Raw genomic sequence first — 55,406 nt, 5'->3', positions numbered from 1 at the left:
CCGGGCTTTTTCAACCACTGCCGCCATGTACGCCGCGCTGAGCCCCTGGCCGCGGAAGGCAGGATTCATCCACACCCCCTGGACCTGGGTGACGTCCTCCGTTACTGCACCCAGCTCGGCTTTGAACACCACTTCGCGGGCTTCGTTGAGATGGACCAGGGAGTGTCCCTGCCTGATAAGGCCCTCCACCCGCCGGCTGTAGAACTCCCTGCCGCCCAGGTAGGGCGAGTACCCCACTTCTTCCTCGAACATGGCGGCGCAGGCGGGAAGGATGCGGTCGAAGTCGGCCAGGTCCCCATGCGCCAGGCCCGGGTGGGGCTGTACCCGGGGCGGTCCGTCGATGACCATCAGCGGCTGGTCCGCCCGGACCTCGTGGGCATGGTGCCCCAGTTCCGTGAGTTCGGCATTGAGTGCCAGCACGGCATCGGCGGGACCGAAAGCGGACGCGTACCTGCGACCGGAACTGTTGGCGGCCTCCGCTACCAGGGGGGCCAGGGCGGGGTCGAGCTGGACCGGAACAAGGTTGGCCCCGGCCCAGCACGCACCCGTCAGGATGCCGTCGTCGAAAACGCCGATGACGCCGGCCCCGCCGCTGGTGGGTGCCGCCGTCCCGGTGCCGCGAAGGTGGGCCAGGATGAATACGTTGGCCACCGGATCCTGCTGGGCCAGCGATGTCAGCGCGGGGGTGTCCTGGCCGTCGAGCGCACGGACAGAAAGCCCTGCCGGGTCTGGTGCGTCCCTACGAGACGCTAACCACGGGGCTACCTTTGACAGCATCTTCGCCATCGGCCTCCCCCATCTCTTCCGCGATACGCATAGCCTCTTCGATCAGTGTCTCAACAATTGCGCTCTCGGGAACAGTCTTGATGACCTCGCCCTTAACGAAGATCTGGCCCTTGCCGTTGCCTGATGCGACACCAAGGTCAGCCTCGCGCGCTTCGCCCGGGCCGTTCACCACGCAGCCCATGACCGCCACGCGCAGCGGAATTTCCATTCCCTCCAGCCCGGCGGTGACCTGTTCTGCCAGAGTGTACACGTCCACCTGGGCCCGGCCGCAGGAAGGGCACGACACGATTTCCAGCTTGCGGGGCCGCAGGTTCAGCGACTGGAGGATCTGGTTACCCACCTTGATCTCCTCCACCGGCGGCGCGGACAGGGACACGCGGATGGTGTCGCCGATCCCCCGCGACAGGAGTGCGCCGAACGCCGTGGCGGACTTAATGGTCCCCTGGAAGGCCGGGCCGGCTTCGGTGACGCCCAGGTGCAGGGGCCAGTCACCCTTTTCCGCGAGCATCTCGTATGCGGCCACCATGACCACGGGGTCGTTGTGCTTCACGGAAATCTTGAAGTCGTGGAAGCCGTGCTCCTCGAACAGCGAGGCTTCCCAAACCGCCGACTCGACCAGCGCCTCAGGCGTGGCCTTGCCGTACTTCTTGAGGATCCCCGGCTCCAGGGAACCTGCGTTCACGCCGATGCGGATGGAGGTGCCGTGGTCCTTCGCGGCGGCTGCGATCTCCTTGACCTGGTCGTCGAACTTGCGGATGTTTCCCGGGTTCACGCGCACGGCCGCGCAACCGGCTTCGATGGCCGCGAAGACGTACTTGGGCTGGAAGTGGATGTCCGCGATAACCGGGATCTGGGATTTCCGGGCAATGATGGGCAGCGCCTCGGCGTCGTCAGCGGACGGGCAGGCGACGCGCACGATGTCGCAGCCGGACGCCGTCAGTTCGGCGATCTGCTGCAGCGTGGCGTTGATGTCCGTGGTGGGCGTGGTGGTCATGGACTGCACGCTGATGGGGAAATCAGACCCTACGCCTACCGAGCCGACTTTGATCTGGCGCGTCTTGCGGCGGGGGGCAAGGACGGGCGGTGGTGCTGACGGCATTCCCAGGCTGACCGAGGTCACGTGGACTCCTTGAGTTGAAAGGGTAAAGAGGCGGCTACGCGGAAATCCCGGCCAGCATGCCGGTTACCGGTGACCATTCGGTGATGCGGGTACCGGCGATCACACCGGATCCGGCGAACGGGTCCTGTTTGAGGATCGAGTTGAGGGCGGCTTCATCCAGGGCCTTGAAGATCAGCAGGGCACCGGCACCGTCACCGTAAGGGCCGCTGGCTACGATGACGCCGTCCTGCGCCAGGTTCCCCGTCCATTCGCGGTGTGCGGGCCGGACCTCGTTGCGGGTTTCAGTGGAGCTGGCGGCATAAACGTACTCAACGGCAAAAACTGTCATACCGCTACCCTATCGCCATGGCTGGCTTGCTACCGTACACATCGCAGGCAGGGCCGGTGGTGGATGCAGCAAAGACCAGCGGTGCGGCAAAGACGGGGCGGCCGTGACCTCAGTGCAGGAAGAGGACTTTGACTGCGGCAGCGGTTCCGGCCGCCCAGAGCATCGATGTCAGCGTCCCGATGATGAAGCGCTCGGCTGCCACCGGGGTTTCCTTCAGCTCGGCGAACCTGCCCAAGCCCTTGATGGCAACGATGTAGGCGATGGCCACGGGCTGCCCGGTGAGGATGGCGAGGCAGACCCCCAGCCGCTCCAGTACGCCGATGATGGCGCCGCCGCGCAGGATGCGCTGGGTGGAGAGCGGCGGTGCGGCGGGAGCGTCCGACGGCGGCTGGACAGGCGGCGCGGTCAGCTCACCGTCAACCGTCTGGCCGGCTGCGCTGCCTGCTGTTTCAAGGGCAGCATCCGGGGCCGCAGCGGCGTCGTCCACGGTGACGTCGGCAGCGGGATCCTGCTCGGCCCTGCGGGCTGCGTCCGCTGCCTTCGCAGCATCGGCCCGGTCATCGATGGTCCGTGCGAGCTTGAACACCCACGCCGTGACCGGCCAGCCGGCGAAGCCGGCCACCACCAGGGCCACTGCCACCCACAGTGCAGTCACCTGTCTCCTTCGTTGGGGTCGTCTGCATTACGGTCGTCTTTGAAGGGGCCGCTGATCTGCGAGTCCGCGAAACCAAGAAGCATCGCCGCAGCGGGCCTTGCTGCCCATTCTTCCTGCCACCCGGACCGAAGCACGGTGCGGCTCACCGATTGTTCCGAGATGCCGAGTTCAAGCGCCACCTGTTTCTGGCTTCCATGCCGGCCCGGCCCCTGGCCGCGCGGGGCCTGGCGGCCCAAACCCGCACTGTCCGAACCCAGGCGGCGCAGGGCATCCACCACCCGCCACTGGGCCTCCGTGCGGTCCTGGACGAGCCGGCCGAGCAGCCGAAGCACCGCCTCTGCATTTGCACAGGCCTGGCTCCCTTCCCCGCCGGGGACACCCCCACCGGTCTTTGCCATGATGCCCGGCACCACTGACAGCGGCACCTGCGGCCCGGCGGCTTTGGCCAGCTCAACGGCCTTGCGGGCGGCAACAAACGCAGTACCGGTTCCTTCGCGGGGACTGGCGCCTGGAGCCAGGGAGACGGTTCCGACGCCGATCCCCACGTACCAGCGTCCGGCGCGGAGTGCATGGAGGGCAATCTCCACGACAGCCAAAGCGTCGGATACTACTCCCTGGACTTCGTCACCGACGGTACGTTCGAAGACCGGCTGCTCCGTTCGGGGAAGTTGCAGCGCTGCGATCCCGGCGAGAAGGTCCGGGACGAGGTCCTGGGCGCCGGTACTTCCCCGCTGGTCGATGGTCAGAACGAACATTCCTCAACCATAGGTGGCTGATGCCAGCGAATCAATCACATTTGGCTGATATTCCGGAATCAGCCGATATCGGCTCACGCCAGCGGAACGGAAGCCATCCGTGCCGGCCAACGACCCGGCCCGACAGAAGCCGCGGCTACCCGAAGAGATTGACCGGCTTGACGATGTCGGCGTAGATCAACAGCACGCTCATGCCCATAAGCAGCGCCGCGACCACGTAGGTGACGGGCAGCAGCTTGGCGATATCGAAGGCCCCGGGATCGGGCCGGCCGCGCAGCTTTGCCACCTTGCGCCGTACGCCCTCATAGAGCGCCCCGGCAACGTGGCCGCCGTCGAGTGGCAGGAGCGGGATCAGGTTGAACACCGCGAGTGCGAAGTTCAGGCCTGCCAGCAGGCCAACGAGGGTTGCCACCCGGGACTGCAGCGGCACGGCCTCCATGGCGGCCACTTCGCCTGCCACCCTGCCTACGCCCACCACGCTGATGGGCCCGTTGGGGTCGCGCGGCTCTTCGCTGAACGCGGCCTTGGCCACGCCCACCACGCGGGCAGGAAGGTTGAAGACCACCCCGGCCACCTGGCGGATGTTCTCCCCCGCCATCGGCAGGACGGACGACGCCGGCTGGGGCACCAGTGCCGTTTGCGCACCAATGCCAAGGAAACCGACGTCCTGGTACTGGAGGGTGCCGGCGGCGTCGGTGGCCTGGCGTCCATCGTTTCCCATCACCGGCCGGGCCGAAAGAACGGGAGTCACGGTGGTGGACACGGGGTTGCCGTCCCGCTGCACGGTGATGGCCACTTCCTTGCCTGCAGAAGCACGGATCCATTCCGTCAGCTGGCTCCAACTGGTCACGGCCTTGCCGTCGAAGGAGGTAATGGTGTCGTTCGGCTTGAGCCCGGCAGCAGCTGCCGGCGTCAGCTGGCAGTCAGCGGAATTGGGATCAACGGTTTGGCCGGCGGCCACCTGGCACTTGGACACGTCGGAGATGGTGGTGGTGGCTGTGGCAACCCCAAAGCCCATGAGCAGCACGGCCGTGAACAGCAGGCCGAGGATCATGTTCATGGCCGGGCCGCCAAGCATCACGATGATCTTTTTCCAAACCGGCAGCCGGTAGAACACCCGGTTTTCGTCGCCGGGGCCAACTTCCTCGTGCGCTTGGGAGCGCGCCTCGGTGGCAAGTGTCTGGAACATGCCGGTGCTGGAGGGCCGGACTGAGCCGTCTTCCTTGTTGGGCGGGTACATGCCGATCATGGAGACGTAGCCGCCCAGCGGTACGGCCTTGACGCCGTATTCGGTTTCGCCCCTCCGGCGGGACCACAGCGTAGGCCCGAAGCCGATCATGTACTTGGTGACGCGGACCTTGAACAATTTGGCGGGAACGAGGTGCCCCACTTCGTGAAGCGCAATGGACACGGCGATGCCCACCGCCACAAAGACGACGCCGAGGATGAAAAGTAAAACAGGGGTCATGGAGGTGCTGCTGCTTCCTAGAGACTGCTGACTGCTAAACGTTCGTGGGCGCGGGCGCGTGCCCAGCTTTCAGCATCCAGCACTGATTCCACCGTCAGCCCGGAGGAGCCTGAGTGTTCGCTGAGCACGGTGTCGATGGTATCCACGATGTCGGTGAACCGGATCCTGCCGGCATGGAACGCCGTGACAGCTTCCTCGTTGGCCGCATTGAACACGGCAGGGAACGTGCTGCCCTGCTTGGCCGCATCCTTGGCAAGGCCCACGGCGGGGAACGCCGAAGTGTCCAGCGGCTCGAAGGTCCAGGTGGCGGCCTTGGTCCAGTCGCACGCGCTGGCGGCTTTGGGCACCCTGGCCGGCCAGCCGAGCCCCAGCGCGATGGGCAGCCGCATGTCCGGCGGGGAAGCCTGGGCGATGGTGGAGCCGTCAACGAACTGCACCATGGAGTGCACCACGGACTGAGGATGGACCACGACGTCAATCCGGTCCAGTGGAATATCGAACAGCAGGTGCGCCTCGATGACTTCCAGGCCCTTGTTGACCAGCGTGGCCGAGTTGGTGGTAACCATGATGCCCATGTCCCAGGTGGGGTGGGCCAGGGCCTCCTGCGGCGTCACCCCGTGGAGTTCCGCCCGGCTCCTGCCACGGAACGGGCCGCCCGAAGCGGTCAGGATCAACTTGTCCACCTCGTCCGCAGTGCCGGAGCGCAGACACTGGGCAATGGCGGAGTGTTCGGAGTCGACCGGAACAATCTGGCCCTCCGCGGCCGCGGCTTTGACCAGGCTGCCGCCCACAATCAGCGACTCCTTGTTGGCCAGGGCAAGGGTGGCGCCGGACTTGAGCGCCGCCAGTGTGGGGGCCAGTCCGATCGATCCGGTGATGCCGTTGAGCACCACATCGGCTTCGACCGCCGCGATCTGCGCAGACGCATCCGGACCGGCCACGATTTGGGGCCGGTAGCCGGGGCGGCCTGCTGCGGCCGCGGCTTCACGGATCAGTGCTTCCAGCCGGGCGGGGTCTCCCCCTGCGATTCCCACGGCTGCGGCACCGGTGTGGACGGCCTGCCGGGCCAGGAGTTCCAGGTTGCCGCCCCCGGCACTCAGTGCCACCACCTCGAACAGGTGCGGGGCGCCGTCGACGACGTCAATCGCCTGGGTGCCGATGGAACCGGTGGATCCGAGGAGGACGACTCTGCGTGGCTGCATGGGTTAAGTATCCCGCACCCTCCGGGGCCGGCCGCGCGCCGTCCCGCGCCGCTGACCTGCTGCTGCGCCTTGACCCCGGGGTGGCCGGGCGTAACGTGGACTGCGTGGACTGGCTCTCATGGTTTGATGCGCCGGAGTACGAATTCGCCCGGCAGGTGCTGCAGCGGGGTGTGGCGGCACTGTACTTGGTGGCGTTCCTGTCCACGCTGAACCAGTTTCCCGCCCTGCTTGGCGAGCGCGGCCTGCTGCCGGTCCCGGAGTTCCTGGCCGGGTTTACCCGGATGCGCCGGCCCACGCTGTTCCGGTGGCGGTACTCGGACCGGCTGCTGCGCGGTGTCTGCGCCGCCGGCCTGGTGGTCTCGGCGCTGCTCGTGGCCGGAATTCCGCAGATGGGGCCGCCCTGGGTGCCGCTGATTGCCTTCCTGGCCCTGTGGCTCCTGTACATGTCGATCGTGAACGTGGGGCAGACGTTCTACGGGTTCGGCTGGGAGATGCTGCTCCTGGAGGCGGGCTTCACCGTGGCTTTCCTGGGTTCCAACCAGACCGAGCCGCCCCGGACCATCCTGATCCTGATCGTGTGGCTGGTGTTCCGGCTGGAGTTCGGGGCGGGCATGATCAAGATCCGCGGCGGCCGGGAGTGGCGGGACCTGACGGCGCTGTACTACCACCATGAAACCCAACCCATGCCGGGGCCGCTCAGCCGGCAGGCGCACCTGTTGCCCAAGCCGTTGCACCGCATCGAGGTGGTGGGGAACCACATCGCGCAGCTGGTGGTGCCGTTCCTGCTCTTTGCGCCGCAGCCCGTGGCCAGTGTTGCGGCCGCCGTCGTGGTGGTTACCCAGCTGTGGCTGGTGGCCAGCGGCAACTTCGCCTGGCTGAACTGGATGGCGATAGTGCTCGCGTTCGCCGCGATCAGCGATCCCGTGGCGCACGCAGTGATCCCGGCCATCCCGGCGGACTGGGACGCGGCCACCGGAATGCAGCGGGCCACCCCGCCGTGGTGGCTGGCCATCACCCTGGCTGCGTCCCTCCTGCTGCTTGCCCTGAGCTACTGGCCGTTGCGGAACCTTTTCTCCCGCCGGCAGCTGATGAACGCGAGCTTTAACCGGTGGCAGCTGGTCAACGCCTACGGCGCGTTTGGCTCCGTAACCAAGCAGCGCATCGAGATCGTGGTGGAGGGCACCCTGGACGAGGACCCCGGCGACAGCTCGGACTGGCGTGAGTACGGCTTCAAGGGCAAGCCTGGCGATGTCCGCAGGATCCCCCGGCAGTGGGCCCCGTACCACCTGCGCCTTGACTGGCTCATGTGGTTCCTGCCGCTGCGCAGCGTGCACGAGGAATGGTTTTATGCCTTCCTGGCAAAGCTGCTGGCGGCGGACCGGCAGATGCTGCGGCTGCTGCGGCGAGACCCGTTCGACGGCGCCGCGCCCCGTTGGGTGCGCGTGCGCAGCTTCCATTACCGTTTCGCCAGCCGCAAGGAGTTCCGCGGGACGGGGAACCGTTGGGTGCGGACCCTCCTGCACGAACCGATCCCGCCCACGTCCCTGCGTCGGCCGCAGGGACGGCAGCGCTAGCTAAACCTTCTGGGCAGCCCGCCGGATGATCTCCTGGGCATGTTTGAGGATGGGGCCGTCGATCATTTTCCCCTCGTACCGGAACACTCCGGACCCGGCTGACTCCGCGGCAGCCAGAAGGGCCTGGGCCGCGGCAACTTCGTCATCGGACGGCGCGTAGGCCTTGCGGACCACCCCGGCCTGGCTCGGGTGGATGCAGGCCTTCGAACTGAAGCCTGAGGCCACCGCGTCGGCCGCCTCCGCCCCAAGGCCCTCAAGGTCGGGAATGTTGGTGTAGACGGCATCCACGGCTTCCTTGCCGAACGCCCGGGCCGCCACAAGCACCGACGAGCGGGCGTGCAGCGCAACAGCCCGGTAGCCGCCGTCGTCCGTCCTGCTGGACGTACCGCCAAGCGTGGCCAGCAGGTCCTCCGCCCCCCACATGAGGCCCACCACGTTGGGGGCGGCGGCGATGGCCGGTGCGTTGAGCACGCCAAGGGCCGTCTCGCACAGCGCGATCACCTGGTACCCCTCAAGGGCCTTGAGCTGTTCTGCGGACTCGGCCTTGGCCAGCATCACGGTGCGGTAGGGCGTGTGGGCCAGGCAGTGCATGTCCTTTTCGAAGTCTTCCGTTCCTACCGGGTTGACCCTGACGATGGTGCAGCTGGGTTCCAGTTCCGGTTCCACCCCGGTGGTTCCCAACTGGGCCAGGATGGCGCCGCGGGCGCGCTGTTTGTCCGCCGGCGCCACCGCATCTTCCAGGTCAAGGATCACGGCATCGGCCCGGGCGGCGGCCTTTTGGTAGCGCTCCGGCCGGTCGGCGGGGCAGAACAGCAGGGCGGGGCCCATCACGAAAGTCATAAGGCTATTCTCCGATGTTTTGAACGTTTTGCGCGTCCTGGTACGCGTCCCGCGTCCACATCAGGCAGCTGCGCGTGGCCCGGGCCACCACGGTTCCATCCTGGTTGCGGCCGGTGTGTTCCATGGTCACGATCCCCTGGCCGGGGCGCGAGGCCGAAAGCCGCCTGCCGGTGATGACGGTCTCCGTGTAAAGCGTGTCGCCGTGAAAGAGCGGGTGCGGGAAGGACACGTCCGTCAGGCCCAGCTGGGCAATGATGGTCCCCTGGGTCAGCTGGGTTACGGACTGGCCCACCATGGTGGCAAGGGTGAACATCGAGTTCATCAGCCGCTGGCCGAAGGGCTGCCCCGCGCTCCAGGCGGCGTCCAGGTGGAGGGCCTGGGTGTTCATGGTGAGCGTGGTGAACAGGACGTTGTCGGCTTCGGTCACGGTGCGCCCCGGGCGGTGCGCGTACACCACGCCTTCCTCCAATTCGTCGAAGTACAGTCCGCGCTGTTCGACGACCCGCCTGCCGCCATCGCCCCCGGCGGTGGTTGGGCTGGCGGAATCCCTGCCCGGAAGGCTGTTGCCGGTCATACGGTAAGTTCCCGGTCTTCCTCGAACAGGTCGGCGCCGGTGGCGGCCACCACGTCCTCGACGGAGACGTTGGGGGCGAGTTCCTGCAGGACCAGCCGTGACGAACCGCCATCCTTGACGACGTCGATGACGGCCAGGTCCGTGATGATCCGGTCCACGCAGCCCTTGCCCGTCAGCGGCAGCGAGCATTGCTGGACGATCTTGGGGTTGCCGTTGCGGTCAACGTGCTCCATCATCACGATCACCCGCTTGGCCCCGAACACCAGGTCCATGGCCCCGCCCATGCCCTTAACCATCTTGCCCGGGATCATCCAGTTGGCCAGGTCGCCGTTGGCAGCCACCTCCATGGCGCCCAGCACGGCCACGTCCACGTGGCCGCCGCGGATCATGCCAAAGGACGTTGCGGAGTCGAAGAACGCCGCTCCCCTGTTGACGGTCACGGTTTCCTTGCCGGCGTTGATCAGGTCCGGGTCCAGCGCGTCTTCAGCGGGGTAGGGTCCGACGCCGAGGATTCCGTTCTCGGAGTGCAGCACCACTTCCACCCCGTCCGGGATGTAGTTGGGAATCAGGGTGGGCATGCCGATTCCCAGGTTCACGTACTGGCCGTTCCGGAGTTCCTTGGCCACCCGGGCGGCCAGTTCATTCCGGTTCCAGCCTTTCGTTTCAGCCGGCGATGTTGAGTCGCCTTGGCCGGCGTGCTGCTGGGAGCCTGCGCGCCGGTATTCCGGGCGTACGGCTTCCGGCCGCGGAGCTTCGGGGCTGTTGGGATCCATGGTCATGCTCCTGCCTCCTGGTTGCTGCCGGCTGTTCCCCTGGAAGACGGGGCGGTCAGTGCCACGGTCCGCTTCTCAATGCGCTTCTCCCCGTTCTGCACCAGGACGACGCGCTGGACGAAGATGCCGGGGGTGTGGATGTGTTCGGGGTCCAGTTCGCCCGGCTCCACGAGTTCCTCCACCTCCGCGATGGTGATCTTTCCGGCCATGGCACACAACGGGTTGAAGTTCATGGCCGTGGCGTGGAAGACGAGGTTGCCGTGGCGGTCGCCCTTCCACGCGTGCACCAGCCCGAAGTCCGGGGTGAGGGACTCTTCGAGGACGTAGTCGACGCCGCCGAACGGGCGAACTTCCTTCGGTGCCGAGGCAACCGCGATGCCTCCGTTGGCGTCGTACCTCTGCGGCAGGCCGCCGTCGGACACCTGTGTGCCCACCCCCGCCTTGGTGTAGAACGCCGGGATGCCCGCGCCGCCGGCGCGTAGTTTCTCTGCCAGCGTGCCCTGCGGGGTGAGCACCACCTCAAGCTCGCCGGCCAGGTACTGGCGGGCGAACTCCTTGTTTTCGCCTACATAGGAGCTGATGGTGCGGCGGATGCGTCCGTCCCGGAGCAGGATGCCAAGCCCCCAGTCGTCAACGCCGCAGTTGTTGCTGACGGTTTCCAGATCCGTTGTGCCGGCCCGGTGCAGGGCATCGATCAGGGCCACCGGGATCCCGCAGAGGCCGAACCCGCCCACGGCCAGGGAGGCGCCGTCGGGGATATCCGCCACGGCCTCGTCAGCGCTGGCAACAACCTTGTCAATCATCATTGATCCTTTCAGGCCGGCTTACGTACCCTGCGGCAGGCGCAAGGGCTAAAGTCCCAGTTCGCGGGCGATCAGCATCAGCTGGACCTCCGTGGTGCCCTCCCCCACTTCAAGGATCTTGGAGTCGCGGTAGTGGCGTGCCACAGTGAACTCGTTGATGAAGCCATAGCCGCCGAATACCTGGGTGGCATCCCGCGCGTTGTCCATGGCTGCCTCGCCTGCGACCATCTTAGCGATGGCCGCCTGGGTCTTGAACGGCTTGCCGGCCAGCATCCGGGCGGCCGCGTCGTAGTAGGCCAGCCGGGCGGTGTGGGCCCGCGCCTCCATGCGCGCGATCTTGAAGGAGACCGCCTGGTACTTGCCGATTTCGTGGCCAAAGGCCCGGCGCTCGCGGGCATACCTGACCGACAGGTCCACGCAGCCCTGCGCGGCGCCCGTTGCCAGGGCGGCGATGGCGATCCGGCCCTCGTCCAGGATGGAGAGGAAGTTCGCGTAGCCGCGCCCCTCGGCGCCCAGCAGGTTTTCTTCCGGCACCCGGACGTCCTTCAGGGTGAGCGGGTGGGTATCGGAGGCGTTCCAGCCCACCTTGTTGTAGGGCTTCTCCGCCTTGAAACCCGGCGTGTCCGTGGGAACCAGGATGGTGGAGATTTCCTTCTTGATGCTGCCGTCCCGGCGCTGCTGCTGTCCGGTGACAGCCGTGACGGTGACAAGGCGGGTGATGTCGGTTCCGGAGTTGGTGATGAACTCCTTGTTGCCGTTGATCACCCAGTTGCCGTCCTCGCGCCTGGCGTGGGTCTTGGTGCCGCCGGCGTCCGAGCCTGCCTCGGGCTCGGTGAGCCCGAACCCGGCGAGCGCCTGGCCGGATGCCAGCATGGGCAGCCACTCCTGCTTCTGCGCGTCTGTACCGAAGCGGTACACGGGCATGGCGCCGAGGGAAACGCCGGCTTCCAGGGTGATGGCCACCGACTGGTCAACGCGGCCCAACTGTTCCAGCGCGAGCGCAAGGGCGAAGTAGTCCCCGCCCATGCCGCCGTATTCTTCCGGGAACGGCAGTCCGAACAGGCCCATCTCCGCCATCTGCTTCACCACTTCATAGGGGAAGCTGTGCTCTTCGTCGTGCTTGGCGGATACGGGGGCCACCACGTTGTCCGCGAAGTCGCGCACGGTGTCGCTGAGGTCCTGGTATTCCTCGGTGAGTTCAAAACCGGTCATGGTCAGGCTCCTTCGCCTTGGTCTTTGTCTGTAGCTGTTTCTGCGTCCGTGGAAGCGGGTTCTGCAGCCGCGGGATGGGGGTGGACAGTGGCCAGCACCTGGTCGGCCTTCACCAGGTCACCGGTGCGGGCGGCAAGGTGGACCGTCCCTGCCTGCGGGGCCACCAGATGGTGCTCCATTTTCATGGCCTCCACGGACACCAGGACCTCCCCGGCCTGGACCTCGTCCCCGTCACTGACCGGGACGGCGACCACTGTTCCGGGCATCGGCGAGCGCACCTCGGGATCCGCGGCGCCTTCCTGCCGCTGGACGGCTGCCAGCACCCGTTCCAGCCGCGCCTCGCGGGTCAGGACGTCGAGCCGGCAGGACCAGCCGCCGTTGCCGAGGAAGAGCTGGGTGGGACGTCCGGGCAGTGGGTTGCTCCACGTCGGTTCCACCGGCCCCGTGAAGACCGGCGCAAGCCGGTAACTCCGGCGTTCGCCGTCAAGGTCGAGGTCGATGCTTTGCCGGCTGGACCAGTGCAGCGCCGCACGTCGCGTCGCGCCGCCGCCGACCGTTACCGTAGCGGTCTGTCCCCCGTTGGGGCTGCCGCTGACCAGCACGCTGGCCACCCCGCCGTCGGGCGTTCCCAGGCTGATGCGGCGCGGCGCCGGCGCGCCAAGGCGCCAGCCGCTCCTGCCCTGCCAGGGCCCGGCGTCCGGGGCGGGGTCGTTTTGCGCTTCCAGGGAGAGCGCGTAGAGCGCGGCAGCCACGAGTTCGGGCTCCCCGATACGGCGGAATTCGAGGGCGGGCAGCTTCCGTTCGATCAGGCCGGTGTCCAGTCGCCCGGCGCGGACGTCGGGATCATTGAGCAGGAGCCGCAGGTACTCGACGTTGGTCTCGATGCCCAGTGCCGTGTAACCAGCCAGTGCCGCGTCCAGGGATGCGAGTGCTGCTCCGCGGTCCGCGCCCCAGGCGATCACCTTCGAGATCATGGGATCGTAGTGTGCCGAGAGCTCCAGCCCTTCCACCAGGGAGGAATCCACCCGGACCCGGCCGTCCGGGTTCGGGGGCACCTCATCCAGCTGCAGCACCGTCCCGGTGGACGGCAGGAAGTTCTTCTCCGGCACCTCGGCGTAGACGCGCGCCTCCACCGCATGGCCGGACAGTTCGACGTCGGCCTGCCGCAGCGTCAGTTCCGCACCGGCGGCGATCCGCACCTGCCATTCCACCAGGTCGATGCCGGTGACCATTTCCGTTACCGGGTGTTCCACCTGCAGCCTGGTGTTCATCTCCATGAAGAAGAACTCGTCCGGGGCGTCGTCCGACACCAGGAATTCCACGGTTCCCGCCCCGGTGTAGTCCACGCTGCGGGCGGCATTGCATGCAGCTTCGCCGATCCGCGACCGAACCTCCGCACCATTTAGCAGGCCCTCCAGCAGGGGCGACGGGGCTTCCTCAATTACTTTCTGGTGCCGCCGCTGCAGGGAGCACTCGCGCTCGCCCAGGTGGATGACATTGCCGTGGTTGTCAGCCAGCACCTGCACTTCGATGTGCCGCGGTGTGGTCACCAGGCGCTCCAGGAACAGGGTGTCATCACCGAACGCCGCGCTGGCCACACGCCGCGCCGTGGCCAGCGCGGCGGGCAGGTCCGCCGGCCTTTCCACCACGTGCATGCCTTTGCCGCCGCCACCGGCGGAGGGCTTGATCAGGAGTGGATAGCCGACGGCGGCAGCGGACTCCGCCAGTTCGCTGTCCGTCATGCCGGGCCTGGCAACGCCGGGGACCACGGGCACGCCGTACCCCGCCACATGGTTCTTGGCGCGGATCTTGTCACCCATGACGTTGAGCGCTTCAACGCCCGGGCCAATAAAGGAGATGCCGGCTTTTTCGAGGGCACGGGCGAAGTCCACGTTCTCACTGAGGAAGCCGTAGCCCGGATGGACCGCCTCGGCGCCGGACTGCCGGCAGGCTTCGACGATCGCGTCGGCGTTCAGGTAGCTCTCGGCCGCGGCGGCGGGGCCGATCCGGACGGAAGTGTCGGCTTCGCGCACGTGGCGGGCGCCGGCGTCGGCATCGCTGTAGACGGCCACCGAGCGGATCCCCAGCTGGCGGAGGGTCCGGATCACGCGGCAGGCGATTTCGCCGCGGTTGGCTACCAGGACCGTGCTGAAGAGGGGCGTGGCGTCATTGGCGGCCGCCCCGCTCCCGGCGTCGGCAGTGGTATGCGTGGCGGTGTTGGTCTGCATGGTCATTGCTGGCTCACATCCGGAAGAGGCCGAAGGAGGTCTCCGGCAAGGGGGTGCGGGAGACGACGTCCAGGGCGAGACCCAGGACGGTGCGGGTATCGGCGGGATCGATGACGGCGTCGTCCCACAGCCGGGCGGTGGAGTAGTAGGGACTGCCCTGGTCCTCGTACTGCTGGCGGATAGGGGCCTTGAAGGCTTCCTCGTCGCCCGCCGGCCAGTCCTCCCCTGCCGCCTCATACTGGTCCCGCTTCACGGTGGCCAGCACGCTGGCCGCCTGGTTGCCGCCCATCACGGAGATCCGGGCCGCCGGCCACATCCACAGGAATCGCGGTGAATAGGCGCGGCCGCACATGGAGTAGTTCCCGGCACCAAAGGATCCGCCGATCACCACTGTCAGCTTGGGGACGCGGGCCGTGGCGACGGCGGTGACCATCTTGGCCCCGTTTTTGGCGATGCCGCCCTGTTCGGCGTCCCTGCCCACCATGAAGCCGGAGATGTTCTGCAGGAACAGCAGCGGGATGCCGCGCTGGTCGCACAGTTCGATGAAATGGGCTCCCTTGAGCGAGGACTCGCTGAACAGCACGCCGTTGTTGGCCACGATGCCCACCTGATGTCCGTTGATCCGGGCGAACCCTGTGACCAGGGTGGTGCCGTAGTCCTTCTTGAACTCGTGGAACCTGCTGCCGTCCACCAGCCGGGCGATGACTTCGCGGACGTCGTAGGGTGCGTTGACGTCCGTGGGCACGGCGCCGTAGAGCCCTTCCGGGTCAACGGCGGGTTCGACGGCGGGTTCCACCTGCCAGGCGGGCGCGGCGGGCGGCGGCAGGGTGGCAACGATGTCCCTGATGATCTGGAGGGCGTGTTCGTCGTTTTCGGCCAGGTGGTCCGTCACCCCTGAGATCCGGGAGTGCACCTCGCCGCCGCCAAGTTCCTCTGCGGTGACAATCTCCCCGATGGCGGCTTTCACCAGCGGCGGTCCGCCCAGGAAGATGGTGCCCTGGTTCCGGACGATGACGGTTTCGTCGCTCATGGCGGGGACGTAGGCGCCGCCTGCCGTGCAGGAGCCCATAACGGCGGCAATCTGGGGGATCTTGGCGGCGGAGAGCCGGGCCTGGTTGTAGAAGATCCGGCCAAAGTGTTCCTTGTCCGGGAACACCTCATCCTGCTTGGGGAGGAAGGCACCGCCGGAATCCACCAGGTAGACGCACGGCAGGCGGTTTTCCAGCGCGATTTCCTGGGCGCGCAGGTGCTTCTTGACGGTCATGGGGTAGTAGGTGCCGCCCTTGACGGTGGCGTCATTCGAGATGACCAGGACCTGCCGGCCGTGCACCAGGCCAATCCCGGCAATGACCCCGGCGCCCGGGGCATCGTCGTTGTACATGCCGTTGGCGGCAAGGGGCGCGATTTCCAGGAACGGGCTGCCGTCATCCAGGAGCTGGTCGATCCGGTCCCGCGGGAGCAGCTTGCCCCGGGCCACGTGCCGGTCCCGCGACTTCTGGGGACCGCCCAGCGCCGCATCCGCCAGCCTCTTCCGCAGGTCCTCCGCGAGCGCCAGCTGCGCTTCACGGTTGGCGCGGAAGGACTCGCTTGCCGGGTCGAGCCGGGTGGCCAGGGTCTCCATTGACGATCCGTCCTTGTGTGCACCGGCCGGCTCCACGCCAACTCGGTTAGTGACTAATAACTGAAATTCAGGTTAGTCTCGATTAACTGTGATGTCCAACACATGGGCTCTTGTTAGACTCTGCGTCGGCCCCAGGAGGAAAAGTGTCCAGCAATCCAGTGCAGCCGGTCCCTGCCACGCACGCCCCCACAACGCAGCGCGGCAAGGCCAAGGAGAACCGGCGGCAGGCGTTGCTTACTGCCGCGGCGTCGCTGTTCGCAGTCAACGGCTTCAACCGGGTATCCCTGGAGGACCTGGGCGCGGCCGCGGGAGTCAGCGGCCCCGCGGTGTACCGCCACTTTCCCGGCAAGCAGGCCGTCCTGGCCGACCTGCTGGTCACCGTGAGCCAGGAACTGCTCGACGGCGGGCGCCAGGTTGTGGAGCAGACCGCCGACCCCCTGGCGGCGCTGCGTCGACTGGTGGAGTTCCAGGTGGATTTCGCGCTCGGCAAGCCCGACGTGATCCGGGTGCAGGACCGGGACCTCAGCAACCTGTCGGAGCAGGACCAGTCCGCGGTGCGCGCGCTGCAGCGCAGCTACGTGGAGCTGTGGGTGGACGTCCTGGCAAAGGTCCACCCCGGTATCGATGCGGCAGAACTGCGCATGCGCGCCCACGCCACCTTTGGCCTGATCAACTCCACCCCGCACTCGGTCCGCAGCCACGGCCGGCGGATGGCTGCCAGCGTTGCCCGGCCCCTGCTGGAACGGATGGCGCTGGCAGCCCTGATGGTGGAGAGCACACCGCCGCGCGGCTAGACCATGGTGAGGACCATGCCCGGCTCGGCCAGGATGGCGCCGACGTCGGCAAGGAAACGGGAGCCCTGCTCGCCGTCCACCAGGCGGTGGTCGAAGGACAGGCTCAGTGTGAGCACCTGGCGCAGCGCCACCTCGCCCCGGTATTCCCATGGCATGGTCCGGACAGCCCCGAGGCCAAAGATCGCTGCCTCCCCCGGGTTGAGGATGGGGGTGCCGGCGTCGATGCCGAAGACACCGATGTTGGTGATGGAGATGGTGCCGCCGGAAAGGTCGGCAGGGGTGGTCTTGCCGGCCCGCGCGGTTTCGGCGAGCTCCGCCAAGGCCTGGGCGAGCTCCGGGAGCTGCAGGGCGTCAGCGTCCTTGATGTTGGGCACGGTGAGTCCCCTGGGCGTGGCCGCGGCGATGCCCAGGTTCACGTAATGGAACGTGACGATCTCCTGGTTTTCCTCATCCCAGCGCGAATTCAACGCCGGCTGCCGGCGCAGGGCGATGAGGACCGCCTTGGCGGCGAGGGTCAGGGGCGTGAGCTTGATGCCGGCGAATGCCCTGCTGTCCTTGAGCTTGGCCAGCAGCTCGAGGCTGGGCGTGACGTCCACGGTGAGGAACTCGGTGGCATGCGGCGCGGTAAAGGCGCTTTGCACCATCGCGGCCGCGGTGTGTTTCCGGACGCCCTTGATGGGGGTCCGGGTCTCCCGCTCCCCCGCGCCGGCCCGAGGCGTTACCGCCTGGCCAGCCATAGGGGCGGAGGGTTCTTCCGCCTGCCCGGCAAATTCCTGGACGTCTTGCCGCGTGATCAGACCGCCGGGACCGGTACCGCGGATCTGCACGAGGTCCAGTCCCAGGTCCTTGGCCAGCTTGCGGACAGGAGGAGTGGACCTGGGCCGTTCGGTGGGCCTGGTATCGGCAGGGCGGGTGCCTGCAGGCTCAACCACCTGCACTGCACTTTCTGCGGGCGTTGATTCGGCAGGCCCGGCCACGGGCGCGAAGTTCCGTGCCCGGCGCGTGGGGCGACCGGAACCTTCGACGACGGCACCGTACCCCACCAGGTTCGGTTCCCGTTTGGGCGTTTCCACCGCAGCTTCCCCGGATCCCTCGTTTCCGGCACCGGACGGAACGGTGCCGGACGGCACAGAAGGTGACCCGCCGGCGTCGTCCGCCACCTCGAAGGAGACGATGGGCTTGCCCACCTCCACCACGGAACCGGGCTGCTCGTGAAGTTCCTTGATGACCCCGGCAAAGGGCGACGGAAGCTCCACCACGGCCTTGGCCGTTTCCACCTCGGCGATGACCTGGTTCAGGCTGACGGTGTCGCCAACACCCACTTTCCAGCTGAGGATCTCGGACTCGGTGAGTCCCTCCCCCAGGTCCGGGAGCCGGAATTCCTTGATCATGGTGGCGCTCATCCTTCCAGCCCGCTCAGGGAATTGGGGCGGCCCAGGGCACGGTCAACGCCGTCCAGGATGCGGTCCAGGCCCGGCAGGTGGTGCATTTCCAGCTTGGAGTACGGGTAGGGAATGTCGAAGCCGGTCACCCGCACGGGTGCTGCTTCCAGGTGGTAGAAGCACCGCTCCGTAATGCTGGCAGCCACTTCCGCACCGAGGCCGCCGGATTGCCCGGCCTCGTGGGTCACCACCAGCCGCCCGGTCTTCCGCACGGAGGCCACCACGGGTTCGTAGTCCACGGGGGCCAGCGAGCGCAGGTCAACGACTTCAATCGAGATGCCTTCGTCCGCAGCGGCGGAGGCGGCGTCCAGGGCAGTTTTGACCAGGGGCCCGTAGGCCACCAGGGTGACGTCGCTGCCGTCTGTCAGAACCCGTGCCTTGTCCATGGGCAGGGCCTTGGCCGGATCCACGGACTCGTCCACCTCGCCTTTGTCGTGGTAGCGGCGCTTGGGCTCGAAGTACAGGACGGGATCGTCGCAGGAGATGGCCTGCTGGATCACGGTGTAGGCGTCCTGCGGGTTGGCCACTGTCACCACCCGCAACCCGGAGGTGTGGGTGAAGTAGGCTTCCGGGGATTCCGAGTGATGTTCGGGTGATCCGATGCCGCCGCCGAAGGGGACGCGGATGGTGATGGGCATCTTGACGGCCCCGCGGGTGCGATAGTGCAGCTTGGCCACCTGGCTGACAATCTGGTCGAACGCCGGGTAGATGAACCCATCGAACTGGATCTCCACCACCGGCCGGTAGCCCCGGTAGGCCAGGCCCACGGCGGTGCCCACGATGGCCGACTCGGCCAGCGGCGTGTCCACGACGCGGTGGGTCCCGAAGTCCTTTTGCAGGCCGTCCGTTACCCGGAACACCCCGCCCAGGGTGCCGATGTCCTCGCCGAGGAGGACCACCTTTGCGTCGTTTTCCAGCGACTTGCGCAGCCCGGCGTTAATGGCTCGGGCAAAGGTCAACTGCGTCATCAGCGTGCACCTTCCTCTGAAACGGCTCCTGCGGGATCGCCGAAGGACGCCAAATAACGGGCGTAGTGGTCCTGCTGGCGTTCCAGCCAGGAGTTGGGCGTGCTGTAGACGTGCTTGAAGATGTCCATCGGCTGGGGATCGGGCATGGTGGTGCAGCCCCGGCGCATCTCCGCCGCAACGGCGTCTGCCTTGTCCTTGACCTGTTTCTGCAGTTCCGGGCTGAGCAGGCCCTTACGGTCCAGGAGGCCGGCCAGCCGTGAGATGGGGTCCTTCGCCGCCCAGTCCTCCAGCTCATTCGCGTCGCGGTAGCGGGTGGGATCGTCCGCGGTGGTGTGCGGCCCCATGCGGTAGCTGACCGCCTCGATGAAGGTGGGACCCCCGCCGCGCCGTGCCCGGTCCAGTGCCAGCCGGGTAGCGGCCATGACCGCCAGGACGTCATTGCCGTCCACCCGCAGGCTGGGGATGCCGAAACCGGTGGCCCGGTCCGCGAGCTGGATATGGGACTGCAGTCGTACCGGCTCGGAGATGGCCCAGTGGTTGTTGGTGCAGAAGAACACCACGGGCACCTGGAAGCTGGCGGCAAACACCATGGCCTCGTTGACGTCGCCTTCGCTGGTGGCACCGTCGCCGAAGTAGGTGACGGCGGCCGCGTCGGCGCCGTCATTCTGGATCCCCATGGCATAGCCGGTGGCGTGCAGGGTCTGGGCACCGATGATGATCTGCGGCGTGGCCATGTTGATGGTGTACGGGTCCCAGCCGCCGGACGCATTGCCGCGCCATACCCGAAGGAGGTCGGTCAGATCCACGCCGCGGCAGTACGCCACGCCGTTCTCGCGGTAGCTGGAGAACACAAAGTCGTCCGCCCGCAGGGACCTGCCGGAGCCAATCTGGGCCGCCTCCTGGCCGAGCAGCGGGGGCCACAGGGCCAGCTCACCTTGCCGCTGCAGGGCGGTGGCTTCCACGTCGATCCGGCGGATGACGGTCATGTCCTCGAACAGGGAACACAACTGTTCGTCGGTGATATCCCTGACCCAGAAGTCGAATTCCGGGTGGCTGATGCGTTCGCCTGCCGGGGTGATCAGTTGAAGAAGTTCCTGCCCGGGCGTGCCCGGATTTCCTGCGCTTTGGGGGGTCTGTGCGCCGCCATGGCCCGTTTCGTCTGTAGACACGATTGCCGCAACCTTCGTACGTCGTTGACCCGTGGCCTCCGGGCTTTTGGCCCTGCCGCCACCGGCCTTCCGGGCGTCATTGCCCCAGATACTGTGACCCTACTCACAACAACCATGGGGTACAACCACTCGGGCATTTTTTGAGCAGAATGCCCTGTCCGGCCTATCGGCACCGTGCTAGCGTTGCGCATTATGCAAGCTTTGGATGGCACTGACACCCGCCTGCTCTCGGCGCTGGCGGAGGATCCGCGCCGGACGGTGGTGGCGCTCGCCCAGAAGCTGGGACTATCCCGCAACACCGTCCAGGCCCGCATGGCCCAGTTGGAAAAGAAGCACGCCTTCCTGTCCTTTCAACGGCGCATTAATCCGGCGGCGCTGGGGTACCCGCTCATGGCCTTCATCTCCGTGCATGTCCAGCAGCAGAAGCTTGGGAGGCTGGCGGAGGAGATCGCGGCCATTCCGGAGGTTCTGGAGGGATACGGGCTGACGGGATCGGCGGACCTGCTGCTGCGCGTGGTGGCCCGGGATGCCGAGGACCTGTTCCGCATCAACGGCAAGATCCTGGCCTGTGACGGCGTGGAGCGTGCGGACACCGCTTTGGCAATGGGCGAGCTGATCCCCTTCCGGGTGCAGCCCCTGCTGGACCGGGGCTCCGAGGGCTCGTAGCGGCAAAATTTCGAGGCGGCGCTGAAAGCACGACGGCGGCGGGCCGGGTTATAGGCTGGTTTTAGTCATGCGCGGGCCGGGGACCGGTCCGTCCGCCGCCGGCGCCAGAGCGCCTGTTCAATGAAAGGCTCCCCACTTGACTAGTCCCCAGGAAGCGGGCAGTCCCCAGGACCAGGGCAGCTCCCAGGATCCGTACCAGCAAGGCCCACACCAGCAAGGCCCACACCAGCAGGGCCCGGCGGGCTACACGCCGCAGCAGATTCCCCCGATGCCGCAGCAGCCGGCGCCGTTCGGCCTGCCCGGTGAGCCCCCTCTGCAGGGACGCCGGCAGCGGAGCCGGCGGAAGCTGTGGATCATCCTTGGCAGCATTGGCGGGGTGCTGCTGCTGGTGATCATCGGCGTCGTCATCCTGGTGAACATCGTGGGCAGTGCCACCAACCAGGCCAGGGGCCTTGCGGACGACTTCACCAAAAAGGTGATCGCCGGCGACACCTCCGGTGCGTACGACGAGTACCTTGACCCCGCCCTGCAGAAGCAGCTCTCCAAGGAGGCATTCATCTCCGGGGTGCAGAGCCTGGAAATGGACAGCTCCTGCCAGCCTTCCTACAACAACCTCAAGGTCGCCACGGACAACGGCGTCAAGTCGGCCGAGGTGGTGGGCCAGATCAGCTGCACCGGCAAAAAGGTGGACCTGGCCTACAAGTTCGAGGGAACCGACCAGCTCCGGATGACCAACATCAAACTGCGTCCCGCCTCCTAGGGACCACGTGGAGGGCTGAAATACCGGGAAAGTGGAAAGGGTACTGATCTTTTTACCCATCCACCTCCGGCCATGATCCGAATCGCTTCCGAGGGTCCCGCCCAGGGACCACACACGGCGGGTGGACACGCCCGCCCTATCGGAAGGATCCAGGCCATGCGCAACTCACCCAACCGCCTCGTCGCCACCATTTTCGGAGCCGTCTACCTGCTGGTGGGCCTCCTGGGCTTCGCTGTCACCTCCGGCATCGGTTTCGCCGCCACCGAGGGCGCCAACCTCATCATTTTTGAAGTCAACCCGCTGCACAACGTCATCCACCTGGCCATCGGCGCCGCGCTGCTGTTCGCCGGGCTCCGCGGAACGGCCAGCGCGCGCACAGTGAACGCCACCGTGGGCGGCGTCTACCTCCTGGTGGGCATCGTTGGCCTGTTCCTGCTGAACTCGCCGCTGAACATCATCGCGCTGAACGGTGCCGACAACGTCCTCCACCTGGCCAGCGCGGTACTCCTGCTCGGCGTGGGCCTGTCCCTGGACAAGTCCCCGGCCGCAGCCCGCGCCTAGCATGCCAGGACAGGACATGGCGGGCCAGCGCATGACAGCGCACGATGCAGCAGCCCTCCCGCTGTCAGCACGGGCGGACCGCCCGGCGCCGCGGCAAGAGGTGGTGCCCCAGAGGCACCCCTCGGTCCGCCTGGTCGCCGGGTTCGCGGGATTCGGCGCGGGGTCGGTCAACCTGGCCATCTCGTCGAGCATCTTTTCAGCTGGTTCCGGTGAGCCGGAAAGGGTCCTCGCCGGCGCGCTGGCCGGACTCTGGGGCGCGGCCCTGCTGGCCGGTGCCGTGGTATTCCTGGCCAAGGACAGGCCAGCGGGCGGCCGGTGGATGCGGTTTGTGCTGGCAGCCGCGGCCGTGGCCCACCTCGCCGCCATCGCTTTCCCCACCCCTGCGACCTCCGGGCTGGGCTTGACGCAGCTTTCGGCGCTGCTGCTGACGCTGATGATTCTTGCCTCGCTGGGTTGGCTGCGACGGGCAGCCGGGGAAAGGGCGGCAATGCGCCCGGGCAGGCTGCTGCTGGCAGCGTTCGCGGGCGCGCTCCTGGTGGCGGGCATTACGACGCCGGGGCTTGCCGCTTCAACCGCCGGCCAGTACGCCGTACCGCACGGTGGACACGGGAACCTGGCACCGGGCGGCCACCACCAGCGCTAAGCCGGCAGCGTTGAGCCACCCGCGGCAAGACCCTCCCGGCCCCAACGAAAGAGCCTCCGTGCCGCAGTTCAGTCTGCGGCAGGAGGCTCTTCGCGTTGCGCCGGAAAAGTCCCGGTGCTGGTTGGCAGTGGACCCTCTTCAGGGACCCTGCCTAGTGGTCCACGGCCTTTTCGGCTCCGATGCCCGTGAGCGACCGGACTTCCATCTCGGCCTGCTTGGCGGGATCCTCCTTCTGCTTGTCCAGGGTGGTGCCCAGCCAGCCCAGGAAGAAGGCCAGCGGGATGGACACGATGCCCGGGTTGCTGAGCGGGAAGAGGGCGAAGTTGGCGCCCGGGATCATCGAGGTCTTCAATCCCGAGACCACCGGGGAGAACACGATGAGCAGGATCGCGGAGGCCAGGCCGCCGTACATGCTCCACACGGCGCCCTGGGTGGTGAACTTCCGCCAGAACAGCGAGTAGATGATGGTGGGCAGGTTCGCAGATGCCGCGACGGCGAAGGCCAGCGCCACCAGGAAGGCCACGTTCTGGCCGTTGGCGAAGATGCCGCCGAGGATTGCCAGGATTCCGATCACCACCACGGTGCGGCGGGCTACCCGGACTTCGGTGGCGGCGTCGGCCTTGCCCTTGGCGATGACGTTGGCGTAGATGTCATGGGCAAAGGATGCCGCGGCCGTAATGGTCAGGCCGGCCACCACCGCCAGGATGGTGGCGAACGCGACCGCCGAGATGAACCCGAGCAGCAGCGGGCCGCCCAGGTGGAACGCCAGCAGCGGGGCGGCGGCGTTGACTCCGCCGGGTGCGGACTTGATGGTGTCCGCGCCCACCAGGGCTGCGGCCCCGTACCCCAGCACCAGGGTGAAGAGGTAGAACAGGCCGATCAGCCAAATGGACCAGACCACGGACTTGCGTGCTTCCTTGGCGGTAGGGACGGTGTAGAAGCGCATCAGCACGTGCGGCAGGGCTGCCGTACCCAGGACCAGGGCCAGGCCCAGGGACATGAAGTCCAGCTTGGAGGTTTCGGTCTTGCCGTACTGCAGGCCCGGGTTGAGAACTGCCGGGTTGTTGGCGGTCTCCACGGCGCCGCCCAGCAGGGCGGAGAGGTTGAAGCCGTAGATGGCCAGGACCCACAGCGTCATGACGGCGGCACCGGCGATGAGCAGCATGGCCTTGATGATCTGGACCCAGGTGGTGCCCTTCATGCCGCCGATCAGGACGTACATGATCATGAGGGCGCCGACGACGATGATCACCAGGGCCTGGCCGCCCCAGTCGCTGATGCCCAGCAGCAGGGAGATCAGGCTTCCCGCGCCGGCCATTTGGGCCAGCAGGTAGAAGAAGCAGACGGCGAGGGTGGAGATGGCGGCGGCGATCCGGACCGGGCGCTGCTTCAGCCGGAAGGACAGCACGTCAGCCATGGTGAACTTGCCGGTGTTGCGCAGCAGTTCAGCAACCAGCAGCAGCGCCACCAGCCAGGCCACCAGGAAGCCGATGGAGTACATGAACCCGTCGTAGCCGTTGATGGCGATGGCGCCCGTGATGCCCAGGAAGGATGCTGCGGACAGGTAGTCGCCGGCGATGGCGGTGCCGTTCTGTGATCCGGTGAACGACCGTCCTGCCGCGTAATAGTCGGCGGCGGTCTTGTTGTTGCGGCTGGCGCGGAACACAATCACCATGGTCACGGCCACGAACAGGCCGAAGATGCCCATATTCAGCAGGGTGGTGTCCTTGAGGGCGGCGACATCCACCGCTGCGGGAATTGCGATCATTTGTTGGCTCCGCCCACTCGGTTTCCGTTCCTATCGAATTCATGCCCCTCGATCTCGTGCCTGATCTCCGAAGCGATGGGGTCCAGCCGCTTGTTGGAGTAGTGCACGTACCAGCCGGTGATGGCGAAGGTGGAGACAAACTGGAGCAGGCCCAGGATCAGGCCGATGTTGATGTTGCCCCAGACCTTGGTGGACATGAATCCCACCGCGTAGTCGGCCAGCAGGACATAGGCGAAGTACCACAGCAGGAAGGCCACTGCCATGGGGAAGACAAAGCTGCGGTGACGCTTGCGCAATTCCTGGAACTGCCCGGTCGACTGGACTTGTTCAAAGTCCACGGACGCCGCTGCGTCCGGAGTATGGGCATCGTTACCCATCGTTCCTCCTCATTGAGTTGCCGGAACACACCGGGCGGCAGGCCCTGATCACGCAGGGGCACCGCAGATGTGACACCAATCACTTTGCCGTCCGGTCCCGCCCGTGTTCCAGCACATCATCCCCCACCGTCGCTCAACGGTCGCGATGCTGCGGCAAACGGCACCCGCCGCTACGCTGGGCACCATGCCGGACTCCCCCCTCCTCACCGCCGCGGCAGTGGCGGTGATCGCCATGGCCATTGCCGTCGTCGTCGGCGTGGGCCTCAAGGTGCTCCGTTCCTTCCGCGAGCTGGGCACTGATGCCGAACGCGCCACCTACCACACGCTCCATGCAGCCTCCCAGGCCGGGCAGCACCTGCGGCGCGGCCTGAACCCCGCCGGAGCCGCCAAGGCCAGCCGCCAGCTACGCGCCCTGCTTGCCTGCGACGCCCTGGCGATCACGGACACCTCGGGCGTGCTGGCCTGGGACGGCGGCGGCGAGGACATCAGGCCGCGCCTCATGGAACTCGCCGCGGAGGTCCTGGCTTCGGGCCGGACAGCCGTACTCCCCGCTGGAGGGGAAGGAACCGGCGGCCACCTCGCCGGCGTCATCGCCCCCGTCCGGGCGGGCACCCGGGTGGTGGGTGCCGTGGCCGCCTTCGCGCCTTCAGCTGGGGCAGGCCTGGTCAGGGCGACGGGGGAAGTGGCGGACTGGGTGGCCGTCCAGGTGGAACTGGCCGAACTGGACGCTTCCCGCACGCTGCTCATGGAAGCGGAGGTCCGGGCACTGCGCGCCCAGATCAGCCCGCACTTCATCTACAACTCCCTCAACGCCATCGCGTCCTTCATCAACACGGACCCGGAGCGGGCCCGGGAGCTGGTGGTGGAGTTTGCGGACTTCACCCGCTATTCGTTCCGGCGGCACGGCGACTTCACCACGCTTGCCGAGGAGCTGCGCTGCATCGACCGTTACCTGCTCCTGGAGCGGGCCAGGTTTGGCGACCGGGTCCAGGTCAGCCTGCGGGTGGCACCCGAAGTCCTCAGCACCGTCATCCCCTTCCTCAGCCTCCAGCCGCTGGTGGAAAACGCCGTCCGGCATGGGCTTGAAGCCAAGGCGGGGCCCGGCCACATCAGCATCACGGCGGAGGATGCGGGTGCCTTCGCTGAGGTAACCATCGAGGACGACGGCGTGGGGATGGATCCGGAGCAGCTCCGGTCGGTCCTGGCGGGCCACACCGACGGGGACCACGTGGGACTGCGGAACGTGGATGCCCGCCTGCGCCAGGTGTACGGCAACGACCACGGGCTGGTGGTGGAAACGGCGCCGGGCGAGGGAACGCTGATCACCATGCGGGTGCCCAAGTCCCAGCCCGGGCATGATGCATAAGGCCGGCCTCCCCCTGGAAGTACCCTAGGAGAATGATTAACGTCCTCGTCGTTGATGATGAGCTGCCCGCCGTTGAGGAACTGGCGTTCCTGCTGGGCAGGGACGAACGCATCGGAAAGGTGCTGCGGGCCACGTCCGGCGCGGAGGCACTTACAGCCCTGTCCGCCGGCGGCATCGACGCTGTCTTCCTGGACATCCACATGCCCGCCGTGTCCGGCCTGGAGATTGCCGGCGCCATCGCCCGGAGCAGCAACCCGCCCGCCGTCGTCTTTGTCACCGCCGACGAGGACCACGCCCTGGCCGCCTTCGAGCTCGCCGCCGTGGACTACCTGCTCAAGCCTGTGCGCTCCGAGCGCCTGGCCCGTTCCGTGGGGCGGATCAGTGAACTGCGCGACGGCGGGGCGGCACCGGAGATGATCACCGTGGACCAGGGCGGGACCACCAGGATGATCCGCCGCGACGATGTCACTTACGTCCAGGCCCAGGGGGACTATGCGCGGCTGCACACCGCCGACGCGAGCTACCTCATCCGGGTGCCGCTGGCCGACCTGGAACAGCAATGGGCCGATGCCGGTTTCATCCGCACCCACCGCTCCTACCTGGTGGCCCTGAAACATGTTTCCTCCATGAAGCTGGCGGCCGACGGGCCGCGCGTGACGGTGGCCGGCGCCGGCCTGCCCATCAGCCGCCGGCACCTGCCCATCGTGCGGGAGAAGCTGGAGGCCACCCGCATCAGGCCGCACGCATGACCCGGGTCCGGGTCACGGCCCCGCACGCTGCGCCGCTCATTCCGGTGCGCGGCGCAGCGAAGCCCCTGGAATCGCGCGAAGCGGCGCAGGAGTCCGACGTCGGACAGGTGTTCGTCCGCTCGCTGATCCGGTCCCAGCTGCGGCTGGCCCTGGTGGTGGCGGGTGGCTTCCTGCTGATCCTTGCCGCGTTCCCGCTGATCCTGGTGGTGGTGCCCGGCCTCGCCGACGCCCGCATCGCCGGCATCCCCTTTGGCTGGCTGCTCCTGGGCGCCGGAATCTACCCGGTGATCGGGCTGAGCGCGTGGCTGTACGTCAGGACGGCGGCCCGCAACGAGGCACGGTACCGGGACCTGGCAGGGGAACAGTGATGCAGGGGTGAATGCCGGCGTCGCCATCACTGCCGTCACCGTGGTGTCCCTCGCCACCGCCATCATCGGGTTCTATGGGCTGCGGATTTCGCGCACCACGGGGGACTTCTACGTTGCCTCGCGGACCGTCCGGCCCTGGTGGAATGCATCGGCGATCGGCGGTGAGTACCTGTCCGCGGCCAGCTTCCTGGGTGTGGCCGGACTCATCCTGCTGTCCGGCACCGACGCGCTCTGGTTCCCCGTGGGCTACACGGCCGGGTACCTGATGCTGCTGCTCTTCGTCGCCGCTCCGCTGCGCCGGTCGGGGGCCTACACCATCCCCGACTTCACCGAATCCCGGCTCGCTTCCCGCACGGTCCGCCGGGTCACCAGCCTCGTGGTGGTGATGGTGGGGTGGCTGTACATCGTGCCTCAGCTCCACGGCGCCGCACTGACCATCCATATCGCCACCGGCCTGCCGTCCTGGGTGGGCTCCGTGGCTGTCGTGGTGGTGGTGTGCCTGACGGTGGTGGCGGGCGGAATGCGCTCCATCACCTTTGTCCAGGCATTCCAGTACTGGCTCAAGCTGACGGCCCTGGCCGTACCCATCCTGTTCATCATCTTCGTGCTGGCCGGGACCGGCGTGGAGCCGCAATCCGCGCCGGCTGTCAACCCCACGGACCTGGCGCCGGCCGGGCCCTACCAGAACGTGTCCCTGCTGGTGGCGCTGCTGTTCGGCACCCTAGGCCTGCCGCACGTGCTGGTGCGTTTCTACACGAACCCGGACGGGCACTCAGCGCGGCGCACCACGCTGATCGTCCTGGGCCTGCTGTCCGTGTTCTACCTCTTCCCCAGCGCGTACGGCCTGGTGGCCCGCATGTTCGCCCCTGATCTTGCCCGGTCCGGCCAGCCGGACGCCATGGTCCTGCGGCTGCCGGGCGAACTCGTCGGCGGGGTGGCCGGCGACCTGCTCACCGCCCTGGTGGTGGCCGGGGCGTTCGCGGCCTTCCTGTCCACTACGTCAGGCCTGGTGGTGTCCCTGGCCGGCGTCATCAGCCAGGACGTCCTGGGCGGCAGCGTCCGGGGCTTCCGGCTCGCGGCCGTCGTGTCCGCCGTCGTCCCCCTTGGCTTTGCCTTCATGACGGGTTCCCTGGCACTGGCAGGCAGCGTCGGCCTGGTCTTCGCCTTCACTGCCTCCACCGTGTGCCCGGTCCTGCTGCTGGGCATCTGGTGGCGCGGCCTGACCGATGCCGGTGCCATTGCCGGAATGGTGACCGGCGGAGTGCTTTGCGGCGGGGCCATGATCGCCGGGGCCCTCCCCGGCTCGGGTCCCACGCCGGCCTGGCTGGCTCAGCCCGCGGCCTGGAGCGTTCCCGCCGCGTTCGCCGTGATGGTCATCGTGTCACGGGCCACTGCCAGCCGGATCCCGGCCACCATGCCAAGGGTCATGACCCGGCTGCACACTCCGGAACGGCCACTGGCAACCGAACGGTGATCGGGAGGACAATAGCGCCATGTCCATCGAGGACGGCGCGTCCCACCAGCACGGCGGGGTCCCGGCCTCCGTGCGGGCACAGCTGCTCGCTACGGAACACTGGGGCCTTCTGGCGTCCCGCAGCACGGCACAGGCGGAGGTGCTGACCCGCATCAGCATGTTCCTCACCTTCACCTCTGCCAGCGTGGTCAGTGTGGCGCTGGTGGGCCAGGCAACCGGATTCTCGGATGCGTTCGTCCTGCTGGCAGTGGTGGTGTTGTTCATCGACGCGGCGGTCGGGCTCCTGACCCAGCTCCGGGTAAACAACGTGGCCCACGAGGACCTCATGTACGTCACGGCCATGAACAGGCTGCGCGCCGCCTACGTGGACCTCGATCCGGGTGTGGCTCCGTACTTGATGGCGTCACACCACGACGACGAGGCCGGCTCCGTGCAGACCTACTACTTCTTCGGCAACCGCGGCAGCTTCAGCCATGTGGCGGGCAGCAGCATGATCTTCATGACGACGGCGAACGCTGCCTTGATTGCCATCCTGGCGGGCCTGCTGGTGACACTGGCAGGCGCCGGTACGGCACCGGCCGCAGTGACGGGTGCAGTGTGCGGGGCCGCGTTCCTGGCTGCCTCCGCGGTCCGCGGGTACCGGAGCTACCGCGATGTGTGGCGCCGTTTTACGCCCTTGTCCCCCACGCCGCCGTCCGGGGACTAGCGCTCGGGTGCAGGGCCTCCGGCAGGGGCAGGTCAGTCGATGGCTGCCATCAGCTCGACTACGCGGTCCAGGAAGGCGTCCACCTGGGATTCCTCGTATCCCTCCTGGCCCACGGCAGGACGGAAGACTGCGCGCCGCACACTGTCCACGCTCAGCGGCTTGTCCTGCTCAAGGTAGGCGATGAGCTCATGGCACAGCCGGTCGACGTCGTCCGTGTTGTAGCTGCGCCCCTTCTTCTTGCTGGGCCGGCGGAAGCGGTCGCCGTCCGGCCGGTGAAGCCGTCCCCGGAGGATGCCGGACAGGTTTCCGATTTCGCGCAGCCAGGCTTCCTCGCCCTGCGCTGCGATCAATTCGTCCCGCTCCCGGCGGGCGAAGGCGTCCTCGAGCCGGTCCAGCGCTGCGTCCACCACGGCAGCCGAGTAGCCGCCCTTGACGGGATCGAAGGACACTGCCCGCACGTCGGAGCTGTTGACCGGCTCGGTTGCAGCTTCAGGCGTTTCCAGGGAAACCCGCGCCCGCTGCAGGAACTGGTCCACCTGCTTGGCGTTGTAGCCGTACTCGGTGCGCTGCACGCGCTCAAAGGACGCAGGGATCTGCCGATGAATGTCCAATGCCACTTCGATTCCTTCAATGCTCTTCAGCCGTAGTGCTTCCGCACCAGTTTAGGGTGCCGGGCCTGGTAAGCCCGTCCGGACCCTGTTTGTATCAGTGCCCGGGTGCGCTGGCTTGAGGGGCCTAGGCGCCGGCCACAAGTCCGTACAGGATGAAGGCCACAGGCGCGGCGAACACGATGGAGTCCAGCCGGTCCATCACGCCTCCATGTCCGGGCAGGATGCTGCTCATGTCCTTGACGCCCAACTCACGTTTGACCATGGATTCAGCGAGGTCGCCGGCAGTGGAGGCTGCCACCGTTCCCACGGCCAGCACGGCGCCGACCCACCACGGCTTGTCCAGCACGAAAAGGGCTGCGAGGATGCCGATCAGCATGGCCCCCGCCACCGATCCCGCGAATCCTTCCCAGGACTTCTTCGGGCTGATCTTTGGCGCCATGGGGTGCTTGCCGATCGACGCGCCCACCAGGTAGCCGAAGGTGTCGTTGGAGACCACCAGCAGCAGCATCACCGCAATCTCCCACGCTCCGATGGGGGCCAGGCCGCCCGGCCAGAGTCCCAGCGGTGTCGTGCCGGCGGCATGCAGCGGCAGTGCTGCGAAGCTGATGAAGAACGGCACCCAGCCCAGGGTGAAGACGCCGGCGAAGATACTGTTCGCGGATCCGGCCGCACTTTCGATGGACCTCCACACCAGGACCGCTACGGCGCTGAGCAGGAGGGCAAAGAGCTGGCTCTCGATCCCGCCGAAGTAGGCGGCGAACGGCATGGCCAGGGTTCCGGTCATGACCGGAACAATGGGCATCCTTGTACCGTTGGCCTCCAGCGCCCGGTAGATCTCCCACACGCCGAACACAGCGAAGGCCGTGACGATGGCGACGAAAACCAGCGGGAGGAACAGCAGCCCGCCCAGGACGGCGATGAGCATGGCCAGCCCCACCACGACGGCGGCGGGCAGGTTGCGCCCGGCCTTTGGTGTCGGGTTGCTCCTGGGCTGCTTCCCCCGTGTGCGCGCCCTGGGTGTGGGGGCCTGATCTGCCTGGCCCATCAGACTTCGAGCAGCTCTGCTTCCTTGCGCTTGAGCAGCTCGTCGATGCCGTCCACGTGGGCCTTGGTGAGGCTGTCCAGTTCCTTCTCGGCGCGGTTGCCCTCGTCCTCGCCGGCTTCCCCGTCCTTGACCAGGCGGTCCAGCGTCTCCTTGGCCTTGCGGCGGATGTTGCGGATGGAGATCTTGGCGTCCTCGCCCTTGGTCTTGACGATCTTGACGTATTCCTTGCGGCGTTCCTTGGTCAGCTCGGGAATGGTGATCCTGATGACGTTGCCGTCGTTGGACGGGTTGGCGCCGACCTCGGAATCGCTCAGGGCACGCTCGATGTCCCGCATGGCGGACTTGTCGAACGGGGTGATCAGGATGGTCCGGGCGTCCGGGATGGCAAAGGAAGCCAGCTGCTGCAGCGGCGTGGGCGAACCGTAGTAGTCCACCAGGACCTTGTTGTACAGGCCGGGGTTGGCGCGGCCGGTGCGGACGGAAGCGAAGTCTTCCTTGGCTACCTCAACCGCCTTGTCCATCTTTTCTTCGGCTTCGAGCAAGGTTTCTTCGATCACGGTCTCTCCTGACGGTTCTGGTGCGGTCCGGGGCGCCGGTTATCTGCACGCACGTGGTTCTTGGTTGCTGTTTTCCGTCCCCGCCGGGAGGGGCGGGGACGGAACTGTCCTGAAATCATCCTAGCCGCAGCTAGGCGGTGACCAGGGTGCCCAGCTTTTCGCCAAGGATGGCGCGGGTGACATTGCCTTCACCCTCCATGCCAAAGACCACCATGGAAAGGTTATTGTCCTTGCACATGGTCATGGCGGTCTGGTCCATGACGCGGATGTCGCGGCGCAGGGCGTCGTCGTAGCTGAGGGTTTCCAGGCGCTCCGCGGTGGGGTCCTTCTTGGGATCTGCGGTGTAGACGGCGTCCACTCCGCTCTTGGCCATGAGGACCACGTCGGCATGCACTTCCAGGGCGCGCTGGGCGGCAACCGTGTCCGTGGAGAAGTATGGCAGGCCGGCGCCGGCGCCGAAGATGACCACACGGCCCTTTTCCATGTGCCGGATGGCGCGGCGCGGAATGTAGGCCTCGGCCACCTGTCCCATGGTGATGGCGCTCTGCACGCGGGTTTCAACGCCTGCCTGCTCCAGGAAGTCCTGCAGGGCCAGGCAGTTCATGACCGTACCCAGCATGCCCATGTAGTCGGCCCGGGAGCGGTCCATGCCGCTCTGGGAAAGTTCGGCGCCGCGGAAGAAGTTGCCGCCGCCCACCACGATGGCCACTTCCACCTGCGGGACAGCGGCTGCGATCTGTTTGGCAACGTCGCGGACGGTTTCGGGGTCGACACCCAGTTTTCCGCCGCCGAAGACCTCGCCGGAGAGCTTCAGGAGGACGCGCCGCCGGCTCTTCTCTGAATGCGTGACAGTGTTGACGGCTTCCATGATGCCTTCCCGTTGATGACTCTGAAAAAAGGGTATCCTGCCGGATCCGGTGGCCGGAACCGGCTGCGCTCCACATGGACTGGACTTCCAGTGGTTTGGGCGCATGCAAAAGGGGCGGCCACCGAAGTGGCCACCCCTTGCAGTTTCGACTAGGAGCCGACGCGGAAGCGCGTGAACGCGGTTCCCTTGACACCGGCCTCTTCGAGGACCTGTGCCACGGACTTCTTGGCGTCCTTGGCGAATGCCTGGTCAACCAGGACCTCACCCTTGTAGAAGCCCGTCACGCGGCCTTCCACAATCTTGGTGAGGGCGGCTTCGGGCTTGCCCTCGGCCTTGGCGGTCTCTTCGGCGATGCGGCGCTCGGACTCAACGAGCTCGGCCGGAACGTCCTCGCGGGTGAGGTAGTTCGGAGCCATGGCGGCGATGTGCACGGCGACGTCGTGGGCGGCGGTGGCAGCGGCTTCGCCTTGACCGTCGACTGCGAACAGCACGCCAACCTGGGCCGGGAGGTCCTTGGAGGTCTTGTGCAGGTAAGCGTCAACCGTGGCACCCTCAACGCGGGAGATGCGGCGGACAACAACCTTCTCGCCCAGGATGGCGCCCTCTTCGACGACGACCTCGGAGAGCGGCTTGCCGTCAACGTCGGTGGCCAGCAGGGTGTCAAGGTCGGCAGCGCCGGACTCGACAGCTACGGCCAGGACCTTGTCGGCCAGCTGGATGAACTTGTCAGCCTTGGCAACGAAGTCGGTCTCGCAGTTGACCTCGATCATGACGCCGACGCCATTGCTCACCTTTGCGGCCACGAGGCCTTCAGCGGTGGAGCGGCCTTCACGCTTGGTAGCGCCCTTGAGGCCCTTGATGCGGATGATCTCGATGGCCTTCTCGGCGTCACCGTTGGCTTCGTCAAGAGCCTTCTTGACGTCCATCATGCCGGCGCCGGTGCGCTCGCGCAGGGCCTTGATGTCCGCGGCAGTGTAGTTCGCCATGTGAACCCCTCTGTCTAGAAATGTGTGGTGGTGTACGGACCGACAGGACGGCAGCCCACGGGGGTGGGCTGCCATCCTGTCAGCGGCTCCGGCTGCGGACAGCGCGGAGAATCCGGATTTAAGTGACTTACTTGGCGTCTTCGGCGGGAGCCTCGGCGGCAGCCGGAGCTTCAGCGTTCTCTGCCGGAGCTTCAGCGTTCTCGGCCGGAGCGGCGGCGGCTTCTGCCTTGCTGCCTTCGAGGAGCTCGCGCTCCCACTCGGCCAGCGGCTCTTCCGGAGCCTCGGTGGTGCCGGTGCCGCGGTTGTTGCGGGCGATCAGGCCCTCGGCAACGGCGTCGGCAACAACGCGGGTCAGGAGGTTCACGGAGCGGATGGCGTCGTCGTTGCCCGGGATCGGGAAATCAACTTCGTCGGGATCGCAGTTGGTGTCCAGGATGGCCACAACCGGGATGTTCAGCTTCTTAGCCTCGTCAACGGCGAGGTGTTCCTTCTTGGTGTCGACAACCCAGAGCACGGAGGGTGCCTTGGTCAGGTTGCGGATACCGCCCAGGTTGGACTCCAGCTTGGTGAGCTCGCGCTTGAGGAGCAGCAGTTCCTTCTTGGTGTAAGCGGAACCGGCGACGTCGTCGAAGTCGATCTCTTCGAGTTCCTTCATGCGCTGGATGCGCTTGGCGACCGTCTGGAAGTTGGTCAGCATACCGCCGAGCCAGCGCTGGTTGACGTAGGGCTGGCCCACGCGGGTTGCCTGCTCGGCAATTGCTTCCTGGGCCTGCTTCTTGGTGCCGACGAAGAGCACGGTGCCGCCGTGGGCAACAGTGGCCTTGACGAACTCGTAAGCGCGGTCGATGTAGGACAGCGACTGCTGCAGGTCGATGATGTAGATGCCGTTGCGCTCGGTGAAGATGAAGCGCTTCATCTTCGGGTTCCAACGGCGGGTCTGGTGTCCAAAGTGGACGCCGCTGTCAAGCAGCTGGCGCATGGTTACGACGGGCATTCCGGTGCTCCTTATTTTCCGGCAGGTCATTCATGAGAAAACCCGGAGGCTTCTTACCCTGCCAATAGTTGACGGTTGATTAGCGTGGCCCGGTTGGGCCGTGCTCCTGGCATCCACCGTTCTTCCCATCAGGAACAAAGCCTGACCGCAGGAAGTGCGGTCCTCCATGGACGAACGCCGGGGCGTCGCCCGCCGGAGGGCAGGATGCGCGTAGTCAGCCGCTGCTCCCCCACACTCCTGAATGAGATGTGCCGACGCAATCCGGACAGGGCAATGCACCGCGAGGGTGGAGCACTGGGACGGGAAGCGTTGAGGGCGCAGCAAACTGCTCCATCAAGTGTACTACAGGCACCCCCGGCCGCCGGACAGGGAAGCACCCCGCCGGAGGCGTTGTCCACATAGCCGGAACAGGCCCTGCCCGGCCCGCACCGAGCCGGGCAGGCTGGTGGGATGAAACCACCAGTCCTCCTGGCCGCGCTCCTGCTGCTGCCGGCATCCGTGGCCTCCCCCGGTCCGGCCTTCCAGTACACCGCGGCCGACGGGCAGCCCTTCCGCACCCCGTCCACCATTACCCGGGAAGAAAGAACGACGGCGGCTGCCGGGGTGGGTGCCAGGCCTTCCTGGCGCTGGCCGCTGTCACCGCGTCCGCGGGTGTTGCGGGGCTTCGATCCCCCACCCAAGCCCTGGCTCAGCGGCCACCGCGGCGTGGACCTGGATTTCGCGGCAGGATCACAGGTTGTGTCACCGGCGGCCGGAACGGTCAGCTTCGTGGGAGTGGTGGTGGACCGCCCCGTGATCACCATCGACCATGGCGGCGGGCTGCGCAGCAGTTTCGAACCGGTGGACAGCACTCTGGTGGCGGGTTCCACCGTCGCGGCCGGCCAGGTGATCGGAACAGCCATCCCTGGGCACTGCCCCGCGGCGCAGTGCTTGCACTGGGGCGTGCGGGAAGGAGAGGACTACGTCAATCCCCTGCAGTTCGTCCTGGACCTTCGCCCGTCCATCCTGCTTCCACTGCCCGGGCCGCCATAGGCCGGGTGGAAGCGGCCGGGTAGAAGGAAGCTGGTTAGACGATGGCTGAGATGCCGGTGATGGCCCGGCCCGTCACCAGGGTGTTGATCTCGGCGGTGCCCTCGTACGAGTAGATGGCTTCGGCATCGGCGAAGATCTTGGCCATCTCATAGTCGGTCACGATGCCGTTGCCGCCCAGGATGCTGCGGCCCAGGGCCACACTGTCCCGCATGCGTCCCGTGGCGAAAGCCTTGGCCAGGGCGGACTGTTCGTCCTTGGCCGTGCCTTCGTCCTCCAGCTGGGAGAGGCGGACCATCATGCCCATGGAGCTCACGGTATTGCCCAGGATCCGGACCAGCTGGTCTTGGATGAGCTGGAAGGAGGCAAGCGGCCGGCCGAACTGGTGCCGCTCCACGGCATAGCGGCGGGCAACGTCGAACGCGGCCAGCTGGAGCCCAACGGCCTGCCAGGCAACGGACAGGCGGGTGGCCTTGAGTACCTTGTTGACGTCGCGGAAGCTGTTGGCGTTGGCCAGTTTGAAGTGGTCCGGGACTACAACGTCCGTGAGGACGATGTCGGCATTCTGGACGGTGCGCAGGGAGATCTTGTTTTCGATCTTTGTGGCGCTGAATCCAGCCAGCCTGGTGTCCACCAGGAAGCCCTTGACCTGGTTGTCGGCAACGTCGCGGGCATAGATGACCACCCAGTCGGAGAAGGTGGCGTTGCCGATCCATCGCTTCGCCCCGTTGAGGATCCAGTTGCCGCCGTCCCGGCGCGCCGTGGTGCGGGTTCCGCCGGCCACGTCACTGCCGCCCAGCGGCTCGGTCAGGCCGAAGGCGCCGATCTTCTTCAAGGCGTAGATGTCCGGCAGCCACTCGTCCTTCTGCTCCTGGGATGCCAGCAGCTCGATGGATCCGGTGAAGAGCCCGTCGTGCACGCCCAGGAAGGTGGCAATCGAGGCATCCGCGCGCGTGACCTCGGCGTGCAGTATGCCGGCGAAGAGGTTGGAGTATCCCTGCCGCCGGACCGGGCTGACCAGGTCCAGGTCGGCGCACTTGGGCACCAGGTCCATGGGGAACTCCCCCCGGTTCCAGCAGTCCACCGCAAGGGGCTTGACTTCGCGCGCCAGGAAATCGCGGACCTCGGCAAGCCTGTCCTGTTCCTTGCCGGACAGAAGCTGCTCGAAGGCGAAGAAGTCGCCGTCGGCGTAGGGAAGCTCGTGGGACTCGGCTGCGGAGGTTGCCATGGGTACCTTCTTTGGTGATCAGCGCTGGCCGTGCCGCGGAACCGGACACGGAATGTTACTGGGCAGTAACTTACCGCAGGGCCCCGGGTTAACCAAGAAGAACCGCGGCCGACGAAAACTGTCGGCCGCGGTTCTTCCTGGCTGTTCGGTAGGGCTACTCGGACTTGAACCGAGGACCTTAGGATTATGAGTCCCGCGCTCTAACCAGCTGAGCTATAGCCCCCAAACCCCGCGAAAACGTCGTGGAACACCACGCTCCAGCAGGGCAAAAACACTCTAGCAAACCCGGGAACGGGTTCAGACCACCTTGTCCTCGTACGTGGCGCCGCGGTACAGGTCCTCGAAGGTCTGCAGCGTTCCCTGGATGCTGTGCGGTTCCACCATGTGGCGGCTGGCCCGGCCCATGGCCTGCTGCTGGTCCTTGGGAAGCTCCAGGACCTGGGTGATCTTCTTGGCGAGGTCGTCACTGTCGTTGGGCGTGAAAAGGTAGCCGTTCTCGCCGTCGCGCACCAGATGCGGCAGGGCCATGGCGTCGGCCAGGACCACGGGGGTGGAGGCGGACATGGCTTCCAGGGTGACCAGGGACTGCAGCTCAGCCGTTCCGGGCATGCAGAACAGGTCCGCCCGGATATAGGCGGTGCGCAGTTCGTCGTCGCTGGCAAGGCCCAGGAATTTGACCCGGTTGGTGAGTCCCAGCCGCCGTACCAGGTCCTCCAGGGCAGGGCGCACCTCTCCCCCGCCCACGATCTCCAGATGAACGTTCAGCTCCGGCGGCGTCTTGCCGATGGCCTGGATGAGCACGTCCACGTGCTTTTCCTCCGCAAGCCGCCCGGCGAACAGGACGGTGGGGTGGGCATGCGGCTCGATGTGCTCGCCGGGCTGCAGCTCGTAGGCGGCGGAATCGATCCCGTTGGACAGCGGGAGCACCTTCCGCAGGAAAGCGTGTTCGTGCATGGCCCGGGCGGCAAGCGGCGTGGGGGTTGTCACCACGTCCGCCTGGCCCATGACCTTGCCCATGTCCTTCCAGGAGACCCGCCCGATGATGTCCTTGAACCACTGCGGGAACGGCAGGAAGGGGTTGAGGTTTTCGGGCATGAAGTGGTTGGTGGCGATGATCCGGACGCCGCGTTTCACGGCTTCGTAGAGCACGTGCTCGCCAATCATGTAGTGGCTCTGGATGTGCACGACGTCGGGCTTCACGCGGTCAAAGAGGAGGCTGATTTCCTTCTTGATTTCCCAAGGGAAGCAGAGGCGGAAGCTCTCATGGGTGAACGCCTTGTGCGAGCGGAGCCGGTGCACGGTTGCTTCCTCGCGGAACTCGGTGAAGCTCTTTCCCTTGCTGTCGCGGGAGGCCAGGACATGGACGTTGTGGCCGCGGGCAGTCATGCCCTTCGCCAGGCGGTATCCGAACTGGGCAGCACCATTGACGTCCGGCGGATAGGTGTCGGCGGCAATGAGGATGGTCAGGGGACGCTGGTCGGCTGGCGTGGTCATGGGAGTACTCCTGATGGTCACGGTGCGGACAGCATGGAACTGACAGCACGGTTGGCCGGTGGCGCAGGGGCTCGGGCCTCGTGGGTTTGCTGGGTCTGGAAGGAACTGGGCTAGTGGGACGGCCTGCCGGTGGCCTTCCGCGCATCCTTCTTGCGCTTGGTGACCTCCGGGTGGTGCCGGGAAAGGGCGATAACCCCAACGATAGCAAGGCACGCAGCCGTTCCCATCGCAATTGCCATGACCGCATGGACGTCTGGACGCAGTTCGCCCAGGATGATGATGCCGATGGCAATGCCCACCATCGGGTCCACCACAGTGAGTCCGGCGATGACCAGGTCGGGCGGCCCCGTGGAGTACGCGCTTTGCACGAACCACGAGCCCAGGCCGCCGGCCGCAATGATGGCCACCACGGAGTACCACTGGACATTGAGCAGGAAGAGGCCGTTGGGGTCCAGGAGGTGTTTGCCGATGATCCGGGTGAGGACCGCCACGAAGCCGAAGAGGATGCCGGCGCCCAGGATGTAGATGAAGGCGTTCATGCGGTGCTTGAACGTCACTGCCAGCGTGCCGAACAGCCCCACAGCCAGGGCCAGCAGCAGGACGATGGTGAGCTCGTCCTCGGGGCTGACATGGTGGCTTTCCTGCGTGACGTTGACCGCCAGGAGGACAAAGAGTGCCGAGCCGGTGACGCAGGCGCCGATGGAGACGGCGGTGGCGCGGTTGATGGTCAGGTCCTGGTCGCGGGCGTTGACCACGGTGGTGATCACCAGGGCGATGGCGCCGATGGGCTGGATCACCGTGAGCGGTGCGGACACCAAAGCCACGGCGTTCATGGCCATCCCGGTGCAGAGCAGCAGGAGTCCGAACATCCACCGGGGATTGCGGAGCAGGCGCAGGAAGCCGTTGGAACTCAGGGCAAGTCCGCCGGTGTCGGCTTTGACGGCGCTGCCCTGGCGCTGGGCACCCAGGGCGAGGCAGAACGCACCAAGCACCGCCAGGCCGACGGCAAGCCACACCATCAGCCGTTCCCGCCGTCGTGCTGTTTCAGTTCCCTGCCCTTTCGCAGGATGGCCCAGAAGTAGTTGTAGGCCGCAATCCAGTGGCCGATCAGGCCCAGGCCCAACACCACCCAGGCAGCGATAAGGAGTTGGTCCGAGACGCCGGTATCCAGGCGGGAGAGGACCAGCAGCGGGGTGCCCAGGAGCAGCAGCCCGGTGCGCACCTTGCCCACCACGCTGACAGGGAGGTCCGGGTGGCCATGGAAGAAGGAGAGCGTCAGGGCCAGCAACACGGCATCGGGCACCACAAGCGCGGCCAGGTAGAGCCAATGCACGACGCCGGCAATCACTAGGGTAAACGCCACGGCCAGCAGAGCCAGCCGGTCAGCGATGGGGTCGAGGACCCTGCCGAGCTTGGAGGCCTGGTCGAAGCGCCGGGCAATGTAGCCGTCGATCCAGTCCGTGCCTGCCATGACGGCCAGGACGATCACGCCGGCGCCGTATTCCTTTTGGGCCAGGACGAGCCACATGAAAAGCGGAACGCCCATGAACCGCACCACGGTGAGCAGGTTGGGGATGGTGGCCACGCGGTCATGGTCCACCTGGGGACGGCCGGGGCGGGCGCCTGCACCAATGAACTTCACCCGTCCCCCTCTCCTTCCTGCTGCGCCGGAGCGCGATGTTCAGTGCTGATGTGTGTACCGCGGCTTATGTGTACCGGGCAGTGCTTGCGGAGCAGCAGGCTAGTTGGCGCGGAAAAGCCTGCGCAGGAGGACCACCATGACCGTGCCTGCCGCGACGAAGGCGGCCAGCGGCTTCCATCGCCTGGACAGGTCCGCGGAGCCGGACAACGCCGCGAACCGTTCGCCCGCTGCGTCCACGCCGTGCTGCGCCAGCACCTGGCCTTCGCGCGCCTTGACTTGTGCGGCGGCCAGCAGGTAGCGGGCCTGGGTTTTGAAGTCCAGCTCGGTACCGAGGTCGTCGCGGACTTCGGTGAGGTGGTGCCTCCGCTGGCTCAGGCGGCGTGCCAGCTCGGGTTCGGACGCGTGCGGGAACTCCTGCTGCTCGCGGGCGGCCTTTGCTTCCTTTTCGGCCTTTGCCTTGGCAGCGGCCTCGGCTTTGGCCGCCTTCGCAGCCTTCGCCTCGGGACTCTCCGGGTCCAGGATGGCGGGGTTGAAGGCGGAGCCTTCCCGGGCAACGCCGATATCGTGCCTGATGCCACGGATGGTTTCCTCGGGCATCAGCGGCATGGCCTTCTTGAACCTCGCGAGGCCAATCAGCCCGCCGATGAGGGCTATCAGCAGGAAGGCTGCGGAGACCAGGAGGGCTGCCAGCCAGGCGGGCATGATGGTGGCCAGTCCCATGATTGCCGCCACGATCAGGCCGACCACCAGGAACGCCAGGAAGAGAAGCGCCACCGCGAAGAAGGCGGCGGCCACCCCCACCTGGATGCCCTTGCGCTTGAGTTCGATCTTGGCGAAGGCGATCTCGTCGTTGAGCTGGCGGGGGGCCAACCGGAAAAGGAGTCTTGCCGTTCCAGGCAGTGCAGTGATACGCAATCCCGGGCTGGTACGCCCGCTGTGACGTCCGCTCATCGGTTCCGCCTTACTGGTTTCATGGGTCGATACTGCTTCCGTTTATTGCGGAAATGTGCAGCCGCACAGTCCACGCCACCAAAACTACCATTCAGGTTCAGGGCGAACTTGGGGGCTTGCCGGACGGCGCGGCCTACAACGATGCAAAAACAGTCCCGGCGGGGCCTAGGATTGTTGTCCGTGACCAATCCCCCCAATCCGGGCGACTTGCTCAGCCGCCGCCGCAAGCTCCTCTACATCCTCCTCCTGGGCGCCTTGACGGCCCTTGGCCCATTCACCATCGACCTGTACCTGCCGGCCTTCCCCGCGCTGGAGGCAAGCCTGGGGGTGACCGAGGCGCAGGTCCAGCTCACCCTGGCGGGCACCACTGTCGGTTTTGCGTTCGGCCAGCTGGTGGTAGGGCCCTTCAGTGACAAGTTCGGGCGCCGAACCCCGCTGATCCTTGCCACCGCGTTGCACATTGCCGCGTCCCTGGGTGCCGCCCTGTCCACTGACATCGCCACACTGGGGGTGTTCCGTGTCCTGATGGGTGTGGGCGCAGCCGGCGGCGGCGTGGTGGCCATGGCCATGGTGCGCGACCTGTTCTCCGGGTATGCCATGGTGCGGATGTTCTCGCGGATGGCCCTGGTCAACGGCCTGGCTCCCATCCTGGCCCCGGTGATTGGCTCACAACTGCTCCTGGTGATGCCGTGGCCCGGCATCTTCGTGTTCCTGGCCGCGTACGGGACTCTGGTCATCGTGGCCGCCCTGCTCCTGGTGCGCGAAACGCTTCCGCCGGAGAAGCGGGGCCAGAGCGGCATGACGGCCAGGCAGCGCTACAAGGCGCTCTTCAGCGACCGGATCTTCGTGGGGCTGCTCATGGTGGCCGGCTTCAATTTCGGCGGCCTCTTCACGTACCTGTCGGCCTCCCCGTTCCTGTTCCAGGACGTCTTCGGGTTTTCGGCCCAGCAGTACGGACTGCTCTTCGGCATCAACTCCCTGGGCATCGTGGCAGGCGTGCAGACCAGTTCACGGCTGATCAGGATTGTCCCGCCGCAATGGATCCTGGCCGCCGCCACGGCATGGATGTTCCTGATGGCCCTGCTGATCGTGGTCTTCGACCAGCTGGGCCTGGGGCTGTGGGGTGTCATGGTGCCGCTCTGGTTCTACATCCTGGGCACCGGCTTCATGTTCCCCTGCGTCCAGGTGCTGGCCCTGGCAAGCCACGCCTCCCAGGCGGGAACCGCGGCATCCCTCCTCGGCGCGGCCACGTTCCTCATGGCCGGGCTGATCTCCCCCGTAGTGGGGTGGGTGGGCATCACCAGCGCCGCGCCCATGGGGGCCGTCCAGGCGGCATGCATCCTGGTGGCCATTGGCGCCCTGTGGCTGGTGGTCCGGCCGCGCACGGTACCCTCGATCCACTGAGTACCTACACCCCACTGACCGCACCCGCCAGGCACCAGGAAGGCAGCACATGACCCCCAGACCGCACCGTAATGGAAGGGGACTCTTCCTCGGGGCGGTGCTTGGCGCCGTCGTCGGCTATTTTGCCGGCCGTGCCGTGGGCAACCCCGCCTGGGGCATCATTCTGGGAACGCTGGCGGGTGCCGCGCTCCTGTACCGGGTGAATCCGGGCCGCCGCAACCGCCGCTGACTGCTCCTGCTGCCGGATACTGCTTGGCGCCGGCCGTTCCTGCCGTCCGACTCCACTGCACGATAAAGCTCAGCGCGATAAAATGGTCCCGTGTCCAGCTGGCAGAACCAACCGCCACTTCCGGCCACATGGCAACGGTGCGACGCCCGGATCCTGCCACTGTGGTGGGAGCGGCTGTGCGCGCAGGCAGGCCAGCAATCAGCGGCGCTGTACGCGGCAGGGCTGTTCACGGAGGACCGGCGCCGGCCCATCGCCCAGTGGTTCAATCCAGCCTTCAAGGCCGCCCTGCTGGTAGCGCCGGAAACCTCGCCGGAATGGCCCGTGCAGCGCTTCGGCATCTTCTACGCCCCGCCGGATGCCGGCTTTGTCCGCATCCACTCGGCTCCGCACGAATGGAATCCGCGCGAACCCCGGAAGTCCCCCACCGAGCGGGAGGCCTTCGAGTCTGCCATCGCCGAGGCCGAAAGGTTCCTGCAGGTGGAAATGGACTTCGTCTGAGCCCATCTCCCCGCCCCAGGCTTCCCACCCCGCGGAATGAAAAATCCCCGTTCCTCCAGCCGGAGGAACGGGGATTTTTCGTTGCGCTCCTCCTGCTGGACTTGAACCAGCAACCCTTCGATTAACAGTCGAATGCTCTGCCAATTGAGCTAAGGAGGAATGAAGCAGGTATGACATTAGCAAAGGTTTCCGGCCCAAGGGAAATCGGCGGTTTTCCGGGCCAAAACACGCCTCGTGCCGTTCAAAAGCGGAAACAAAAATCCCCGTTCCGGAAACCGGAACGGGGATTGGAAGCTCCTCCTGCTGGACTTGAACCAGCAACCCTTCGATTAACAGTCGAATGCTCTGCCAATTGAGCTAAGGAGGAATGAAGCGGGTACCAGCCTAGCAAACACCCGCTGCGGAAACGAAATCGGGAGTGCCGTGACCTCCCCCACTTCCTGGTTCCACCCAGCAGGCAGCCGCCTACGCCTCGGCCCGCAGGGCCCGGCGTTCCATTTCCAGCATCATGAGTTCGCGGTTGAGCCGCTGGTACGTCTCCGGGTCCGCTGTGGCGTCGAGGCGCTGCAGCTGGCCCATCTTGTCCGCCTTGACCCGGGTGATCTGGAGTTCGAACAGCCGGGACAGGATGTCGCGGCAGTACTTCAGCACCGCCTCCTCCGTATGGGCAGGAAGCGGCACCACCGACAGCTCCGACACCAGCGGCCGGAGCGGCTCCGGGACCTCGTGCATGACGTGTTCCACCCAGCGCACCGGATCACCCACCAGTCCCGGCCCAGTGGCGCGCATGGCGTCGTGCACCGCCTGGAAGGCAGGGGTGGAGAAGCGGGCGGCGGCGAACCGGTCCCAAACCTCGCCCGCCAGCAGGGCCGGCTGCTGCAGGGCCACCTCCAGCGCCTGCCGTTCCATGGAGGCCACGGGGTCGCGCGGGTCGGGACGGTGGAAGGAAGGAACAGCGCCCGACGACGGCCCGGCAGCTACGCCGGGTCCGCCGGCAGGTGCGGTGCCGGTTTGGCCCTCGTACCCCCTGCCCTCGTGGCCAGAGCCGCGCTGCTGCTGTCCACGGTTGGACGTGCCCTGGCCCGCGGGACCTCCCGCGTCCCCCCGCTTCGCTGCGTTTTTCACCTCGGCGTTGACCAGGCGCAGGACTTCGTTCGGGTCGGGCATGCCCAGCCAGCCGGTCAGGGCCTGGCAGTATCCGGTCCGGGTGGAGCCGTCGCGGATGGCCGCCACCACCGGCACGGAAGCCTTCAGGCCCTGGACGCGGCCTTCCACGGTGTCCAGGTTGAACTGCTTCAGGGTGGTGCGGATGGCGAACTCGAACAGGGGCCGCCGGGACTGGATCAGGGCGTGTACGGCCTCGTCCCCCCTGCTGAGCCGGAGGTCGCAGGGATCGGCTCCAGTGGGTTCCACGGCCACGAAGGTCTGGGCGGTGAACCGCTGGTCCTCTTCGAAGGCGCGCAGTGCTGCCTTCTGCCCGGCGGCGTCGCCGTCGAAGGTGAACACCACTTCTCCCCCGGTGCCGTCGTCGGACAAAAGCCGCCGGGCGATCTTGATGTGTTCGGTGCCGAACGCCGTGCCGCAGGTGGCCACCGCCGTCGTGATTCCTGCAAGGTGGCAGGCCATCACGTCCGTGTAGCCCTCCACCACCACCAGCTGGCGGTCCTTTGCGATGCTCTTCTTGGCCAGGTCGATGCCGTAAAGGACCTGGGACTTCTTGTAGAGCGTGGTCTCCGGGGTGTTGAGGTATTTGGGGCCCTGGTCGTCCTCGTAGAGCTTGCGGGCGCCGAAGCCGATGGTGTCGCCGGCCATGTCCTTGATGGGCCAGATGAGGCGGCCGCGGAAGCGGTCGTAGATGCCCCGGTTTCCTTCGCTGAACATGCCGGTGAGCTTGAGCTCGGCATCGGTGAAGCCACGGCCGCGAAGGTGCTTCAGGAGCGCGTCCCAGCCCTGCGGAGCGTAGCCGCAGCCAAAGTGTTCGGCGGCAGCCCTGTCGAAACCCCGGCCGAACAGGAAGTTCCGGGCCTCCGCCGCACCGGGGGTGAGCAGTTGGGCGCGGAAGAACTCGTCGGCGATCTTGTGCGCGTCAAGCAGCCGCTGGCGCCGGCCCACTTCCTCGCGGTTGGGTCCGGTCCCGCCATCCTCATACCGGAGCTCGTAGCCGATCCGGGCAGCGAGCTTTTCCACGGCTTCCTGGAAGGAGCTGTGGTCCTGCTTTTGCACGAAGGCGATGACGTCGCCGTCCTCGCCACAGCCGAAACAGTGGTACCGGCCCACCTGGGGACGGACGGTGAAGGACGGCGAGCGCTCGTCGTGGAAGGGGCACAGACCCTTGAAGGTGCCCAGCCCGGCGCCCTTGAGCGTCACGTAGCCGTCAACAACTTCCTTGATGTCCGTGCGCTGGCGTACTTCATCGATATCTTCACGTTTGATCAGCCCAGCCACACAGCAATCTTAGTGTCACTGGCTTGGTGCCACTGGCAGGGCTACCGGCCGGGCGTCCCGTCCGGCGTCCGCTGTCCCGCTGCGGGCGCCGCGCGCTCCACCAGGCTGAGGGCAAGCTTGGGACAAAGGAAGACGGCCTCCTGCGCGGCGTCCCGGTCGGCGTCCCGCAGCGGAATGTCCGTGCGGTCACGGCCCACCTTGCCGCGTGCCACCGGGTAGCCCCAGTCGTCCCTGTCGAGCACTCCGGGAAGCAGCTCTGAGCACAGGCCGCGGCCGTCGCAGCTGGTCCAGTCGATGTGCAGGTACGTTTTCATGCCGCCACGCCTCCCGGGACTGTGCAGTAGCCGGACAGATGGGCGCGGAAGTCAGCGGCGAAGACCTCCAGCGCGCTGCTGACCATTCCGGTGGTCCCTTCGGGATGGCGGCATGCGCCGCGCCCGGAAACCAGACGCCCCAGGCGGTCCAGCTCGGAGCTAAGCCGCGGATTTGTTTCGCCTCCGGCGATGCGGTTGAGGACGGACGCCATGGCCGGCAGCCCGAACATGCAGGGGCCGCACTGCCGGGCGGACTGGCCGGCCAGGTAGTTGAGGATCCGGGCCGTGGCCTGGATCCCGCAGGTCTGCAGGTCCAGGGCATGGATAACTCCCGCACCCGGGCGGACTGCCCGGCCCGGCGCTCCTGCGGGTGTGAGGGCGTGGTCCGCCGGCCGCACCCACCGGCCGTGGTACCCGCCCACCAGGACGGCGGATAAGGATCCCGGATCCATTCCGGCTTCCTTCAGGACGGCGGAAAGTTGCACCCCGCCCGGTACCTCCAGCACTACGTCCCTTGTGGGGGCTGGACCGGACACGGACACCAGCCTGGTGCCGGGATCGGTGGCGGTGCCCGCCTGCCGGAACCACTGCGCGCCGTAGCGGGCGATCAGGGCCACCTGGGCCAGGGTCTCGACATTGACCACCAGCGTGGGGCGGCCGTTCAGGCCTGACTCGCTGAGGCGCCGGCGCTGGTCCGTGGGCAGGGCGGTACCGTTCTCGATCATGTTGACGACGGCGCTCGACTCACCGGAGATGAACGTTTCGGGAGCCTGCACTACCCGTATCTTTTTGCCGCCCGGACGCTCCCCGAGGGCTTGCTTCACACGGGGCAGGCTGGCCGCCGGGGCGTAAACGTACATGCTTGTGCCGCCCGCGCTTGTCTGGCTGCTTGTCCTGCCGCCTGTCTGGCCCAGGGCGGCGGCGAGGGCGATCAACCCGTCAATGACAAGGTGGGGCGCGTGGGCGAGGAGTGTCCGGTCCTTGAAGCTGAGCGGTTCGCCCTCGGCGCCGTTGGCAATCACCACGGGCCGGGCGGCGAACAAACCCTTTCGCCCGGTACCGGCAGTTGCAGTGGCCTTGCGCCAGGTTTCGAATGCGGCTCCGCCGCGGCCGGTCAGCCCGGATTCAGCGAGCACTTCCAGGAGACCCGGACCTGCCGCCTGCGGCTCCCACTGGCCGAAAGTGTCCAGGTGCCGGGCCCAGCCTGCATCGGGGCCTGCCGCCAGGAGGCGCGGCTCCTGGCGGATACTGTCCTGGATGCCGTCCCGGTAACTTCCGCCCGGCCCCTGGCGGGGCACGGGAGTGTACGCGTCCTGGTGGCCGTTGTGCTGACGGCCCTGGTAGCTGTCCTGGTAGTTGTCCTGGGACGTCTGGGGGTAGCTGTCACGGGGTTGGCTCAAGGGAGGTTTCCTTGCCTGGCGCGGAAGGTTTCGAGGAAGGACGGGCTCAGCCGCCACATCAGGGCAGCGGCAACAGCCACTGCGGACGCCGCAGCCAGCAGGAGGAACCATCCGCTTGACACGTCAGTGCCGTTTCCGAGGGCGTGGGCCATGGCCACGGGCCAAACGCCATAGCTGAGCCAGTGGACGGCCCTGAAGGTGCGCTGCCCGATACGATGCCGCAGCAACGCCGTGACCACGACGGCCAGGACCAGGTCCAGGGCGACCGTGCCCAGCCCCTGCCAGAACGGCTGGTACGACCCCAGGAACGGCACCACCATATCCACGGGATTGAGCTTGGCAAAGGAGTCAAGGAGCAGGGATCCAACGTGCAGCCCCAGGAAAACCGTGGCGAGCAGGGCAATGTTCCGGTGCAGGAGGCTGATGGAGAACCGCGGCAACACCAGCAGTGGCCGGCCTGACCGGTTCAGGATGCCCAGCAGCACCGACGCGGTAAACAGCGCCAGTGACACGAAGCCACTGACGCGTCCGAAAGCCCACATTGCCTCATCCACGGCGCAGGCCTCCCCTGCTGGAGCTTTCGGCTGGGAGGTAGTTTTGGGCGGGCCAGTCTCCGGTTGCCGCCACCCTGCCGCGGCTGTCCACGAGCCGGGCGGATATGCCCTCGGCCCGGAACCACTCGAGGGCTTTGAAGCCCCGGACGATCGCCCCGGTGCTGAAGGCGTTCGCCTCCAGGCAGGTAGGCGCCGCCACGGTCACCGAGCGCCACACCGGTTCCGCGGGCAAGCCAAAACGGGGATCGAGGATGTGGTGCACCTGGGTGCCTTCGTGGAGCCAGCGGCGCTTTTGCGTGCTGGAGGTTGCCAGGGCAAATCCCGGAGCCAGCGAAATGTGCTGGGCGGGGTCGGCAGGAAGGTCCTGCACCAGGATCTGCCACTGGCCGGACTTGGCCTCCGACTGCTCGTCCTGCGGGCCGGGTCCTGCGCTGGCCAGGTCTCCACCCAGGCTTACCAGGACTCCGCAGCCCAGCCGCCGGTGCACTTCAGCAGCGGCGAGATCCGCTGCGACGGCCTTGGCCGTTGCACCCAGGTCGAGGCGAAGCCCGGCCGGGACGGTCAGCACGTCGCCGTCGACATGGACCTGCGGCCAGCCTGGCGCCCGCGGTGCCGGCGGCGGCACCGGGCCCGGGGGCGAAGGCACCGGCGATACGGGCACGCTCCGGATTCCCGGGCTGCCCGCTGTGTTTGGCGGGTCGGAGTGTTCACCCGGAATATCCGGACCGTGGCCCAGGGCGGCCAGATCCGCTCCGAGAGTGGGATCAACAGCGCCGCCGGTCATCCTGGCAGCGTCAAGGGCGCGCTCCACGAGCAGCCGGAACGTGGGACTCACCCTGACGCCAGATGCCATTCCGGGCTGAAGCGCCACCAGTTCCGAGTCGGCGCGGAAACGGCTGCAGGCATGGTCCACCGCCGCCAGCACCTGACGAACAATCTCTTCCGCATCATGCAGCAGGCCGGGCGCGGTCACCGTGACGGCTGCCTCGAGTTCCCATACGATCCAGTTGGATTGTGCTGTGGGAGCCAGTGCGGCTTCGTGTTCGGGGGCCGCTGCGGATTCCCGGGCCCCCATGCGATGGGTGGTGTCTGAAGCGGCCACGTCAGGACCCTGAGGACCTTCCGTGGATGGTGCCGCCCTTTCCGGGCTGGACCGGGCTGGTGCTGCCGTTGTTGCCGTAGCTCTTCGAGCGCCGCGAGCCACCATTCTGGGTGCCGCTGTTCTGGCCGGTGCCGCTGTCCTGCCGGGTGCCGTAACCGTCGTCATCCGAGCGGCCGGAGCCGGACTTTGGCGTGCTCCCCTGCGTACCGCCGTCCTGCCTGCTGCTGTCCGTACCCGCGGTTGTCCTGGCAATCACGGAAGGAGTCGCGGCATAGACAGCGGATGCGGCCACGCCTGCAGCAGCGAAGCTGCCAACGCCCACCGCTGCGGTGATTCCGGTGGCCAGCCGCTTGCCCCTGCTTCGAGTACTCATGACCTGCTCCCGTTCCTAGCGGCCTGCCTTTCCTCCCATGGTGCGCTTCCTTCCTGTGTAGATGCTTTAAGGAAGCTGTTGATCAGGAGGACGTCGAGGAGTTTCCCCGCACGGGGTACGGGCCGGTTCACCAGAGCGAGGGCAGGCTCCCCACCAGGCGCTCGTACATTGCCAGGGCCGACCCGTCGGTGAGCGAAGCCACCTGGTCGATGACCACGCGAAGGCGCTTGCCGTCGTCGTCCGCTGCCCGCCAGTCCGCTGCAAACATCGGCTCCAGGTGCCGGTCACCGGTGGCGCTGAGGGCCGTGACCAGGGCATGGAGCACTTCCCGCTGGCGCTCGTAGATGGGCTGCCGGTGTTCGGTGGTCATGACGAAGGTGGTGGCAAGGCCCTTCATGACCGCGATTTCCATGACGGTCTCGTCCGGAACAATGAGTTCGGCGTTGTAGCGCGTCAGGTTTTCCGGGCCGTAGACCGCGCGGGTGGTCTCCAGGGCGGACTGGCAGAACCTGCCGATCAGCTGGCTGGTCATGTTCTTCAGGGCAGCCATGGATTTGCGGCTGCCGTCGGCTTCGCGGACCCACACGTCGGTGGCCTCCAGCCGGGCCAGTGCGGCGTCGATGGCTGCGGGGTCGTTGTGCGGCAGGTACCACTGCTTGGCGTAGCCCACCACGCGGGCGCGGTGGTCCGGGTTGTCCATCCAGCGCAGCTGGAAGTGGCCGGCAACGATCGCGTCCTCCACGTCGTGTACGGAGTAGGAGATATCGTCCGCCAGGTCCATCACCTGCGCTTCCAGGCAGGTACGGCGTTCCGGGGCTCCTTCCCGGATCCAGTTGAAGATGGGGAGGTCATCCTCGTAGGCGCCGAACTTGCTGGTCCGCTGCCCGTGGATGACAGGTGCTTCCAGGGCTGACCAGGGATATTTCGACGCCGCGTCCAGGCTTGCCCGCGTCAGGTTCAGTCCGGCTGGGTGGCCGTCAGCCGTGAGCACCTTGGGTTCCAGGCGGGTGAGCAGGCGGAGTGTCTGGGCGTTGCCTTCAAAACCACCGATGGCATGCGCCACTTCATTCAGCGCCGATTCGCCGTTGTGGCCGAAGGGCGGGTGGCCCAGATCGTGGCTGAGGCAGGCCGTGTCCACCACGTCCGGGTCGCAGCCCAGGGCCCGGCCAAGCTCGCGGCCCACCTGCGCGACTTCCAGGCTGTGGGTGAGGCGGGTGCGGACAAAGTCGTCGGTGTCCGGTGCCACCACCTGGGTCTTGGCGCCAAGCCGCCGCAACGCCGAGGAGTGCAGCACCCGGGCACGGTCCCGTTCGAAGTCCGAGCGGTAGGTGCTCTTGGGCGGTTCCTCCACCCAGCGGGCGGAATCGTGCGTGTCGTAGCCGGGCAGGGCCAGGGCTGCGGTGGGAGTTCCGGCAGTCGGTGTTTCAGCCACCGGAAACGTCCAGTTCGGCGGCGGCGATATTGCGGGACTGGTCATCGTTCAGGGCACGGGAGTCCAGCCAGTCCTTGGGCAGGGCGGGCTTCTTGGGCGACCCTGCGCGGCCGCGCGGGCCTTCCGCATCCACCCCCGGATAGGGCGAGTCCAGGTCCAGCTCGGCGAGGGTGTCCCGGAGCACCTCGAGGCTGGTGACCAGGGCCAGCCGGGTGCGCAGCTCCCCGCCCACCACGTAGCCCTTGAAGTACCAGGCGATGTGCTTGCGGATCTCGCGCAGCGCCTTGCCTTCATCACCAAAGGTTTCCACCATCAGTTCGGCGTGCCGGTAAACACCTTCGGCCACCTGGCGGAGGTTGGGGCGGTGCCGGACCTCGCTGCCCTCGAACGCTGCCTGCAGGTCACCGAAGAGCCAGGGCCTGCCCTGGCAGCCGCGGCCCACCACCACGCCGTCCACGCCGGTCTCCCGGACCATCCGGACGGCATCCTCTGCGGACCAGATGTCGCCGTTGCCCAGCACGGGAATGTCGGGCAGCGCCTCGCGGAGCCGGGCGATGGCGGACCAGTCGGCCTGGCCCGAGTAGAACTGCGCGGCGGTGCGGCCGTGGAGGGCGACGGCGGCAACTCCGGAATCGCGGGCGATGCGCCCGGCGTCGAGGTACGTCAGGTGGTCCTCGTCGATGCCCTTCCGCATCTTGATGGTCAGCGGGACGTTGCCTTTGGACGCCTCCTTGACGGCGGTCTGCACGATGGACGTGAAGAGGTCGATCTTCCAGGGCAGCGCCGAGCCGCCGCCGCGCCGGGTCACTTTGGGGACGGGGCAGCCGAAGTTGAGGTCGATGTGGTCGGCCCGGTTCTCCTCCACGAGCATCCGCACCGCGGCGCCCACCGTGCCCGGGTCCACGCCGTAGAGCTGCACGGACCGGACTTTTTCGTCGTCGTCGTGCGAAATGATGCGGAGGGATTCGGGCGTCCGCTCCACCAGCGCACGGGAGGTCACCATCTCCGCCACGTACATGCCGCCGCCGTACTCCCGGCAGAGCCTGCGGAACGCGGAGTTGGTTATGCCGGCCATCGGGGCAAGGATCACCGGGGTGTCAACCGTGATGGGTCCCAGCTTCAGGGGCGGGAGTTCCAGCTTGGGGGCGGGAGGAGTTGCTGCAACAGTCACCTGTCCATTGTTGCAAAGCCGGGCAAATCGGGCTTTGCCGGTCCCCTCCGGCTCCGCCGCGGCAGCAGTCAGCCGCGGTCTGCCCGCCGTCCCCGGCGGGTGGCGGGCTCCGTGGCGGGTTCGACGGCGGGTTCGACGGCGATGCGCCGGCTGCGTTCCTCAAGCGCGGCTGCGGCGAGCGCCCCGGTGTCCGCAACGTCCTCCGCGTGGTGGTGCCCGCCGTCGTGCATTCCGTTCCGGCGTCCGGCGTCCAGCGACTGGGTGCCCGCTGCCTTAACTCCTGTGGCCTTGACCACCAGCACGGCGATCAGCGTGGTGACGGGGATAGCCAGGACCAGCCCGATGGAACCGACCAGTGTCCGGATGACTTCCTCTGAGAGTTCAGCGCTGGTGAGGGTGTCCATCAAGGGCCGGTCGTAGAGCATGACGATGATCAGGATGGGCAGCGCCGCGCCGGCGTAGGCAAAGGCGATGGTGTACACGGTGGAGGCGATGTGGTCCCGACCGATCCGCATGGCGGAAGTGAACAGCTTCCGGGCGCTGCTGGCTGGTGCCAGTTCGTAGAGCTCCCAGACGGCAGAGGACTGCGTGATGGTGACGTCGTTGAGGACACCCAGGCCGGAGATGATGAGCCCGCAAAGAATCACCCCGGAAATGGAGATGTTGGACGATGTGTTCACCAACGTGGCGGCGTCGTGGCTGCCCACACCCGCGAGGTTGGCGGCGTCCGTGGCCCAGGCTGCGAGCAGGGCGGTGATGGCTAGCCCGAAGATGGTGCCCAGGAGCGCGGTGGACGTGCGGGCAGAGAAGCCGTGGGCGAAGTACAGCACCCCGATCATGATCACCGTGGACCCCACCAGGGCCAGCAGCAGGGGCGGCTTGCCTTCCACCAGCCCAGGGAGCAGGAAGTTCGCGAGCACGAAATAGGCGCCCACCAGCCCGATCAGGGCGCGCAATCCGCGCCACCTGGCGACGGCGATGACCACCACGGCGTAGAGCACGGCCAGCAGGATGATCGGCATGGTGCGGACGAAGTCCATGAAGATGTAGGCTGGCGAACCCTGTGACCCGGTGGCGCCCTGGACATTGGAGAGGTTCAGGTAGCGGATCTGGTCCCCGGGCTTCACGCCATGGGAGGAGGCGACGTCCGGGTTGATGACCACCTTCACCGGGCTTCCGCCCTTGTCCGGCTCGGTGACGGCGAAGGTGCACTCGGAGCCCTGGCTTGGTGGTTGCTGTGTGGTGCGTGGCTGGCCGGACCCCTGTTGGTCTGAACCCTGCTGGCCGGACCCCTGTTGACCCGTGCCCTGTTGAGTTGGACCCTGTTGCCCGGATCCCTGCATGCAACTCCCGGTCAGCACGCTCTGGATCGTGCCCGTATCGAAGGTGACCCCGGGCGCGGTGGAGTACGGGTTGGCGAGCGAGATGCCCTCCTTGCTCCCGGAGGGCCAGAGGGCGGCCATCCCGGCCAGGGTCAGCAGCGCCACGGGAATCAGCACTAAGGCCAGGATGCGGTTCGCTTTGCTGCGGGCAGCCATCGCCTGGGGCGTCGGCTCCGAATGATCCAAGGAAGCGTGGGAGTGACCGGCGCCCATCAGCAGTACAACCTCATGGTTGAACTCTACGTGCGGCGCCATAGGGTTTGATAAATGGACCATCGGGATGGGGAGGAGCCAAGCATGGACAACCGTGGTGGGCATGGGGGCGGCAGCAATGGAGCACCTGGGAAGGGCGGTGTGCAGGCCGGGCAGGTGCCGGACGTTTCCGCCCACCAGCCCGTACTCAGCGTCCTGGATGCCTCCGGTGACACCAAGGGCGTGGTCCTGGTCCTGCACGGCGGCAAGGCCCACAGCCGGGATCCCGTGGAGGCGCGGCACCTGAGCCCGGCGCGTATGGTGCCCTTCGCCCGGCACCTGCACCGCGCGGGCCGTAAACACGGGCTGGCCGTATGGTCCCTGCGCAACAGTGTCCGCGGCTGGAACGGGCCCGACATGTCCCCCTTGCAGGACGCACGGTGGGCGCTGCGGCAGATCGCGGAACGCCACCCCGATGTTCCGGTGTTCCTGCTGGGCCACTCCATGGGCGGCCTGACCGCCGTGTGCGCCGCGGACCATCCGCAGGTGGAGGCTGTGGTGGCGCTGGCCCCTTGGCTGGACCCGCAAACCCCTGCGGACAGGGTTAGGGGCCGGAAGGTCCTGATCATCCACGGGACCACGGACCACATGACCAGCCCCACGCAGTCCCTTGCCTTCGCCCGGCGCGCCGCTTCGGACGCAGCCAGCATGCAGTACGTGTCCCTGAGGGGCGTGGGGCACTTCATGCTCCGCAAGGTCCGTATTTGGCACACCCTCGCCACCGGTTTTGTCATCAAGTCCTTCGCCGAGAGCACAGGGGCGGCGGTCCAACCGCCGCGGGCCTTCACCGAGCTGCTGCCGGACACCTCCGTCCAGGTCACCCTCTAGGCCGCCCGGCCATGCCCTGGCGTCCCCCATCCAGCGACCGCTTCTACCGGCTGATCGTCTGCACCGGGCTGTTCCTCCGCTGGGCCCTGCAGCTGGACATCCGCGCAGAGGGCCTGGAGCACCTCCCGGGGGCACCACCCCCGGCCGGCCCGTCCCGGCAGGTGCCCCCCGGCGGCGCGGTGTTCGCCGTCACGCACTTCAGCTACCTGGACTTCGCCGTCCTTGAGCTGCTCCTGTGGAACCGCAGCCGTGCCCAGCTGCGGTTCCTGGTCCACCAGGGCGCGGCGGACCATTGGCTGGCCGGCCCCGCCATCAGCGCCTCCGGCCAGGTGGTGGTGGGATACAACGACCGCTCCGACGCCTACGGCACCGCCGTGGCCAAGCTGCGCGCCGGCGAGTACCTGGCGGTATTCCCCGAAGCGGGAGTGAGCCGCAGCTTCACGGTCCGCGAGTGCCGAACGGGGGCTGTACGCATGGCGGCGGAGGCCGGTGTCCCGGTTATCCCGGTGGCTGTCTGGGGCGCACACCGGATCCTGACCCGCGGCCATGGCTTCTCCCTGCGGCGCAGCTGGCAGGCTCCCATCCAGGTCCGGGTTGGCGTGCCGATAGTGTATCCGCCGGACGTTGATGTGGACGCTGCCACGAAGAAGCTGCGCACCACGCTCCAGACGGGGATTGACCGCTGCATCGCCGGTTTTCCGCTTCAGCCCGGACCAGGGGCGTGGTGGATGCCCGCGCACTTGGGTGGAAGCGCCCCTACGGACGCCGAGCGGCAACTGCTGGACGTGGCCGACGCAGCCGCCGGCCGCCGTCGTGCTCCCCGCCCGAAGTAGCCTGCTTAAGCGGCAGTGCCACGCGCCGTCACAG

At 67.0% G+C, this 55,406-nt stretch carries 56 protein-coding genes and 3 tRNA genes (1 of these 59 only partly in view); 17 read left to right on the top strand and 42 right to left on the bottom strand.

Annotated elements, in window-relative coordinates; all coding sequences use genetic code 11:
• From JCQ34_RS06770 to dxr, 7 genes are all read right to left on the bottom strand, one after another.
• Positions 1 to 777, bottom strand: the 5' portion of a protein-coding gene (locus JCQ34_RS06770; RefSeq protein ID WP_286404347.1) for a GNAT family N-acetyltransferase. It extends 114 nt beyond the left edge of the window; the window shows 777 of its 891 coding nt (coding positions 1–777); its start codon is at positions 775 to 777; its stop codon lies off the left edge, out of view.
• Complete coding sequence (ispG, locus tag JCQ34_RS06765; protein WP_141161002.1) at positions 740 to 1,906, bottom strand: flavodoxin-dependent (E)-4-hydroxy-3-methylbut-2-enyl-diphosphate synthase; 1,167 nt, start codon at positions 1,904 to 1,906, stop codon at positions 740 to 742. The genes JCQ34_RS06770 and ispG overlap by 38 nt, the downstream gene beginning before the upstream one ends.
• A gap of 34 nt (positions 1,907 to 1,940) precedes the next feature.
• A complete protein-coding gene (locus tag JCQ34_RS06760; RefSeq protein ID WP_286403100.1) occupies positions 1,941 to 2,234 on the bottom strand; it encodes a YciI family protein in 294 nt (97 codons plus the stop codon).
• Between the two features lie 109 nt (positions 2,235 to 2,343).
• Positions 2,344 to 2,889, bottom strand: coding sequence for a hypothetical protein (locus JCQ34_RS06755; protein ID WP_286403099.1), 546 nt, complete (start codon positions 2,887 to 2,889; stop codon positions 2,344 to 2,346).
• Entirely contained in the window at positions 2,886 to 3,644 is a 759-nt protein-coding gene (locus tag JCQ34_RS06750; RefSeq protein WP_286403097.1) for a MarR family transcriptional regulator, read from the bottom strand. Before JCQ34_RS06750 ends, JCQ34_RS06755 begins: the two co-directional genes overlap by 4 nt.
• 136 nt (positions 3,645 to 3,780) lie before the next feature.
• On the bottom strand, positions 3,781 to 5,112 hold the full coding sequence (locus JCQ34_RS06745; protein WP_286403096.1) for a M50 family metallopeptidase: 1,332 nt from the start codon (positions 5,110 to 5,112) through the stop codon (positions 3,781 to 3,783).
• 17 nt (positions 5,113 to 5,129) lie between these two features.
• Complete coding sequence (gene dxr / locus JCQ34_RS06740; protein ID WP_286403094.1) at positions 5,130 to 6,314, bottom strand: 1-deoxy-D-xylulose-5-phosphate reductoisomerase; 1,185 nt, start codon at positions 6,312 to 6,314, stop codon at positions 5,130 to 5,132.
• A gap of 104 nt (positions 6,315 to 6,418) precedes the next feature.
• On the opposite strand from dxr, the gene JCQ34_RS06735 reads away from it, so the two are divergent.
• Positions 6,419 to 7,888: a lipase maturation factor family protein gene (locus tag JCQ34_RS06735; RefSeq protein WP_286404344.1), complete on the top strand. Its 1,470-nt coding sequence runs from the start codon at positions 6,419 to 6,421 to the stop codon at positions 7,886 to 7,888.
• Here JCQ34_RS06735 and JCQ34_RS06730 read toward each other — a convergent pair whose 3' ends face one another.
• The 7 genes from JCQ34_RS06730 to JCQ34_RS06700 are packed head-to-tail and all read right to left on the bottom strand — an operon-like array spanning position 7,889 to position 15,939.
• The gene (locus tag JCQ34_RS06730) at positions 7,889 to 8,728 is read right to left on the bottom strand and encodes an HpcH/HpaI aldolase/citrate lyase family protein (protein ID WP_286403091.1); all 840 of its coding nucleotides are present in this window, start codon (positions 8,726 to 8,728) and stop codon (positions 7,889 to 7,891) included.
• Positions 8,729 to 8,732: 4 nt separating this feature from the next.
• Positions 8,733 to 9,302, bottom strand: a complete 570-nt coding sequence (locus tag JCQ34_RS06725; RefSeq protein ID WP_286403089.1) for a MaoC family dehydratase — start codon at positions 9,300 to 9,302, stop codon at positions 8,733 to 8,735.
• A complete protein-coding gene (locus tag JCQ34_RS06720) occupies positions 9,299 to 10,081 on the bottom strand; it encodes a CoA transferase subunit B (protein WP_376976940.1) in 783 nt (260 codons plus the stop codon). The genes JCQ34_RS06725 and JCQ34_RS06720 overlap by 4 nt, the downstream gene beginning before the upstream one ends.
• On the bottom strand, positions 10,078 to 10,878 hold the full coding sequence (locus tag JCQ34_RS06715; protein WP_286404340.1) for a CoA transferase subunit A: 801 nt from the start codon (positions 10,876 to 10,878) through the stop codon (positions 10,078 to 10,080). The genes JCQ34_RS06720 and JCQ34_RS06715 overlap by 4 nt, the downstream gene beginning before the upstream one ends.
• Before the next feature lie 48 nt (positions 10,879 to 10,926).
• The gene (locus JCQ34_RS06710; RefSeq protein WP_286403087.1) at positions 10,927 to 12,090 is read right to left on the bottom strand and encodes an acyl-CoA dehydrogenase family protein; all 1,164 of its coding nucleotides are present in this window, start codon (positions 12,088 to 12,090) and stop codon (positions 10,927 to 10,929) included.
• Positions 12,091 to 12,092: 2 nt separating this feature from the next.
• Positions 12,093 to 14,324 (bottom strand): biotin carboxylase N-terminal domain-containing protein, encoded by a 2,232-nt coding sequence (locus JCQ34_RS06705; protein WP_286403085.1) that lies wholly within the window; start codon positions 14,322 to 14,324, stop codon positions 12,093 to 12,095.
• Between the two features lie 7 nt (positions 14,325 to 14,331).
• The gene (locus JCQ34_RS06700; RefSeq protein ID WP_286403083.1) at positions 14,332 to 15,939 is read right to left on the bottom strand and encodes a carboxyl transferase domain-containing protein; all 1,608 of its coding nucleotides are present in this window, start codon (positions 15,937 to 15,939) and stop codon (positions 14,332 to 14,334) included.
• A gap of 143 nt (positions 15,940 to 16,082) precedes the next feature.
• Here JCQ34_RS06700 and JCQ34_RS06695 point away from each other — a divergent pair, with 143 nt between their 5' ends.
• Complete coding sequence (locus JCQ34_RS06695) at positions 16,083 to 16,733, top strand: SACE_7040 family transcriptional regulator (protein ID WP_286403080.1); 651 nt, start codon at positions 16,083 to 16,085, stop codon at positions 16,731 to 16,733.
• On the opposite strand, the gene JCQ34_RS06690 is transcribed toward JCQ34_RS06695, so the two are convergent.
• The 3 genes from JCQ34_RS06690 to pdhA are packed head-to-tail and all read right to left on the bottom strand — an operon-like array spanning position 16,730 to position 20,312.
• Positions 16,730 to 18,136: a dihydrolipoamide acetyltransferase family protein gene (locus JCQ34_RS06690; protein ID WP_286403078.1), complete on the bottom strand. Its 1,407-nt coding sequence runs from the start codon at positions 18,134 to 18,136 to the stop codon at positions 16,730 to 16,732. The genes JCQ34_RS06695 and JCQ34_RS06690 overlap by 4 nt on opposite strands.
• Positions 18,133 to 19,143: an alpha-ketoacid dehydrogenase subunit beta gene (locus JCQ34_RS06685; RefSeq protein ID WP_286403076.1), complete on the bottom strand. Its 1,011-nt coding sequence runs from the start codon at positions 19,141 to 19,143 to the stop codon at positions 18,133 to 18,135. Before JCQ34_RS06685 ends, JCQ34_RS06690 begins: the two co-directional genes overlap by 4 nt.
• A complete protein-coding gene (gene pdhA, locus JCQ34_RS06680) occupies positions 19,143 to 20,312 on the bottom strand; it encodes a pyruvate dehydrogenase (acetyl-transferring) E1 component subunit alpha (protein WP_286403073.1) in 1,170 nt (389 codons plus the stop codon). Before pdhA ends, JCQ34_RS06685 begins: the two co-directional genes overlap by 1 nt.
• 192 nt (positions 20,313 to 20,504) lie before the next feature.
• Between pdhA and JCQ34_RS06675 the strand changes: the two genes are divergently transcribed.
• The 4 genes from JCQ34_RS06675 (at position 20,505) to JCQ34_RS06660 (ending at position 22,942) form a co-directional block, all read left to right on the top strand.
• A complete protein-coding gene (locus JCQ34_RS06675) occupies positions 20,505 to 20,978 on the top strand; it encodes an Lrp/AsnC family transcriptional regulator (protein WP_286403072.1) in 474 nt (157 codons plus the stop codon).
• Between the two features lie 136 nt (positions 20,979 to 21,114).
• Complete coding sequence (locus tag JCQ34_RS06670) at positions 21,115 to 21,738, top strand: hypothetical protein (RefSeq protein WP_286403071.1); 624 nt, start codon at positions 21,115 to 21,117, stop codon at positions 21,736 to 21,738.
• Positions 21,739 to 21,894: 156 nt separating this feature from the next.
• Positions 21,895 to 22,299, top strand: coding sequence for a DUF4383 domain-containing protein (locus JCQ34_RS06665; RefSeq protein WP_286403070.1), 405 nt, complete (start codon positions 21,895 to 21,897; stop codon positions 22,297 to 22,299).
• A gap of 31 nt (positions 22,300 to 22,330) precedes the next feature.
• Positions 22,331 to 22,942, top strand: a complete 612-nt coding sequence (locus tag JCQ34_RS06660) for a hypothetical protein (protein ID WP_286403068.1) — start codon at positions 22,331 to 22,333, stop codon at positions 22,940 to 22,942.
• A 151-nt stretch (positions 22,943 to 23,093) separates the two neighbouring features.
• Here the strand turns inward: JCQ34_RS06660 and JCQ34_RS06655 are convergent, their stop codons facing one another.
• Both JCQ34_RS06655 and JCQ34_RS06650 read right to left on the bottom strand, forming a co-directional pair.
• Positions 23,094 to 24,710 carry a solute symporter family protein gene (locus JCQ34_RS06655; protein WP_286403066.1) on the bottom strand — a complete coding sequence of 539 codons (1,617 nt, stop codon included), beginning with the start codon at positions 24,708 to 24,710 and terminating at the stop codon, positions 23,094 to 23,096.
• Entirely contained in the window at positions 24,707 to 25,087 is a 381-nt protein-coding gene (locus JCQ34_RS06650) for a DUF485 domain-containing protein (protein WP_286403065.1), read from the bottom strand. The genes JCQ34_RS06655 and JCQ34_RS06650 overlap by 4 nt, the downstream gene beginning before the upstream one ends.
• Positions 25,088 to 25,271: 184 nt before the next feature.
• Here JCQ34_RS06650 and JCQ34_RS06645 point away from each other — a divergent pair, with 184 nt between their 5' ends.
• Genes JCQ34_RS06645 through JCQ34_RS06625 form a run of 5 tightly spaced genes read left to right on the top strand, consistent with a single transcriptional unit; the run spans position 25,272 to position 29,750 of the window.
• A complete protein-coding gene (locus JCQ34_RS06645) occupies positions 25,272 to 26,453 on the top strand; it encodes a sensor histidine kinase (RefSeq protein WP_286403063.1) in 1,182 nt (393 codons plus the stop codon).
• 32 nt (positions 26,454 to 26,485) lie between these two features.
• On the top strand, positions 26,486 to 27,202 hold the full coding sequence (locus JCQ34_RS06640; protein WP_286403061.1) for a LytR/AlgR family response regulator transcription factor: 717 nt from the start codon (positions 26,486 to 26,488) through the stop codon (positions 27,200 to 27,202).
• Positions 27,199 to 27,570 carry a hypothetical protein gene (locus tag JCQ34_RS06635; protein WP_286403060.1) on the top strand — a complete coding sequence of 124 codons (372 nt, stop codon included), beginning with the start codon at positions 27,199 to 27,201 and terminating at the stop codon, positions 27,568 to 27,570. The genes JCQ34_RS06640 and JCQ34_RS06635 overlap by 4 nt, the downstream gene beginning before the upstream one ends.
• Positions 27,571 to 27,577: 7 nt before the next feature.
• A complete protein-coding gene (locus JCQ34_RS06630; protein WP_286403058.1) occupies positions 27,578 to 29,044 on the top strand; it encodes a cation acetate symporter in 1,467 nt (488 codons plus the stop codon).
• A gap of 19 nt (positions 29,045 to 29,063) precedes the next feature.
• Positions 29,064 to 29,750 (top strand): hypothetical protein, encoded by a 687-nt coding sequence (locus JCQ34_RS06625; protein ID WP_286403056.1) that lies wholly within the window; start codon positions 29,064 to 29,066, stop codon positions 29,748 to 29,750.
• Positions 29,751 to 29,782: 32 nt separating this feature from the next.
• On the opposite strand, the gene JCQ34_RS06620 is transcribed toward JCQ34_RS06625, so the two are convergent.
• From JCQ34_RS06620 to rpsB, 6 genes are all read right to left on the bottom strand, one after another.
• Entirely contained in the window at positions 29,783 to 30,367 is a 585-nt protein-coding gene (locus tag JCQ34_RS06620; protein WP_286403055.1) for a DivIVA domain-containing protein, read from the bottom strand.
• Between the two features lie 118 nt (positions 30,368 to 30,485).
• Positions 30,486 to 31,406: a phosphatidate cytidylyltransferase gene (locus JCQ34_RS06615; protein ID WP_286403054.1), complete on the bottom strand. Its 921-nt coding sequence runs from the start codon at positions 31,404 to 31,406 to the stop codon at positions 30,486 to 30,488.
• Entirely contained in the window at positions 31,406 to 31,963 is a 558-nt protein-coding gene (gene frr / locus JCQ34_RS06610; protein ID WP_043452867.1) for a ribosome recycling factor, read from the bottom strand. The genes JCQ34_RS06615 and frr overlap by 1 nt, the downstream gene beginning before the upstream one ends.
• A gap of 130 nt (positions 31,964 to 32,093) precedes the next feature.
• Positions 32,094 to 32,831, bottom strand: a complete 738-nt coding sequence (gene pyrH, locus JCQ34_RS06605; RefSeq protein ID WP_043452869.1) for a UMP kinase — start codon at positions 32,829 to 32,831, stop codon at positions 32,094 to 32,096.
• Positions 32,832 to 32,980: 149 nt separating this feature from the next.
• Entirely contained in the window at positions 32,981 to 33,817 is an 837-nt protein-coding gene (gene tsf, locus JCQ34_RS06600; RefSeq protein WP_286403051.1) for a translation elongation factor Ts, read from the bottom strand.
• 127 nt (positions 33,818 to 33,944) lie between these two features.
• Positions 33,945 to 34,811: a 30S ribosomal protein S2 gene (rpsB, locus tag JCQ34_RS06595; RefSeq protein WP_286403049.1), complete on the bottom strand. Its 867-nt coding sequence runs from the start codon at positions 34,809 to 34,811 to the stop codon at positions 33,945 to 33,947.
• A gap of 450 nt (positions 34,812 to 35,261) precedes the next feature.
• On the opposite strand from rpsB, the gene JCQ34_RS06590 reads away from it, so the two are divergent.
• Positions 35,262 to 35,843, top strand: a complete 582-nt coding sequence (locus tag JCQ34_RS06590; protein WP_286403047.1) for a murein hydrolase activator EnvC family protein — start codon at positions 35,262 to 35,264, stop codon at positions 35,841 to 35,843.
• A gap of 34 nt (positions 35,844 to 35,877) precedes the next feature.
• On the opposite strand, the gene JCQ34_RS06585 is transcribed toward JCQ34_RS06590, so the two are convergent.
• From JCQ34_RS06585 to JCQ34_RS06560, 6 genes are all read right to left on the bottom strand, one after another.
• A complete protein-coding gene (locus tag JCQ34_RS06585) occupies positions 35,878 to 37,068 on the bottom strand; it encodes an acyl-CoA dehydrogenase family protein (RefSeq protein ID WP_286403046.1) in 1,191 nt (396 codons plus the stop codon).
• Between the two features lie 149 nt (positions 37,069 to 37,217).
• Positions 37,218 to 37,291: transfer RNA gene (locus JCQ34_RS06580), tRNA-Ile, on the bottom strand.
• A 74-nt stretch (positions 37,292 to 37,365) separates the two neighbouring features.
• A complete protein-coding gene (locus JCQ34_RS06575; RefSeq protein WP_286403044.1) occupies positions 37,366 to 38,562 on the bottom strand; it encodes a glycosyltransferase in 1,197 nt (398 codons plus the stop codon).
• Between the two features lie 110 nt (positions 38,563 to 38,672).
• Positions 38,673 to 39,581 carry a DMT family transporter gene (locus JCQ34_RS06570; RefSeq protein ID WP_286403042.1) on the bottom strand — a complete coding sequence of 303 codons (909 nt, stop codon included), beginning with the start codon at positions 39,579 to 39,581 and terminating at the stop codon, positions 38,673 to 38,675.
• Positions 39,581 to 40,204: a CDP-alcohol phosphatidyltransferase family protein gene (locus tag JCQ34_RS06565; RefSeq protein ID WP_286403040.1), complete on the bottom strand. Its 624-nt coding sequence runs from the start codon at positions 40,202 to 40,204 to the stop codon at positions 39,581 to 39,583. The genes JCQ34_RS06570 and JCQ34_RS06565 overlap by 1 nt, the downstream gene beginning before the upstream one ends.
• 99 nt (positions 40,205 to 40,303) lie before the next feature.
• Positions 40,304 to 41,155 carry a phage holin family protein gene (locus JCQ34_RS06560; protein WP_286403039.1) on the bottom strand — a complete coding sequence of 284 codons (852 nt, stop codon included), beginning with the start codon at positions 41,153 to 41,155 and terminating at the stop codon, positions 40,304 to 40,306.
• Between the two features lie 174 nt (positions 41,156 to 41,329).
• Between JCQ34_RS06560 and JCQ34_RS06555 the strand changes: the two genes are divergently transcribed.
• From JCQ34_RS06555 to JCQ34_RS06545, 3 genes are all read left to right on the top strand, one after another.
• Positions 41,330 to 42,559, top strand: a complete 1,230-nt coding sequence (locus JCQ34_RS06555; RefSeq protein WP_286403037.1) for a multidrug effflux MFS transporter — start codon at positions 41,330 to 41,332, stop codon at positions 42,557 to 42,559.
• Positions 42,560 to 42,608: 49 nt separating this feature from the next.
• Positions 42,609 to 42,788 carry a glycine zipper 2TM domain-containing protein gene (locus JCQ34_RS06550; protein WP_286403035.1) on the top strand — a complete coding sequence of 60 codons (180 nt, stop codon included), beginning with the start codon at positions 42,609 to 42,611 and terminating at the stop codon, positions 42,786 to 42,788.
• Positions 42,789 to 42,878: 90 nt separating this feature from the next.
• Positions 42,879 to 43,286 (top strand): hypothetical protein, encoded by a 408-nt coding sequence (locus JCQ34_RS06545; protein WP_236801857.1) that lies wholly within the window; start codon positions 42,879 to 42,881, stop codon positions 43,284 to 43,286.
• Between the two features lie 86 nt (positions 43,287 to 43,372).
• Here the strand turns inward: JCQ34_RS06545 and JCQ34_RS06540 are convergent.
• From JCQ34_RS06540 to JCQ34_RS06490, 11 genes are all read right to left on the bottom strand, one after another.
• Positions 43,373 to 43,445 (bottom strand) — tRNA-Asn (locus tag JCQ34_RS06540).
• Positions 43,446 to 43,580: 135 nt separating this feature from the next.
• Positions 43,581 to 43,653 (bottom strand) — tRNA-Asn (locus tag JCQ34_RS06535).
• Between the two features lie 98 nt (positions 43,654 to 43,751).
• A complete protein-coding gene (gene dnaG, locus JCQ34_RS06530) occupies positions 43,752 to 45,731 on the bottom strand; it encodes a DNA primase (protein ID WP_286403033.1) in 1,980 nt (659 codons plus the stop codon).
• A 41-nt stretch (positions 45,732 to 45,772) separates the two neighbouring features.
• Positions 45,773 to 46,045, bottom strand: a complete 273-nt coding sequence (locus tag JCQ34_RS06525) for a ferredoxin (RefSeq protein WP_286403032.1) — start codon at positions 46,043 to 46,045, stop codon at positions 45,773 to 45,775.
• Positions 46,042 to 47,445 carry an NADH-ubiquinone oxidoreductase-F iron-sulfur binding region domain-containing protein gene (locus JCQ34_RS06520; protein WP_286403031.1) on the bottom strand — a complete coding sequence of 468 codons (1,404 nt, stop codon included), beginning with the start codon at positions 47,443 to 47,445 and terminating at the stop codon, positions 46,042 to 46,044. The genes JCQ34_RS06525 and JCQ34_RS06520 overlap by 4 nt, the downstream gene beginning before the upstream one ends.
• On the bottom strand, positions 47,442 to 47,987 hold the full coding sequence (locus JCQ34_RS06515) for a ferric reductase-like transmembrane domain-containing protein (protein WP_286403030.1): 546 nt from the start codon (positions 47,985 to 47,987) through the stop codon (positions 47,442 to 47,444). Before JCQ34_RS06515 ends, JCQ34_RS06520 begins: the two co-directional genes overlap by 4 nt.
• A 4-nt stretch (positions 47,988 to 47,991) precedes the next feature.
• Entirely contained in the window at positions 47,992 to 49,101 is a 1,110-nt protein-coding gene (locus JCQ34_RS06510) for an FAD:protein FMN transferase (RefSeq protein WP_286403029.1), read from the bottom strand.
• 1 nt (position 49,102) lies between these two features.
• Positions 49,103 to 49,474, bottom strand: coding sequence for a hypothetical protein (locus tag JCQ34_RS06505; RefSeq protein ID WP_286403028.1), 372 nt, complete (start codon positions 49,472 to 49,474; stop codon positions 49,103 to 49,105).
• Between the two features lie 127 nt (positions 49,475 to 49,601).
• Positions 49,602 to 50,951 (bottom strand): deoxyguanosinetriphosphate triphosphohydrolase, encoded by a 1,350-nt coding sequence (locus JCQ34_RS06500; protein ID WP_376976916.1) that lies wholly within the window; start codon positions 50,949 to 50,951, stop codon positions 49,602 to 49,604.
• Positions 50,899 to 52,077 carry a tRNA dihydrouridine synthase DusB gene (gene dusB, locus JCQ34_RS06495; protein WP_286403026.1) on the bottom strand — a complete coding sequence of 393 codons (1,179 nt, stop codon included), beginning with the start codon at positions 52,075 to 52,077 and terminating at the stop codon, positions 50,899 to 50,901. Before dusB ends, JCQ34_RS06500 begins: the two co-directional genes overlap by 53 nt.
• A gap of 68 nt (positions 52,078 to 52,145) precedes the next feature.
• Positions 52,146 to 53,672: a YibE/F family protein gene (locus tag JCQ34_RS06490; RefSeq protein ID WP_286404338.1), complete on the bottom strand. Its 1,527-nt coding sequence runs from the start codon at positions 53,670 to 53,672 to the stop codon at positions 52,146 to 52,148.
• 84 nt (positions 53,673 to 53,756) lie between these two features.
• Between JCQ34_RS06490 and JCQ34_RS06485 the strand changes: the two genes are divergently transcribed.
• Together JCQ34_RS06485 and JCQ34_RS06480 are read left to right on the top strand one after the other, a co-directional pair.
• The gene (locus tag JCQ34_RS06485; RefSeq protein WP_286403025.1) at positions 53,757 to 54,539 is read left to right on the top strand and encodes an alpha/beta hydrolase; all 783 of its coding nucleotides are present in this window, start codon (positions 53,757 to 53,759) and stop codon (positions 54,537 to 54,539) included.
• An 11-nt stretch (positions 54,540 to 54,550) separates the two neighbouring features.
• Positions 54,551 to 55,372 carry a lysophospholipid acyltransferase family protein gene (locus tag JCQ34_RS06480; RefSeq protein ID WP_286403024.1) on the top strand — a complete coding sequence of 274 codons (822 nt, stop codon included), beginning with the start codon at positions 54,551 to 54,553 and terminating at the stop codon, positions 55,370 to 55,372.
• The last annotated feature ends 34 nt before the right edge of the window (positions 55,373 to 55,406 follow it).

The sequence above is a fragment of the Pseudarthrobacter defluvii genome (genome assembly GCF_030323865.1).
Classification (GTDB): domain Bacteria; phylum Actinomycetota; class Actinomycetes; order Actinomycetales; family Micrococcaceae; genus Arthrobacter; species Arthrobacter sedimenti.
Note: the sequence above shows the minus strand (reverse complement) of the source record. Positions and strands in the feature narration are given on the sequence as shown.

Coding starts and splice junctions, on each gene's coding strand:
- rpsB (WP_286403049.1), bottom strand. CDS start 34,811: ATGCCCGTCGTAACCATGCGCCAGCTGCTTGACAGCGGCGTCCACTTT.
- JCQ34_RS06490 (WP_286404338.1), bottom strand. CDS start 53,672: ATGGGCGCCGGTCACTCCCACGCTTCCTTGGATCATTCGGAGCCGACG.
- JCQ34_RS06500 (WP_376976916.1), bottom strand. CDS start 50,951: ATGACCAGTCCCGCAATATCGCCGCCGCCGAACTGGACGTTTCCGGTG.
- JCQ34_RS06725 (WP_286403089.1), bottom strand. CDS start 9,302: ATGACCGGCAACAGCCTTCCGGGCAGGGATTCCGCCAGCCCAACCACC.
- JCQ34_RS06570 (WP_286403042.1), bottom strand. CDS start 39,581: ATGGTGTGGCTTGCCGTCGGCCTGGCGGTGCTTGGTGCGTTCTGCCTC.
- JCQ34_RS06660 (WP_286403068.1), top strand. CDS start 22,331: ATGACAGCGCACGATGCAGCAGCCCTCCCGCTGTCAGCACGGGCGGAC.
- JCQ34_RS06485 (WP_286403025.1), top strand. CDS start 53,757: ATGGACAACCGTGGTGGGCATGGGGGCGGCAGCAATGGAGCACCTGGG.
- JCQ34_RS06615 (WP_286403054.1), bottom strand. CDS start 31,406: ATGGGCCAGGCAGATCAGGCCCCCACACCCAGGGCGCGCACACGGGGG.
- JCQ34_RS06685 (WP_286403076.1), bottom strand. CDS start 19,143: ATGACGCAGTTGACCTTTGCCCGAGCCATTAACGCCGGGCTGCGCAAG.
- JCQ34_RS06650 (WP_286403065.1), bottom strand. CDS start 25,087: ATGGGTAACGATGCCCATACTCCGGACGCAGCGGCGTCCGTGGACTTT.
- JCQ34_RS06625 (WP_286403056.1), top strand. CDS start 29,064: ATGTCCATCGAGGACGGCGCGTCCCACCAGCACGGCGGGGTCCCGGCC.
- JCQ34_RS06655 (WP_286403066.1), bottom strand. CDS start 24,710: ATGATCGCAATTCCCGCAGCGGTGGATGTCGCCGCCCTCAAGGACACC.
- JCQ34_RS06745 (WP_286403096.1), bottom strand. CDS start 5,112: ATGACCCCTGTTTTACTTTTCATCCTCGGCGTCGTCTTTGTGGCGGTG.
- JCQ34_RS06560 (WP_286403039.1), bottom strand. CDS start 41,155: ATGAGCGGACGTCACAGCGGGCGTACCAGCCCGGGATTGCGTATCACT.
- JCQ34_RS06590 (WP_286403047.1), top strand. CDS start 35,262: ATGAAACCACCAGTCCTCCTGGCCGCGCTCCTGCTGCTGCCGGCATCC.
- JCQ34_RS06585 (WP_286403046.1), bottom strand. CDS start 37,068: ATGGCAACCTCCGCAGCCGAGTCCCACGAGCTTCCCTACGCCGACGGC.
- JCQ34_RS06525 (WP_286403032.1), bottom strand. CDS start 46,045: ATGAAAACGTACCTGCACATCGACTGGACCAGCTGCGACGGCCGCGGC.
- tsf (WP_286403051.1), bottom strand. CDS start 33,817: ATGGCGAACTACACTGCCGCGGACATCAAGGCCCTGCGCGAGCGCACC.
- JCQ34_RS06750 (WP_286403097.1), bottom strand. CDS start 3,644: ATGTTCGTTCTGACCATCGACCAGCGGGGAAGTACCGGCGCCCAGGAC.
- JCQ34_RS06515 (WP_286403030.1), bottom strand. CDS start 47,987: ATGTGGGCTTTCGGACGCGTCAGTGGCTTCGTGTCACTGGCGCTGTTT.
- JCQ34_RS06715 (WP_286404340.1), bottom strand. CDS start 10,878: ATGATTGACAAGGTTGTTGCCAGCGCTGACGAGGCCGTGGCGGATATC.
- pyrH (WP_043452869.1), bottom strand. CDS start 32,831: ATGGAAGCCGTCAACACTGTCACGCATTCAGAGAAGAGCCGGCGGCGC.
- JCQ34_RS06480 (WP_286403024.1), top strand. CDS start 54,551: ATGCCCTGGCGTCCCCCATCCAGCGACCGCTTCTACCGGCTGATCGTC.
- dxr (WP_286403094.1), bottom strand. CDS start 6,314: ATGCAGCCACGCAGAGTCGTCCTCCTCGGATCCACCGGTTCCATCGGC.
- JCQ34_RS06675 (WP_286403072.1), top strand. CDS start 20,505: ATGCAAGCTTTGGATGGCACTGACACCCGCCTGCTCTCGGCGCTGGCG.
- JCQ34_RS06705 (WP_286403085.1), bottom strand. CDS start 14,324: ATGACCATGCAGACCAACACCGCCACGCATACCACTGCCGACGCCGGG.
- JCQ34_RS06645 (WP_286403063.1), top strand. CDS start 25,272: ATGCCGGACTCCCCCCTCCTCACCGCCGCGGCAGTGGCGGTGATCGCC.
- JCQ34_RS06700 (WP_286403083.1), bottom strand. CDS start 15,939: ATGGAGACCCTGGCCACCCGGCTCGACCCGGCAAGCGAGTCCTTCCGC.
- JCQ34_RS06635 (WP_286403060.1), top strand. CDS start 27,199: ATGACCCGGGTCCGGGTCACGGCCCCGCACGCTGCGCCGCTCATTCCG.
- JCQ34_RS06665 (WP_286403070.1), top strand. CDS start 21,895: ATGCGCAACTCACCCAACCGCCTCGTCGCCACCATTTTCGGAGCCGTC.
- JCQ34_RS06575 (WP_286403044.1), bottom strand. CDS start 38,562: ATGACCACGCCAGCCGACCAGCGTCCCCTGACCATCCTCATTGCCGCC.
- JCQ34_RS06550 (WP_286403035.1), top strand. CDS start 42,609: ATGACCCCCAGACCGCACCGTAATGGAAGGGGACTCTTCCTCGGGGCG.
- JCQ34_RS06760 (WP_286403100.1), bottom strand. CDS start 2,234: ATGACAGTTTTTGCCGTTGAGTACGTTTATGCCGCCAGCTCCACTGAA.
- JCQ34_RS06690 (WP_286403078.1), bottom strand. CDS start 18,136: ATGAGCGCCACCATGATCAAGGAATTCCGGCTCCCGGACCTGGGGGAG.
- JCQ34_RS06720 (WP_376976940.1), bottom strand. CDS start 10,081: ATGACCATGGATCCCAACAGCCCCGAAGCTCCGCGGCCGGAAGCCGTA.
- JCQ34_RS06730 (WP_286403091.1), bottom strand. CDS start 8,728: ATGACTTTCGTGATGGGCCCCGCCCTGCTGTTCTGCCCCGCCGACCGG.
- JCQ34_RS06505 (WP_286403028.1), bottom strand. CDS start 49,474: ATGAGTACTCGAAGCAGGGGCAAGCGGCTGGCCACCGGAATCACCGCA.
- JCQ34_RS06710 (WP_286403087.1), bottom strand. CDS start 12,090: ATGACCGGTTTTGAACTCACCGAGGAATACCAGGACCTCAGCGACACC.
- JCQ34_RS06640 (WP_286403061.1), top strand. CDS start 26,486: ATGATTAACGTCCTCGTCGTTGATGATGAGCTGCCCGCCGTTGAGGAA.